Raw genomic sequence first — 57,671 nt, 5'->3', positions numbered from 1 at the left:
GTCCACTGCTGGTTCGCCCCGCCCGAGCAGTCGTAGATCTGCAGGGTGGCGCCGTCGGCCTGGCTGGTGTTCGAGACATCGAGGCACCGGCCCGAGCCGGCACCCTGCAGCGCGCCGGTGACGTCGGCCATGGCCGCGTCGGCTCCCAGCGTCACCCCGGCCACGACGGTCACCGCGACCGTCGCCGCGGCGACGAGAGCGGCGATCCGGGATCGACTCCTGCGACTGGTAGTTCCTCTGTTCATGACGACCTTCTCCCGGTCAGCATCTGTCCACTTCCGGTTGCTCCCGCCGTTGTGCATCCGGATCGGCATTCTCGTGAGTGAGGCGACTGTTATCGCTAACACTCTCCGCGTCAGCCTGAGCTTGCGGGAGAAGTGTTGTCAATTCACGCGACCGGTGTCCGGTGACCCGGCTGCCGGGCCCGGCAGCCGGGCCACCTCAAGGCCGTCGCAGATGGTCCACAAAGGACAAACCTGGTCGTGAAAGTTACATGTGCGCGCGCGTCGCTCCGGCGAACGACATCGGGCGAAGGTGGTTACCGGGTCGGTGCGGACGTTGTCCGCTGTCACGGACCTGTCGTCCGCGGCGGCGCGGTGAACCAGCGATCGAGCTCGTCGAGAACGTTTTCGATGATCGGGTACAGCTCGTCGGCGATCGTGTCCTGGCTCTGGCCCTCGGTGGTGCGTCGGCCCGCCTCGCCGATGATGATCCGGAACACCCCGGCGAGAGCGATCCCCTGCAGTTCGGCGATCCCTGGTGAGACGGCGCTGGTGTCGGTGATGACCTCGGCGAGGGCGGCGGCCTGGCGGTCGGTCAGCTCGAGGGCCAGCCGCTGGACGGCCGGGCTGATGGCGGCCAGATGGCCGAGCTCGCCCCGCCAGAGCTCCGGGGGGATCCGGCGGATCCCGGCGACGGACTCGAGGACGAAGCCGCGCACGGCGGCCGCCGCACTCGTCCCGGGCCGCCGGTCGCGGACGAGGTCGCACAGCCGCTGCCGGATCTGCTCCTCCCGGTCGGTGACCAGCTGTTCCTTGGTCCGGAAGTAGTTGTAGACCGTCTGCTCGGCGACTTCGGCCTCGCGCGCCACGTCACTGACCGTCACGTGCTCGTAACCGTGCTCGGCGAACAGCCGGGCCGCGGTGTCGGCGATGAGCCGGCGGGTGCGCACCTTCTTGCGCTCGCGAAGTCCAGGACTCGACATACCCGCAGCTTATCAGCGGCACCCCAAGATTTGAGCGCGTACTATCTTTAGAGTTGACTCTAAAATCCAATCAAGGAGACACTGTGACGATCTTGATCACGACCGCGGGCAAGGTGGGCTCGGAAGCGGCGCGGCTGCTGGCCGAGCGGGGAGAACGGGTCCGGGTCCTGGTCCGCGACCCCGGGAGGGCCACCGCACTGGCGGAGGCAGGAGTGGAGGTGGTCGCCGGTGACCTCGGCGTTCCGGAGACTGTCGATGCGGCGATGCGCGGGGTCTCGTCGGTGGTACTGGTCAGTCCGGCGGTGCCCGATCAGGAGTTGAACGTCGTCGGCGGCGCGGTCCGGGCGGGCGTCGGGCACGTGGTGAAGGTGACCAGCAAGGCGTCGGCGGATTCGCCGATCGCCCGGCGACGCGGCCAGGCCGAGATCGAGGCCGGGCTCATCGCGTCCGGGCTGGGCTACACCCTGTTGCGCAACAACGCCTACATGCAGAACTTCTTCATGTCGGCTCCGTCGATCGTGAAGGAGAGCAGCTTCGGCTCGGCGGCCGGTGACGGTCGGCTCGGCATGATCGACGCGCGGGACGTCGCCGCGGTCGCCGCGCAGATCGCGGCCGCCCCGGCTGCGCACGCGGGGAAGACCTATTGGCCGACCGGTCCCGAGTCGATCTCCTTCGCCGACGCCGCGGCGGTGTTGTCGAAGGTGCTCGGGCGGCCGATCGCGTTCGAGCCGCTGACGGTCGAAGAGCAGACGCGGGCGCTGGTCGAGGTCGGCTTGCCGGCGGGGCCGGCGGCGATGAACGCGCAGGCGGTGGGGTTGTTCGCCGAGGGCGACTGCGACTACGTCACCGACGACGTCCTCGCGATCGCCGGCCGGCCGGCGCGCGGCTTCGAAGAGTTCGTCACCGACCACGTCGAGGTGTTCTCGTGAAGCCCCCTGTCCGGACCTACGCGGTCACCGGTGCTTCGGGGCAACTGGGCCGGACGCCACCGGCCGAGGTCGTCCGCGCCGCGGCCCGCTGATGTCCCACCGAAACCTCGAGGAGCCACGATGTCATCGCCGTACCCCGCCACCACGTTCCCGCCCCGGGACGCCTTCGTCGCGAGCAAGGACGACGCGCCCGCGTACTGGTTCTACGACACGCTGTGGGTGATCCTGGCCGACGTCCACCGGACCGGCGGCTCGTTCTCGGTCATCGAACAGTGGATGCGGGCCGGGGTCGGGCCGCCGCTGCACGTCCACAACGTCGACGAATGGTTCTTCGTGTTCAGCGGCTCGATGGACATGCAGGTCGGCGCGCGCGAGCTCACCGCCACCGCGGGGGACTCGATCTGGATCCCGCGCGGCACCGATCACGGATTCACCACCACCCGGGAAACGCACGTGCTCAACGGGTACGCGCCCGGCGGCGTCGAGCAGATCATCGCCGGCATCGCGAAGCCGGCCGAGCGCCGCGAGCTGCCGCCGAAAGATCTGGAACTGCCCAACCCGGAGGCATTCGGCCGGCTGCTCGACAACTACTGGTCGTCTCTCAGCTCCAATGCCTGGGCGCAGACCGCACCTCGACGGTGAAGCGGCAGCGGGCAGAGCGATCAAGACGGTCGCAGGCGTTCGTTCAGGGCTTCGCGGCACTGGTCCAATCCGGGTGGCCGGGCATCGGTGGCGTGGTGTCCCCGTGCAGCCAGGACTTGAAGTAGTCGGTGAGGTCCTTTCCGGACACCTTGCTCGCCACGTCGACGTAGTCCTGTGTGGACGCTGAGCGGCCGCGGAAGGTGTCGTAGAAGGTCTGTTCGATGCGCCGGAAGGTTTGCGGCCCGACGAGGTTGTGCAGCCCGTAGAGCGTCAGCGCGCCCGGCGCGTCGGTGCCGAACAGGACGCCGGCGGGGCTCTTCAGGTGTGCTGCCGGCCCCTCGGTCGACCGTGTCTCCGCGTCGGCGGCGCAGAGGTCCTTCATCACGTCGTCCATCTTGCGGAAGCCGCGCGCGTCGTCGTAGCGGTTCGTGTAGTACATGGCGTGGCCCTCGCTCAGCCACATGTCGTCCCAGTTGTGGACCGAGACCGTGTCACCGAAGTACTGGTGCGTGATCTCGTGCACCATCACCGGCGACTGGTGCTCGTCGGTGTCGGCCAGCGAGTAGCGGGAGAACGTCGAGAGGGTGGGGTTCTCCAGCGCGACGCCGTTGTAGTCGCTGTCCACGGCCAGCACCCCGTACCGCTCGAAGGGGAAGGGCCGGCCGATGGCTTGCTCCAGCCAGGTCACTTGGCCGGGGGTGCGCCGGGCCGCGTCATCCATCGGCGAGGGGTCGCCGGTGTTCGTGATGTAGCTGCGGATCGGCAGGCCGTGCGGGCCGGTCTGGTCGATCGTGTGGAACCTGCCGACGGCGACCTGGGTGACGTCGGTCGGGATCGGGTGAGCGGTGCGGTAGACGAAGGTCGTGCGGTCACCATCGGTCCGGCGGGACACCAGGGTTCCGTTGGCGACGGCCGTCGTGTCGACGGGCGTGGTGATGCGGAAGGTGAAGACGGCCTTGTCGCTGGGGTGGTCGTTGGACGGGAAGAACAGGTGCGCGCGGTCGGGCTGACCCATGAAGGCGAAGCCGTCCGGCGTGTTCACCCAGGCCTTGATCGGCCAGTCGGTACCCGGCGGCAGGTGGACGGCCGGAGAGGCCGGGTTCTTGCTCCGGTCGGCTACGTAGTCCACCCGGACGGTGAACGGCAGACCGCGGGTCAGCGGCCGATCCGGCGTGACGATCAGCTTTTTCTCCTGTGTGCGGAAAGCCGCCTGCCTGCCGTTGACCGTCACCCCCGTGATCTGCTGCCCGGCCGAGTCCAGGCCGAACGACGAGAGCGCTTGGGTGGCCCGTGCTCGCATCGTGATCGAGGACGTCATCGTGGTGACGCCCGGCCGGTAGTCGTAGCCGACGTCGTAGGAGGTGGCGTCGTAGCCGCCGTTGCCCAGAGCGGGGTACAGCCGGTCTCCCAGGCTGAGGGCGCCGGCTGCCGGCGCTGCCACCGCCGGGGTGGTCGTGGCCAGCACCGTCAAAGCCGACATGACAGCGAGCGTTGCGACACGTTTCATGGCCGGGATTTAGGTTCCTAGCCGTCCGTCCACATTGGCCACACACGCAGCACGGACTACCACTTTGGTAGTATTTCTCCGCTGGAGCCAGCTTGCTCAGCAGCAAAGACCAGGTTCCTCGTTGCGGAAATCCAAGCCCGCTGACCGCAGCACTGGACGAACGGGCGCGAGACCCGGTCTGGTGCCGGCCGGGGCGGTAGTGGCCGCCCCGGCCGGCACCAGGCCCTTGCGCGGTGGGCGTGATCCGGCTCAGGAGTGGCACTCGTAGAGGGTCTGCGCCATGCTCATCGGCCCGGCTTGGTCGTTCTGCTGGGCGGCCTGTCCGCCGTAGGCCGCCGGGTCGACGGCGGTGCAGTGCCGGTCGATCCACTGTTGCCGCTGCCGACCGGCGCCGCCGTTCATGCCCGGCATGCCGCCGCCGGATCCACCGAGGACGAACTTCAGCTTGCCTTCGGCCGTCCACTGCCGGAGCTGGTCGACCGAGGGCGAGTCGTCGCTGCCCATGAAGCCGCCCATGCCGATGACCGTCTCGTCGGAGCCGACGATGAAGCTCGCCACCATGCTCGCCGAGCTGTCGACGGCCAGGGTGATCTCCGCGCCGCCGCCGTGCTGCTTCGCGTAGTCCAGGATGCGGCGCTGCTCGTCGGTGAGTTCGCCGTTCAGGGCGCCCATCATGCCGCCGAACCCGCCGGACGGGCGTCCGCCGCCCCGGCCGGTACCCGGGAAACCGCCGGTACCCTCCGGAGTTTCCGGGAGGCCGCCACCGCCGGGAAAGCCCGCGTCGGTGCCACCGGGTGGCGTTCCCGTGCCACCCGGGAAACCGCCGGGCAGCTGCGGCATCTCTCCGGCGGCGCCCGGTCGCATGCCGCCGAAGCCGCCGCTCGGGCCCGCGGCCGGCATCACGCCGAGGTCCTCGCCGGTCGTGGCGGTCGCCGTGGACCACACCGCCGGGACCAGCAGCACGGTGACCAGCCCGAGCACGAGTGAGACGCGCGAGAGCGCCGCACGGCGTGCGTCGGCGAGCCGGGCCGCGAGCAGCGCGGCCACCGTCACCACGCCCACTACCAGGACCGTCCAGCGCGTCCAGCCCTGCCACGAAGGATCGCGGCTCGCCAGCACGAAGGCCCACGCCGCGGTGAGCGCCACCGCGGCGGGCAGCAGCAGCCATTCGACGGCTCCTTCGCCGCGGTAGGCACGCCAGAACCGTGCCAGTCCCGCCGCGGTGATCGCCGCGATCGCCGGGGCGAGCATCGTCGTGTAGTACGGGTGCCAGATGCCCTGCGCGTAGCTGAACACCAGCGCGGTCACCAGCAGCCAGCCGCCCCACGCGAACCAGCCGGCCCGCAGCGCCGGGTCGCCCGGCTGCTTCGCCGCCTTCCGCGAGACGCCCTGAACGGCGACGACCACCACGACGACCAGCGCCAGGGGCAGCAGCCACGAGATCTGCCCGCCGACGGACGAGCTGAACATCCGGCCGAGACCGGTGTCGCCGCCGAACATGCCACCGGCACCGCCGCCCATCCCGGACGGCAGAGTGATTCCCTCGGGCAGGTCCGGGCGTGGTCCGCCGCCACCCCCGGGGTTGCCTTCGTTGCCGAAGATCCGGCCGAAGCCGTTGTAGCCGAAGATCAGGTTCCACGCGGTACCGTCGGTGCTGCCGCCCATGTACGGCTTGGTCCCGGGCCACCAGTCGTGCAGCGCCACCCACCAGAACGACGACGCGAACAGCGCGACGCCGGCCCCGAGCAGGTCGAGAACTCGCCGTTTGACCGGCGCGCTCGTGCCGAGGAAGTACGCCAGCGCGAACCCGGGGACGACGATCCACGCCTGCATCATCTTGGTGACGAAGCCGCAGCCGACGAAGAAGGCGCACCACAGCAGCCACTTCGTGCGCGCGCGGCTCGTGTCCGCTTTCACCGAGCGTGTGAACGCGTAGGCCGCCGCGATGAGCAGCAGCACGAGGAGGGTGTCCGGGTTGTTGTCCCGGTTGATCGCGACGGTGATCGGGGTCAGCGTGAGGATCAGGGCGGCCAGCAGCGCCACGTTCTCGCCTGCCCACAGCCGTACCGTGCGGTGCAGGAGGAACACCGCCGCGACGCCCTCGAGGACCTGGGGCAGCAGCAGCGCCCAGCCGTGGAAGCCGAACACCAGCACCGAAAGCGCCTGCGGCCACAGCGACATCGGCGGTTTGTCCACTGTGAACACGCCGTACGGGTCGAACGAGCCGAACAGGAAGTTCGTGAAGCTGTCCGTCATGGACTTCACGGCGGCCGAGTAGTAGGTGTTGCCCAGCTGGCCCGCGCCGATCCGCCACGCGTAGAGCGCACCCGCGGCGACGCAGATCCCGGCGATCGCCCAGGCCTGCCACCTCGTCCGGCGTGGAACCGCGACGCGGCCGGCGGGTGCCGCGTGTTCGGCGGCGACTGTCATTGTTCGTCCTTTCGATTGTCCTTGCGGAAGACCCAGCTGCGCAGGAGCACGAATCGCCCCGCGGTGCCCAGCACCGAGGCCGCGAACAACACCGTCAGCTCCAGCGCGCGTCCGGGGTGCGGGTCGAGCGCGGGCAGTGCGAGCAGCGCGGCCGAGGTGAACGCGTAGTAGAGCCCGAACACCACCAACCCCTGCAGGTGCGCCTTGCTCCGCGCAACGCCCGCCCCGGCGAAGGTGAAGCGGCGGTTGGCTTCGGTGTTGAACAGCGTGGTGAGCACCAGCGCGGCCAGGTTGGCCACCAGCACCGGCCACCACGACCGGAAGAGCCCGTACAGCACGAGGTTCGCGACGGTGGAGATCACCCCGATCACCGCGAACGACAGGACTTCCCAGAGCCGGCCGCCGCTCGGCGCGCCCAGCACGGCGTCGGGGTGGGCCGCGCGGGGTGCCGGCCGGCGGGGCAGGTCCGCCACGCGTGCGGTGCCGGCCGCTTTCGCGCGGGCGACGCGGACCAGGCCGCGGATGTCGTCGAGTGCGGTCTTGGCGACGTCGACGCGGCTGTCGGTGTCCTCGACCCAGTCGACCGGCACTTCGTGCACGCGCAACCCGTTGTGCTCGGCCAGGAGCAGCAGTTCGGTGTCGAAGAACCAGGCGTCGTCCTCGACGTGGTCCAGCAGCGGCCGGATCACGTCGGTGCGCGCGGCCTTGAACCCGCACTGCGCGTCGGAGAACCGGGCGCCGTGGCTGAGCCGGATCAGCCCGTTGTAGCAGCGGGAGACGAACTCGCGTTTCGGCCCGCGCACCGTGCGTGCCCCGGGGGCCAGCCGGGAACCGATGGCCAGGTCGGAGTGCCCGTTGACCAGGGGCGCCACCAGTGGCAGCAGCGCGTCGAGCCCGGTGGAGAGATCCACGTCCATGTACACGACGACGTCGGCGGTGCTGGCCCGCCAGGTTTCGCGCAGGGCCAGGCCGCGGCCCTTGCGGTCGAGGTGGCGCACCCGGACCGAGCCGTGCTCACGGGCGAGTGCCTCGGCCACCTCCAGCGTCCGGTCCGTGCTGGCGTTGTCGGCGATCACGATGGTCCAGCCGAACGGGAACTGGTCGCGGAGGAATTCCCTCAGCACGCGCACGCAGCCGGGCAGGGCGCGTTTCTCGTTGTACACCGGGACGACGATGTCCACCGTGGCCGTCGCAGCACGGTGTTCGGGAGGGGTCCGGAGACCCCCGGTCGCGCCGACCGACATGCTTCCTCCGTTCTCGCTGGTTCGCGGCCGAGCACGACGCTGTGTGACCGGTTACGTTGCTCATACGGTGGGCTACCGATCGTGAGAAGCGCCTGGAATTCACCTGAGAGAATCGTGAGAGGTGAATCTTTCCCCGCAATGGGGGAGATCAACAGCTCACGCACAGGCGGGCCGCGTAGCCTCTGCCGGGTGCGACTGCTGGTGGTGGACGACGATCCGGACGTGCGGGAAAGCCTTCAGCGCAGCCTCGAGTTCGAGGGGTATGACGTCGGGACGGCGATCTGCGGGGCGACGGCGCTCGAGGCCGTCGCCGGTGACCGGAAGCCCGACCTGGTGATCCTCGACGTGATGATGCCCGGCGTCGACGGCTTGGAGACGTGCCGGCGTATTCGCGCGGCGGGCGAGCGGCTGCCGGTGTTGATGCTCACGGCGCGCGACGCGCTCGGTGACCGGGTCACCGGCCTCGACTCCGGGGCCGACGACTACCTCGTCAAGCCGTTCGCCCTGGAGGAGCTGCTCGCCCGCGTCCGGGCGCTGCTGAAGCAGAACCGCGGCCGCCGGTCCGTGCCCGAGGTCCGCCGGTTCGCGGATCTGGAGCTCGACCCGCGCACCCGCGAGGTCGCCCGCGGCGGGCAGCGGATGGAGCTGACGCCGACCGAGTTCGACCTCCTGACGGCCTTCCTGGACGCCCCGGGCAAGGTGCTGACCAAGCACCAGCTGCGCCAGGCGGTGTGGGGGAGGGAACCGAGCCGTACCAACAATCTCGACGTCTACGTCGGGTATCTACGGCGCAAGACCGAGGCGGGCGGGGCGAGCCGGTTGCTGCACACCGTCCGCGGTGTCGGTTTCGTGTTGCGGGTGTCGTGAAGCGCCGCGGAGAGCGCCGGATGCTGCTGCGCAGCCGCGTCGCGCTGATCACCGCGGCGATCGTGGCGCTGGCGATCGCCTCGATCAGCACCGTGACGTACGTGGCCACGCAGCACAACCTGCGTGCGCAGCTGGACGAGACGCTGCTCGGCGGCTGGCCACCGCCCGGCGCGCAGGATCCCGCTCTGCCGAAGCCGGACTCTGCCGACCTGTGCCGCGCGGTGAACCAGGGCCGACCGCTGCAGCGGTTCCTCGAAGGGGTCCAGCTGCTCAAGGCGGACGGGACGACGTGTTCGCCCGCCGGCGTGGACTCGGTGGTCCTCGAGCCGTCGGATCGGACGGCTCGGACGGTGACATTGCGGGACGGCTACACCCAGTCCGGCGCGCCGGTGCGGGTGCTGCTCGGCCCGGCCGGCGACGGGAACGTCGTGGCCATTTCGCGCAGCCTCGCCGAAGTCGAGAGCACCCTGACCGGGCTGCGCACCGTGCTGATCGTGGTGTCGGTGCTGGGTGCGGCGCTCGCGGCCGCGGCGGGCCTGCTGCTCACCCGCCGGACACTCGAGCCGATGGCGCGGCTGACCGCCGCCGCCGAGGAGATCGCCCGGACCCAGGATCTCGACCTCCCGGTCGCCGTGTCCGGCCGTGACGAGGTCGGCCGGATGGGCCGGGCGTTCGCGGCGATGACCGGCGCGCTCGCCGAGTCCCGCCGTCGCCAGCGGGCATTGGTGGCGGACGCGGCCCACGAGCTGCGCACTCCGCTGACCAGCTTGCGCACCAACATCGACCTGCTGGCCCGTAGCGAGCACACCGGTCGTCCGCTGGCGGACGGGCAACGCGCCCGGATGGTGGACCGGTTGCAGGTGCAGGCGGTGGAACTCGGCGACCTCGTCACCGAGCTCGTGGTGCTCGCCCGCGACGAGCACGAACTCGAGCACGCCGACGTCGCCATGGCCGTCGTCGTCCGGCAGGCGGTCCGGCGGGCTTCGAGCCGCGCCCGGGACCACACCTTCGAGGTCGACAACGCCGAGTGGTCCGTCCACGGTGACGCGGGCGCGCTGGAGCGGATGGTCCTCAACCTGCTCGACAACGCGATCAAGTTCTCGCCTGCCGGGTCTGTGGTCACGGTCCGCTCGGCGCCGGGCCGGATCTCCGTCGCCGACGACGGCCCTGGGGTCGCCGCAGAGGACCGCGGGCCTGCGTTCGAACGGTTCTGGCGAGCCCCGGCGGCACGCGCGCTGCCGGGCTCGGGACTCGGCCTGGCGATCGTCGCGGACACCGCGGCCGCTCACGGCGGCCGCGCGCGGTTCGAGGATCCGCCGGATGGCCGGGGTGCGCTGGTGGTCGTCGAACTGCCGGCCTGACACTCACCGACCCTCCTGGCCCAAGGAGGCACTCGGCGGGGACAAGGGCCTCACGCTTCCGCGAACCGAGCTGCGGTGGGTGTTCAGGCCGTGGCCGGTACGACACGAGCGGCGGGTCGCTCAAAACCACCGTCCTCGCTTCGCCCGGAGCGGGGCGTACGCCCGCGACCAAGTCGGCGGTGAACATGCTCAGCGCGGTGGCGCGCAAGGAATTCGTCGCGGACGGCGTCGCGGTCTCGCTGGTCCTGCCGTCGATCACCGCGACCGAGTTCGGTGAGGGCCTGTTCCGTGACAGCGCCAATGTCCGGCCCGGCATGGTCGCCCACGATCCCGGCTACGTCGCCCGCGTGATCGGCTGTCCCGTCGACTACTTGCCTATCCGGAAAGAAGTGAGTACTTTCCAAGTAGGCAAGTAGTCGACGGAGGTAATCATGGACGAGCAGCAAGCAGCGGAAGCCCTGGCCACGGTCCGGGCGCACCAGGATCGGACCCGGCGGGCGGCTCGCCTGCCGTGGTGGGTCTACGCCGTGGTCTTCGTGCTGGCGGCCGGGGGAATGGCGCTCAACGACTTCATCAGTCTCAGCGGCGCGAAACTTGTCGCCATCCTGGTTCTGGTGGTGCTGGCCGTGGTGTTCGCGACCAGCCGCATCACCGGGCCGGCGCCGCTGGGTAGGGTGCGCGGGGTGCAGCGCCGTCAGTCGTTCGTCCCGTGGGTCTTCGGCGTCGTGGCCTTCGTCGCGGGTCTGGGCGCGTGGCTGATCTCCCGCTACGGCAGCGATGTCACCCACGACCTCGCCGGCGCCGTCGGCCTGCCCGGGTATCCCGACACTGTTGCCGGGGTGCTCTACGGCGCCGCGTTCACCGGGCTGTTCGCGCTGTCGCAGCTGCTGCTGACCGTTGCCCAGCGGCGGCAGAACGCATGACAGCTCCACCACCGTCCGGGCTGGACCGCCTGCTGTCGGATCCGACGCGGCTGGCGATCATGTCGGTGCTGTGCGCGGCACAGTGGTGCGATTTCGCCTTCCTGCGGGAAGCGGTGTCCCTGTCGGACTCCGCGCTGTCCAAACAGCTGGCCACGCTGAAGAAGGACGGCTACGTCGAGCAGCAGCGGACGTACGCCGGACGGGTGCCCAAGACGTCGGTTCAGGCCACCGGCGAGGGGCGGCAGCGGTTCCTAGGGCACGTCGAGGCGCTGCGGATGATCGTCGAGCGGACCAGTAGCCCGCAGTCCGGACAGTAGTCGGCCGGTATCGCCGAACGCGCGGACGGCCACGCCCGGTACAACGGGGTGCCGGTCACCGGAGATCGAGTTCGCGGATCGCGGCCGGCGGGACACGGTTCCCGACCTGGATGCCGCATCGGATCCGCGGGCTGATCGGCGGGCGGAATCGATCGCTCATGGCGCCACCTGCGCGAGCGAAGACACTGGGTAGTCACTTGCGCACGAGGAGTAGCCTCGGCCACTGGTGGCACCCGCGGTCGACCTGACGGTGCCGGCCTGCCTGCATTCGACGCGGCCGCCCACGCCCACCAATCCGCATGCGACCGCGGAGAGGGATGAACCGATCAAGCGGGCCGAGCGGGACATGGTCGATCTTGTCGCCGCCGCGGCGGTCGAGCTGAGCCCGATATTCGCTTCACGGTGCTGGGTCCGAGGCTGTGGCAGGGAAACCGAAAGCCGCTTGAACCTGCCGATTTCCTGTCGAAGCCGCGCACGGACATCCGCGGTGGGAAACACGATCCGCGTTGTCCGGTTCGGACAGTTCGGCGGCGACCATACCCACGACGGTTGCGCAACCCGCCACCCGTGTGGTGAGCGTGAAGGTGCTGCCGGGCCGGGGAAGCGATGCCTGCGAACGGCGTCTTGACCGTGCGGCCGACCGGCGGGCGTGCTCGCGCGGGTTGCCCGTCAGTCTCGTCTTCACTGCCCCCTTTTTCGCGATTCCCTGTGGGAAGATGATCCACAAGGGGAGTCGGAGTCTCGGGTTTTGCGCAGGACCGGCGTGCGAGAATGCGGGTACGTTCGTCCGGGTACGAGAACTGCGGCTTGACGGGAGCGGCCTCTTTTCTCACCCGGAGCCGATGTCGCGGCGATGGGGATTCGCGCGTGGGCGCACCACAAGCCCGTCCGCGGCCGCTCGGGGTGACCGGATGGGAGAGGTGGCTGCGTGGCGACAGGTGTCGACTTCTGATGGGCGGCTCGCCTTCGTGCCAGGAGCCGGATCTGCGCATCAACGTCCTGGGCTCGCTGGAGTGCTGGTCCGGCACGCGCCGGATCCACCTCGGCGGGGCCGTCCAGGAGCGTGTGATGGTCGCCCTGCTGCTCGAATCCGGGCAGGTGCTCAGCATTTCCCAGCTGGTCGACTCGGTCTGGGACGACGACCCGCCCGCCACCGCGACGCACCAGGTGCGCAAGGCCGTCGCCCGGCTGCGCCAGGTCATCCCGGCCGGCGGCGAGATCATCGTGACCGAGGGCCCGGGATACCGCGCCGTCCTGCCCGCGGAGCAGGTCGACCTGAACGTCTTCCTGAACCTGCTGGAGAAGGCCCGGCGGGCGTCGTCGGACCGCAATTGGGACGAAGCCGCCACGCACCTGCAGGGCGCGCTCGCGCTGCGGCGCGGGTCCGTGCTCGCCGGCAGCGGCGGGCCCGCGATCAAGGCCGCGGACGTCGCGCTGCAGGAACGGTACCTGGACGCCGTCGAGCAGCTGACCGACCTGCGCCTCTCGCGCGGTGAGTCCCGGGAGCTGGTCAGCGAGCTGCGGGAGCACGTCGCGGCCCACCCGCTGCGGGAGAAGCTGCGGGCCCAGCTGATGCTCGCTCTGTACCGCTCGGGCCGGCAGGCGGACGCACTGGAGGAGTACCGGAAGGTCGGCGCGCTGCTGTCGGAGGAGCTGGGGATCTACCCGGGCAGCGACCTGTCGGACCTGTACGAACGCCTGCTGCGCAACGATCCCGCCCTCGAACCACCCCGGGAAGCGCCCGAGCCCGCGCGAGCCGCGGAGCCGCCGGCCGCCGTTGTCGCCCGGACGCTGCCCTACGACCTCGCGGACTTCACCGGCCGCAAGCCCGAGCTGGACGACCTGCTGAGCCGGCTCGACGCGCCCGCCGACCGCGGGCCGCGGATCGTCGCGATCGACGGCATGGGCGGCGTCGGGAAGACGTCGCTGGCCGTGCGCGCCGCGCACCTGCTCGCCGAGCGCTACCCGGACGGGCAGCTGTACGTCAACCTGCGCGGGTACACCTCCGGTGGCCGGCCGCTGTCGCCCCGCAACGCCGCCGAGGCCCTGCTGGGCATGCTCGGCGTGGAGGCCGACCAGCTGCCCGACGACGCCGAGGCGCGGATCAGGCTCTGGCGCACGATGACCGCGGAGAGCCGGCTGATCGTCCTGCTGGACAACGCTTTCGACGTCGCCCAGGTCTGGCCGCTGCTGCCGCTCGGCCCCGGCTCGCTCGTGCTCGTCACGAGCCGGACGCGGCTGATCGACCTGGACGGCGCGCACTGGCTCTCGCTCGGCACGATGACGACCGAGGACGGCGTCGCGATGGCCGCCCGGGTGCTGGGCACCCGGCGCGTGGAAGCCGAGGCCGACGCGGCGGCCGAGCTCGTCGCGCTGTGCGGGCACCTGCCGCTGGCGATGCGGATCGCGCTGAGCAGGCTCGGCAACCGCCCGCGGTGGCCGATCGGCTACCTCGTGGACCGGATGAGCGACGAGTCGCGCCGCCTGGACGAGCTCAAGTCCGGCGAGCGCGGGGTGGACCTCACGTTGCGGATCTCCTACGAAGGGCTCGGGCCGCGCCACCGCACCGCGTTCCGCATGCTGGGGATGCACCCCGGGCGTGACATCGACGTCTATTCGTCCGCGGCGCTGCTGGGCCTGTCCCCCCACACCGCGGAGGCCGTGCTCGAGGTGCTGCTGGACGCGCACATGCTGCAGCAGCACGAGATCGGCTACTACACCTTCCACGACCTGGTGCGCAGCTTCGTCAACCAGCTCGACCAGGTCGAGTGCGCGGGCACCGACGCCGGCCAGGTCGCGGCCGGCCACGAGCGGCTGCTCGACTACTTCGTCGACGTCACCGACCACGTCTGCGACCTGCTGTTCCCCGGTCGCGCGCGGTTGCCGGCCGGTACCGGGGAAAGCGATCCCGCGCTGCCGCACCTGCCGACCCGCGAAGCGGCGCGCAAGTGGCTCGACCGGGAGCAGGCGACCCTGCGGGAAGCCGTCGCGCTCGCGCACGACCGGGGGTTCGACCGGCACGTCGCCCGGCTCGCCCGCAACGTCGTCTTCCAGCTGGACGCGGACGGGCTGTTCGCGGAGTTCGTCGAGATGGCGCAGGTGTCCGTGGTCTCCTCGCGCCGGCTCGGCGACGCCGAACTGCTGCGGCTGAGCCTGTCGAACTCCGCGGTGGCGAACTGGAAGCTCGGCAAGTTCGCCGAAGGGATCGAAGCGGCGTCGGAGGCGCTGGCCATCGCGTCGGACCTGGGCGACCGGCGTGGCGTCGCGAAGGACACCGGCATGCTCGGCCTGCTGCTGTGCACCTGCGGCCGGTTCGACGAGGCGCTCCCGCTGCTGCAGGAGTCCATCCGGATCAAGCGGGAGCTCGGCGCCGGCCGGGCCGAGGCGGAGTCGCTGGTCAACCTCAGTTCCCTGTACGAACAGTGGGGCCGCTACGCCGAAGCGGTCGACACGGCGAAGCGGGCCTTGACGCTGAACCGTGAGCTCGGGGCCCGGGAGAACGAGCTCGTCGCGCTCATCGACCTGTCGCTCGCCCACCTCGGGACGGGCGCGGTCGAGGAGGCCGACGAGCAGCTGCGGGTCGCTCGCGAGCTGGGCGAGGACTTCGGCGCGCCCGGCGACGTCGCACTGGTGTACGCGCTGTCGGCCCTGGCCGGGTACCGGCTCGGCCGGATCGAGGAGGCCCGGCGGTTCGCCGACCTCGGGCCGGCGCACCAGAAGGCGCACTGGACGCCGATCCGGCGGGTCGTCATCGACAACCTGATCGGCCGCCTGCGCCGGCTCGAAGGCGACTACGCCGAGGCGCTCGTGCTGCACGAGCGCGCCCACGCGCTGGCCGCCGGGATCGGCTACCGGATCGAAGAGGCCCGCGCGCTGGTCGGCCTGTCCGACGTGCACGCCGCGCGAGGCGCCGCGGACCAGGCCACGGACTGCCTCGAGCGGGCCGGCGAGATCTTCCGGACCGCCGGGGTCCCGCCCAGAGCCCGCTCCTGACGTCCGCGCGCCGGCGGGAACGAATCGGTATCCGGCGCGGGCAGTGTGGCAGGAGCTATATCCATGTCACGAGGTGTCGTGGCCGCGGGACGACTTCGGCGGACCGCAGGTCATCGAAGTGCGGGGAGTCGCGATGAGACGGCGGTGGGTGGACGGTCAGGTCGGTGCTCCGGGCCGTGACGAGGACGTGGGGCCATGAGCCCGGCCTCGCGGTTGCTGCTCTGCTTCCCCTCGCTCGCGTTCGCGCGGAAGGCCGTGCGCAGCGGTCTCGACGTCCGGCTCGTCGTCGACGTCGGCCAGCGCGCCCTGTTCGCCCCCTTCGCCGCCGACCGGCTGACGCTGGTGGACGCGCGGGACGAGACCGCCGTGGCCGGCGCCGTCGCCCAGGTCGTCCTGCGGTGCGGCATCAGCCACGTGCTGGACGGCGACGGCTTCCCGGCCACCCGCGTGTGCCCCGAGTTCGCCGAGGCCGCGCACGTCCTGGCCGACGACCGCCGGCTGGAAGCGGTGCTCGCGCCGAGCCGGCACCCGATGCTGCGGACCCGGGTGGTCGCCACCGCGGACGACGTGCCCGGGGCGGTCGCGGAGACCGGCCTGCCCGCGGTGCTCCGCTCGGGCGACGAGGAGACCGTGGTGCGGTCCGGGGCGGCGGCGGCCGAGTGGGCGCGCCGCCACGAGCACCACCCCGGGCCGTTCGCCGCGGAGGAGTTCGTGCCCGGGCCCGAGGTCCTGGTGACGACGTTGACGCACGACGGCATGCACCGCGTCGTGGGCGTCACCGCGCAGCGGGCCGTGGCGAACGGCGTGCGGTACCTGTTCCCGGCGACGGTGAGCCAAGCCGAGGCGAGGGAGGTCCGGGCGACCGTCACGGCCGTGCTGGACCTGGTCGGTTACGAGTTCGGGCCCGCCGAGACGTCGGTCGTGCTGTCCGGGCGCGGCCCGCGGATCGTGCGCGCGCGCCCGGGCTTCGGGACCCGCGGGATCGCCCGGCTGATCGAGGTGACGACCGGGTTCGACGTGCAGACCGAGCTGTGCCGCGCGCTGGCCGGGGTGCCGGTCCGCCCGCCGGCGCCGAGGTGGTTCGCCGGCGCGGAGTTCCTCCGCCCGCCGGGCGCCGGAGTGCGCGTGCTGGCCGAGGGGGCGACGCCCGAGATCGTCGAAGAGCGTCTCGACGCGGCTCGCCGTCGCGAGCTGAACTGCGGCGATACCGCCGTTCCCGCCCGCTATGTCCGGAATACCGGGGCGGGGGAGGCGAGCGGTATCGAGGACGGACGGAATCGGGAACCGGAACTGTGATCGTCATTCTTGTCGATGGCTCGTGAACGGCTTGTGGATGACAAGAAGGAGTGGTGACCATGCGGAACGGATCGGATGACGTGACGTCGGGGGACAAGAAGGCACGGGGGGCCCGGACGGTTCTCCTGGCGCTCGCCTTCGTTGCGGCGGGCTTCGGCGTGAGCCAAGCACACCCGGGAAGTGCGCCCGCTGCGCACTCCGCGGCCGACGCGGCGGTGGCGGCCGGTGGCGGGTCCGGCGAGGGGCCGAACCGCTAGGTCCGGGTGACCTCGCGCGCCGGCGGACAACCGGCCGCGCGCAGAACAATTCCGAATTTCCCATTTTCCGAATTGCCGGTGCAGGTGAGCTGTGTCCGGTGCGGGTGTTTCTTCCGGTCGAGGAGAACGACGGTGGACGACCAAGTGACCGCGATGCGGTGCTCGCGAACGGGTGCAGTCCCGACGGGTCGGGAAAGCGTTTTCCCGGGGGCCCGCCGATGACGACGATCGACGAACCCACGACACCTCCGGCCGCCGTCCGTGACCTGCGTACCCTGGTCGGCGAGCTGAACACCGCCCGGCGGCGCGCCGAGGACGGCCCGTCCCCGGACGCGACCCGCGTCCAGCGCGCCAAGGGCAAGCTGACCGTGCGGGACCGGCTGGCGCTGCTGTTCGACGCCGGCTCGTTCCACGAGATCGAGCGGTTCCGGCACCACCGCTCGTCCGGGTTCGGGCTCGAGCACCGCCGCCCCGCGACCGACGGCGTGGTCACCGGCTGGGGCACGGTGTTCGGCCGCACGGTCTTCGCCTACGCCCACGACTTCCGGATCTTCGGCGGCTCGCTGGGTGAGGCGCACGCGGCGAAGATCCAGAAGCTGATGGACATGGCCGGCGCGGCGGGCGCCCCGCTGGTCTCGCTGTCCGACGGCGCCGGCGCCCGCATCCAGGAAGGCGTCACGGCGCTGGCCGGGTACGGCGGGATCTTCGAGCGCAACGTCCGGTTCTCCGGGGTGATCCCGCAGATCAGCGTGATGCTCGGCCCGTGCGCGGGCGGCGCGACCTACTCGCCGGCGTTGACGGACTTCGTGTTCATGGTGCGCGGCATCGCGCAGATGTACATCACCGGCCCGGACGTCGTGCGCTCGGTGACCGGCGAGGAGATCACCCACGAGCAGCTCGGCGGGGCCACGGTGCACGCGACCGTGTCCGGCGCCAGCGGGTTCGTCCACGACACCGAAGAAGAGTGCCTCGAAGACGTCCGTTACCTGATCTCGTTGCTGCCGGCCAACAACCGCGAGCTGGCACCGTCGGTCGAGCCGTCCGACGCGCCCGACCGGCGCTGCGAGCGGCTGCTGGACCTCGTGCCCGCCGACGTCGCGCAGGCCTACGACATGCGCGCGGTCGTCGAAGAGGTCGTGGACGACGGCGAGCTGTTCGAGGTGCACGCGTCCTGGGCGCGCAACGTGATCTGCGGCCTGGCCCGGCTGGACGGGCACGTGGTCGGCGTCGTCGCCAACCAGCCCGCGGTGCTGGCCGGGGTGCTGGACATCCCGGCGTCGGAGAAGGCCGCGCGGTTCGTGCAGATGTGCGACGCCTTCAGCATCCCGCTCGTCACCTTGGTCGACGTGCCGGGGTTCCTGCCCGGCAGCGACCAGGAGCACGGCGGCATCATCCGGCACGGCGCGAAGCTGCTCTACGCCTACTGCAACGCCTCGGTGCCCCGCGTGCAGGTCGTCCTGCGCAAGGCGTACGGCGGGGCCTACATCGTGATGGACTCGCGCTCGATCGGCTGTGACCTGTCCTTCGCCTGGCCCACCAACGAGATCGCGGTGATGGGCGCCGAAGGTGCGGCGAACGTGGTGTTCCGCAAGGAGATCAACGCGGCCCTGGACCCGGACGCGGTGCGGGCCAAGCTGATCGAGGAGTACCGGACGAACCTGATGCACGGCTACTACGCGGCCGAGCGGGGGCTCGTCGACGACGTGATCGACCCGGCCGACACCCGGCGGATCCTGATCGACGCGCTGGGGACGCTGCGCTCGAAACACGCGCGGCTGCCGCAGCGCAAGCACGGGAACCCGCCGACGTGACCCCGCCCGTGGTGGTCACGCGGGGCGCGCCCGACGACGCGGAACTGGCGGCCCTGGTCGCGGTGCTCACGGCGCTGCGCCGGGAACCGCCGCCGCCCCCGGTGCGGGCCGCCGTGCCCTGGGGACCCGACGACCGCGCCTACCGGCCGCCGGGCATGTGGAGCTCGGGACGAGCACCCCGCCGCCCCGTTTCGCGCCGGTAGCCCGGCCGAGGAGACCGAGGAGATTCCCATGCTGGAACTCAGCTTGCTCGGACCCCTGCGCGTGGAAAGCCCGCGCGGGGAGGTCCGCACGACGTCCACCAAGATCAGGCAGGTCCTCGCCCTGCTGGCGCTGGAGAGCCCGAGCGCCGTCGGCATCGACCGCATCATCCACGAGCTCTGGCCGCTGCGGCCGCCGAAGTCGGCCGTGGGGACCATCCAGACCTACGTCTACCACCTGCGCAAGCAGCTGGCCGAGCACATCGGCTGCGGCACCAAGGTCCTCGCCACGGTCACCAACGGCTACCTGCTGGCCCTCGACCCCGGGTCCATCGACGCCCGCCGCTTCGAGCAGGTCGTCCGGGACGGCCGCGCGGTGCTGGACGCCGGCCGCGCCGCCGAGGCGTCGCGCAAGATGGACGAGGCCCTCGCCATGTGGCACGGGGCCGCGCTCGCCGACGTGCGGCAGGGACCGTCGCTGGACGCCGAGGCCGTCCGGCTGGAGGGCCTGCGCGAAGCCGCGCTGGAGCTGCGGGTCCAGGCCGACCTCGAGCAGGAGCACCTGCCCGAGGTGATCCCGGAGCTGCAGGCCCTGATCCGCCGCTACCCGCTGCGCGAGCGCTTCCACCACCAGCTCGTCTCCGCGCTCAACCGGGCCGGCCGCCGCGCCGACGCGCTCAGCGCGTACCGGCACACCTGCCGCGTGCTGAACGAGGAGCTCGGGCTCGACCCGTCGGACGAGCTGCGCCGGTTGCACCAGATCGTGCTGACCGGCGAGACCCGCACCCCCGCGCTGGAGGGCCGATGACCACGGCGACCGTCGACACCGCGAGCGTCGACCACGTCCTGAGCACCACCCGCGCGGTCCGCCGCAAGCTCGACCTCGACCGGCCGGTCGAGCCGGCCGTGCTGGAGACCTGCCTGCGGCTCAGCACCTACGCGCCGTCGCCCGGCAACCAGCAGTCCTGGCGCTGGCTGGTCGTCCGGGACGCCGGCCGGCGCGCGCGGCTGGGCGGGCTGTTCCGCGACGTCGGCCGCGACTACCTGGCGGGGGTCCGCGCCCAGCTCGGCGCGGCGGCCGCGGTGCCGGCCGTGCGCCGGATGGTCGGCTCGGTGCAGCACCTGATCGACGTGATCGACCGGGTCCCGGTGTTCGTCGTGCCGTGCGTGCAGGGCGAGCGGCCGTCGGGGCACGTCGAGGCGACGTCGTTCTACGGCGGGATCTACCCCGCGGTGTGGAGCTTCCAGCTCGCGCTGCGCTCACGCGGCCTCGGCACCGTGCTGACGACGTTGCACCTGCGGCGCGAAGCCGAAGCCGCGGAGATCCTCGGCCTGCCGGCGGACGTCACCCAGGTCGGCCTGCTGCCCGTCGCGTACACGACCACCACGGACTTCCGGCGGCCGGCCCGTCAGCCCCTGGAGTCGGTCGCGTTCCTCGACACCTGGGGCAACCCCCTCTCCTGAGCCCTGTCCTGATCCGAGCAGGAGGACGCAGTCATGCCGGTCGCCCACCGCACGAGCGTCGCGCTCTTCCCCGGCCAGGGAACCCAGGCCAAGGGGATGGGAGCGGGCTTGTTCGACCGCTATCCCGAGGAAGCCGCCCTGGCCGGCGACGTCCTCGGTTACGACATCGCCCGGCTGTGCCTCGACGACCCCGACGGCCGCCTCGACGACACCCGCTACACCCAGCCCGCGCTCTACGTCGTCAACGCACTGTCCTATTGGGACAGTGTGGACCGCGGCGAGCCGGCGGCCGACGTCCTGCTCGGCCACAGCCTCGGCGAGTACAACGCCCTGCTCGCCGCGGGCGCGTTCGACTTCGAGACGGGCCTGAAGCTCGTCGCCCAGCGGGCGGCGCTGATGGCCACCGAACGCGACGGCGCGATGCTGGCCGTCGTCGGGCCGTCCGAGGCGGACCTCGCCGAGGTGCTCGTGTCGGAAAATCTGTCCACATTGGACGTCGCGAACCGCAACACCCCGGCGCAGAACGTCCTGTCCGGACCGGCGGCGGACATCGACCGGGCGCGGGAAACGCTGTCCGGGCGCGGGTTCCGGGTGGCGGCGCTGCGCGTCTCGGCCGCGTTCCACTCGCGGTACATGCGTGCGGCCCGGGACGAGTTCGCCGCCTTCCTGCGCGGGTTCCGGTTCGCGCCGCTGGCCAAGACGGTGATCGCCAACGTGACCGCGCGCCCGTACCGCGACGGCGACGTCGCCCGGACGCTCAGCGACCAGATCGCCGGGACCGTGCGCTGGGCGGACAGCGTCCACTCGGTGCTGCGCCGGCTTCCGGCCGGGAACTTCCGCGAAATCGGCGGGGAAGGAGTGCTGACCCGGATGGTCCGGCAGATCGACACACCCGTCGCGGCGCCGGAGAAACCGCGCCGCGTGTTCACCGTGGCCTACGCCGGGGGCGACGAAAACGCCTACCGCGCGCTGGCCGAGCACACCCGGGACCTGGACGTCGTGGCGCTCGAACGGCCGGGCCGCGGCCGGCGGGTGGCGCAGCCGCTGCTGGCCGACGCCGACGCCGTCGTCGCCGACCTGATGGACCAGCTGCGGGACCACGTCGGCGAGCCGTACGCGATCTACGGCCACAGCCTCGGCGCGCGGCTGGCGTTCCGGCTGTGCCGGCGGCTGCGGGCCGAGGGCCTGCCCGCGCCGGTGCGGCTCGTCGTGTCGGGGGAGTGCGGGCCGGCGGTGCCGAGCCGCGAACGCGACACCTGGCGCCTCACCGGCGACGCGTTCTGGGCGCACCTCGACGAGCTCGGCGGCGTGCCCGCGCAGCTGCGGCGGTTCGAGGACCTGATGGCGCACTACGAGCGCGTGCTGCGCGCGGACTTCACCGTCCTCGGCCGGTACGTCCACGACGACGAGCCGCCGCTGGACGTCCCGATCACCGTGGTCACCGGCGACCGCGAGCCGTTCAGCGACGCCGAGATCGGTGCGTGGCAGCGCGAAACCACCGAGCCGCTGGAGCGCCGCCGGCTGCCCGGCGACCACTTCTTCATCCGCGAGCACTGGGCCGAACTGGCCGATCTGATCGAGGGAGCACCCCATGCCTGACGCGACGTTGACCGCCGAGCTGCAGAGCTACCTGGAGGACGAGGCGCTGTTCCGGTTCGGCGACGAGATCACCGAGGACACCGATCTCTTCAAGGCCGGGGTGCTCGACTCGTTCGGCTACATCTCGCTGATGAACCACGTCCACGAGCGCTACGGCGTCGAACTGGGCGAGGACATGCTCGACTCCGTGCTCGTGTCGCTGCGCGCGATCGTCGAGTTCGTCGAGGCGAGCGCCGTCCCGAGCGCGGACGGCCGGTAACCGGCATGTGCGGAATCGCTGGTGTCTACGGCGGCGAGCGCCCGCCCGGGGACGACCGTGACCTGATCGCGGGCCTGCTCCGCCAGATCGAGCACCGCGGCCCGGACGAGGCCGGCTGCTACCTCGGCGACCGGCTCGTGATGGGCACGGTCCGGCTGAGCATCATCGACCTCGCGAGCGGCTCCCAGCCCGTCGGCAGCGCCGACGGCCGCTGGTGGCTCTGCTACAACGGCGAGCTCTACAACTACCGCGAACTGCGCCGCGAGCTGCAGCGGCTCGGCGCGCGGTTCCGCACCGACTCCGACACCGAGGTCGTGCTGCAGGCCTGGCTGACCTGGGGCCGCGACTGCCTGTCGCGCTTCAACGGCGCCTTCGCCTTCGCTGTCTACGACTCCGTGGCCGACGAACTCACCCTGGTGCGTGACCGCTACGGCAAGCGGCCGTTGTTCGTGGCGCGCCACGAAGGCGCGTGGCTGTTCGCCTCCGAGATGAAGGCGTTCCTGGCCTACCCCGGGTTCCGGTTCTCCTTCGACCCCGAGCACCTCGCGTCGATCTTCGCCACGTGGACGCCGCTGCCCGCGCAAAGCGGCTACCGCGACATCGAGCAGGTGCCGATGGGGGAGTACCTGTGCCTGCGCGACGAACACGTCGAACGCGGCCGCTGGGCCACCCTCGACCTGGAACCCGGGCCGGCACCGGAGTCCGAAGAGGACGCGATCGAGCTGGTCCGCGCCGAGCTGGCGGCCGCCGTCGACGTCCGGCTGCGCAGCGACGTCGAGGTCGGCGTCTACGTCTCGGGCGGGCTCGACTCCTCGATCATCGCGCACCTCGCCGCGGGCCGGCAGGCCGCGCCGCTGCGGACGTTCTCCCTGGAGTTCGAGGACGCCGTCGTCGACGAGTCGGCCGAGCAGGCCGCGCTCACCGGCGAGCTGGGCACCCGCCACCACGCCGTGCGCGTCCGCGACGAGGACGTCGTCCAGGCGTTCCCGGCCGCGGTGAAGCACGCCGAGGTGCCCGCGTTCCGCACCGCGTTCGTCCCGATGTACCTGCTGGCCGAGCAGGTGCAGGCGGCCGGGATCAAGGTGGTGCTCAGCGGCGAGGGCGCCGACGAGGCGTTCCTCGGCTACGGCATCTTCAAGGACGCGCTGCTGCTGGACGCGTGGCACGACCTCGACGAGCAGACCCGGCTCGAGCGGATCGCGCGGATCTACCCGTACCTGCCGCACTTTTCCGGCGAAGGCGCGCCGAAGCGGATGCTGGGGCTGTACCGGCAGTTCACCGAGGAACGCCTGCCCGGCCTGTTCTCCCACCAGATGCGCTTCCAGAACGGGCGCTTCGCCGCGCGGCTGCTGCGTGACGCGAGCGCGCCGTTCGACGCGGCCCAAAAGCTGGTCGCCGACGAGCCGGGCTACGCCGATCTCGGCGCGGTGCAGAAGGCGCAGTGGCTGGAGTTCCGCACCCTGCTGGCGGGCTACCTGCTCTCCACCCAGGGCGACCGGATGACGCTCGGGCACGGCGTCGAGAACCGCTGCCCGTTCCTCGACCCGGCGGTCGTGCGGCTGGCCGCGTCGGTCAACCACCGCTTCGGCGACCCGTTCGACGAGAAGTACCTCCTCAAGCGCGCCTACGCGGACGTGCTGCCGGAACGGGTCGTCGCCAAGGGCAAGTTCCCCTACCGCGCCACCGACAGCGCCGCGTTCGTGCGCGCCTGGCCGGACTACCGCGACACCCTGACCGACCAGGCCACGCTCGACGCGATCGGCGTCCTCGACACGCGGTTCGCCCGCGCGCTCGTCGACCGGGTCTTCGACGGCCCCGCCGAACGCGTCGGGACCAAGGAGAACCAGGCGTTCACCCTGCTGGCGTCGCTGTTCTGGCTGCACCACTGGTTCGTCCGCGGACAGGCCCTGGAGCGCGGGCCGCTGCGCACCGGACTGCGCGTGGTCGACCGCCGGACCAGCGTTCTGCCGGCCTGACCGGCACGGAAGACGAGGAATCCCATGGCATACAGCACGGACATCGCCGTCGTCGGCCAGGCGCTGCGCCTGCCGGGCGCCCGCACGAGCGACGAGTTCTGGGCGAACCTCGCGGAAGGGCGCTCGCTGATCAGCGAGGTGCCCGAACAGCGCTGGCGCGCCGCCGACCACGCGGGCGACCCGCGCCGCGACGGCGACAAGACCAGCAGCGTCTGGGGCGGGTTCATCACCGACGCCGAGTGCTTCGACGCGGACTTCTTCCAGGTGTCGCCGCGCGAGGCCCGGCTGATGGACCCGCAGCAGCGGATGGCCCTGGAGCTGAGCTGGCACGCCGTCGAGGACGCCGGCTACCGCGCCGACCGGCTCGCCGGCTCGCGCACCGGCGTCTTCATGGGCGTGTGCCACTGGGACTACGCCGAGCTGATCGAGCAGGAGCTCGACACGATCGACGCCTACTACCCGACCGGCGCGGCGTACGCGGTGATCGCCAACCGCGTCTCGCACCACTTCGACTTCCGCGGCCCGAGCGTCGTCAACGACACGGCCTGCGCGAGTTCGCTGGTGTCGGTGCAGCAGGCGGTGCAGGCGCTGACGTCGGGCGACTGCGACCAGGCGCTCGCCGGCGGGGTCAACCTGATCTGGTCACCGCGGCACTTCATCGCGTTCAGCAAGGCGGGCATGCTCTCCCCGGCCGGCCGGTCCAAGGCGTTCGACGCCGGTGCGAACGGCTACGTGCGCGGCGAGGGCGGCGGCGTCCTGCTGCTGAAGCGTGCCGAGGACGCGCTGCGCGACGGCGACGCGGTGCACGCGATCATCAAGGGCGTCGGCACCAACCACGGCGGCCGCACCAGCTCGCTGACGGTGACCAACCCGGACGCGCAGGCCCAGCTGATCGCCGACACCTACCGCCGCGCCGGGATCGAGCCGGCGTCGGTGAGCTACGTCGAGGCGCACGGCACGGGCACCCCCGTCGGTGACCCGATCGAGGTCCGCGGCCTGAAGAAAGCGTTTGCGGAACTGGGGGACACGAGTTCCGACCAGCACTGCGGCATCGGTTCGGTCAAGACGAACATCGGGCACCTCGAAGGCGCCGCGGGCGTCGCCGGGATCCTCAAGGTGATCGCCGCGATGCGGCACCGGGCCCTGCCCGCGACGGTCGGCTTCGAGCGGCTGAACCCCTTGATCACGCTGACGGGCAGCCCGTTCCACGTCGTCGACGAGCTGTCGGAGTGGACGGCGCCCGACGGTTCGCCGCTGCGGGCGGGCGTCAGTTCGTTCGGCTTCGCCGGCACCAATGCGCACGCGCTGCTGGAGTCTCCGCCGCCTGTCGAGCCGGCCCCTCTGTCCGAAGAGGACGAATGGCTCCCGGTGTCGGCGATGGACGACGAACGGCTGCGCGAGACGTGCGCCGGACTCGCGGTGTGGGCCCGGACCCGGCTGGCGTCGGGTGACGTCACCGCGGTCGCCGACATCGCCCACACCCTCCGGCACGGCCGGGTGCCGATGCCCGCCCGGGTGGTGTTCCGCGCTCGCGACCTCGAAACCTGGGCCGGGCAGCTGGAGAGCGTCGTGGCGGGGTCCGTGCCGGACGACTGCGTTCTCGGCGGCTCGGCCGCGGAGCTGACCGGCGGTCTCGACGAGTCCGACGTGACCGAGCTGGCGGCGGCTTGGCTCGCGCAGGGCCGGCTGGAGAAGTTCGCCCGCGCCTGGGCGCACGGCCTGCCGGTCGACTGGTCGGCGTGGCCCGCGACCGGCCGCCGGGTGCACCTGCCGGGGTACGCCTTCGCGCGCACGCCGTTCTGGTTCCGGCCCTTGGAGGCAGGCCACCCGTCGCTGGGCGGGAGCGTCGAGGAGGACGGCGGGTGGACGTACCCGCTGACGTTCCACGCCGGTCAGGACGTCATCCGCGACCACGTGGTCAACGGCGTGCCGGTGGTGCCGGGCGTGGCCGTCCTCGGGCTGGTGCTGGCGGCCTCGCCGGTCGAGGTCCCCAGCGTGCGCAACGTGGGCTGGATCCGCCCGCTGGTGGTGACGGGCGCGCGCCTGGACGTCCGGCTGCGGCTGGTGCCTGCCGGCGACGGCTTCGACTTCGCGGTGCTCGACGAGGCGGGGGAGCGGTACGTCTCCGGCCGCCTCGTCCCGGGGACTCCCGGCGGCGCTCCGGCCGGTGACCTGGCCGCCCGGTTCCCCTCGGACCTGGGCGTCGACGGCGGTTACGCGGCGTTGCGCGCGAGCGGCGTCGAGCACGGACCGGCGTTGCGCGGTCTCGAGTCGGTGTCCGGTGGCGCCGATGGCGTCCTGGCCCGGATCCGGGTGCCCGCCCAGGCGGCGTCGGGCTGGTTGCTGCACCCGGTGGTGCTGGACAGCGCCCTGCAGGCGGCCCTGGCCCTGGGGTCTTCGGACTGGCGCACCCCGGCGGCGGCGAGTGTGCCGTTCGCCTTGACGGAGCTGACCCTGCTCGGGCCGGTCGGTCGCACCACGCAGGCGGTCCTGCGCGGCACCGAGTCCAAAGTGGACGTGGACGTGTACAACGAGGACGGCCTGCAGTGCGCCCGCTTGCGCGGCTACACGCCCCGCCCTCTGGCCGGCTCGACGGCCCCCGCGGTCGCCGATGCCGCCTCGGCCACCGAAGGCGACCTCATCGAAGTGCGACAGGTGTGGCAGCCCGCGCCGGCGAACGAGACCGGCCGGACAGGTCCGCTCGTCGTGCTCGACGCGGTGCTCGCCGTCAGCGGAGCCGCCGCGCGGCGACTGGATGCGGAGATCCTCCCGCTGGCCGGCAGCACCACGCGGAACCAGGCCGAGGCCGCGCAAGCGGCGTTCGGCTCCTGCTACCAGCACCTCCGCGACCTCCTGGACCGGCCCGGCAGCGCCACCCGGACCGTGCTCGTCATCGCCCCCGGTGCGCCTGAGGACCCGGTGTACGCCCCGCTCGGCGCGGTCCTGAAGTCTTTGCACAAGGAGAACCCCGCCATCCGCGGCAAGCTCGTCCTCGTCGACGGGCCCGCCGACGCCGCGCGGTTCGAGACGATCGTCCGCACCGAAGCCGCCACCCCCGACATCGAGGTCGCTTACGACCGGACCGGCCGGCGGCTCGTGCGGCAAACCGTCGAGCTGGCCGCCACCACCGGCGAGTCGCTGCTGCGCGACCAAGGTGTCTACTGGATCACCGGCGGCGCGGGCGGCGTCGGAACACTGCTCGCCGATCACCTGCGCGAGCGCTACCACGCGACCGTCGTGCTCAGCGGCCGCCGCGCGCGGCCCGAACTGCCGGACTACCAGCAGGTCGACGTCACCGACGCCGCCGACGTGCGCCGGGCCGCCACGGCCGTGAAGACCGAGCACGGCCGGATCGACGGCGTCTTCCACGCCGCCGGCGTCCTCGCCGACGGCTACCTCGTCGCGACGTCGCTCGAAGCCACCACGCCCGTGCTGGCGCCCAAGCTCGCCGGGACCGCGCACCTCGACGCCGTGTGCCGCGAGCACGGCGCCGGCTTCCTGGCCCTCTTCGGCTCGGTCGCCGGCGCCTTCGGCAGCGCGGCCCAGACGGCCTACGGGGCCGCGAACGCCTTCCTCGACGCCTTCGCCGCCCGAGCCGACGCCAGCCAGGCCGACGGCTACGCGGTCCGCGTCGTCGACTGGCCGCTGTGGGCCGAGGGCGGCATGAGCGTCGACAAAGCGACCGAGGCGTACCTGCGGAAGACGACCGGCACCGTCCCGCTGCCGACGGCCGCCGGGCTGGCCGCGCTGGACCGCGCGCTGCGGGTCGACGCCCCGCCGCAGCGCGCCGTCCTCTACGGCGAAGCCGGCAAGCTCCGCCGCTACGCGGGCCTGACCCGCGACGAGCGTCCGGCCTTCCGGAAGAAGACCGCCGAAATCGACGACCGCACCCTGACCGCGAAGACCGAAGACCACCTCCGCCGGCTCTTCGCCGAGCTGACCGGCCAAGAACCGGACCACATCCGGGCCGACCAGAAGCTGGAGCGCTACGGCATCGACTCGCTCATCGTCGTCGACGTCACCAGCCGCCTGGAAGACGACTTCGGCTCGCTGCCCAAGACGCTCTTCTTCGAGTACGTCGACCTCCGCGGCGTCGCCGGCTACCTGATCGGCGAGCACCGCGACCGCCTCCAGGAAATGTTCGGCACCCCGGAGACCGCGGAGCCGGAAACCCCGGTGGTCGTCGAAACGTCCGAGGCGCCGGCTCCCGTGCGCGTCGTCGAACGGCCGAGGGAGGACACCCACGACATCGCCGTGATCGGCATGGCCGGCCGCTACCCGGGCGCCGACACCCTGGCCGAGTTCTGGGACCTGCTCAGCGAAGGACGCCACAGCTTCGAGCCCGTCCCCGCCGGCCGCTGGCGCCACAGTGACCTCTACTTCGACGAGCGCGACGTCCCCGGCAAGACCGTCGTCAAGGCCGGGACGTTCCTGCGCGACATCGACGCCTTCGACCCCCGTTACTTCTCGATCTCCCAGCGCCAGGCCGAACTGCTGTCCCCGGAAGTCCGGCTGCTGCTGCAGTCCGGCGTCACCGCGCTGGAGGACGCCGGTTACTCCCGCGAGACGATCCAGCGCCGCTACCAGGGTGACGTCGGGGTGCTCGTCGGCTCGATGAACAACAGCTACTCGCTCTACGGCTTCGAAAACATGCTCACCCGCGGTACCGCCACCAGCGGCAGCGAGCTCGGCGTCTTCGCCAACATGCTGTCCTACTTCTACGGCTTCACCGGCCCGTCGATGTTCCTGGACACCATGTGCGCGTCGTCGTCGACCTGCGTGCACCAGGCCGTGCGGATGCTGCGCGCGGGCGACTGCCGGATGGCCGTCGTCGGCGGCGTCAACCTGATGCTGCACCCCTACGACCTGATCGCGACGTCGCAGGCGCACTTCACCAGCAAGTCCGCCGACCTCCTGCGCAGCTACGGCATCGGCACCGACGGCACCGTCCTCGGCGAGGGCGTCGGCATGGTCGTGCTCAAGCCGCTGCCGGACGCGGTCACCGACGGCGACCACGTCTACGGCGTCATCCGCGGCAGCGGCATGACCAACGCGGGCGTCCGCAACGGCTTCACCGTGCCCAGCCCCACCCAGCAGGGCCGCGCCATCGAGAAGGCCCTGGACGACGCGGGTGTCGACGCCCGCACGATCAGCTACCTCGAAGGCCACGGCTCGGCGACGTCGCTGGGCGACCCGATCGAGATCCGCGGCGCGACGAGCGCGTTCCGCCGCGACACCGCCGACCGCGGGTTCTGCGCGCTGGGCTCGGTCAAGTCGAACGTCGCGCACCTGCTGTCCGGCTCGGGCATCGCCGGCCTGACGAAGGTGCTGCTGCAGCTGAAGCACCGCACGATCGTCGAGTCGCTGCACTCGGAGACGCTCAGCCCGGCGATCGACTTCGACGACACGCCGTTCGTCGTCCAGCGCGAGCGCGCCGAGTGGTCGCGCCCGGTCCTGAACGGCCGGCCGGTGCCGCGCCGCGCGGGGGTCACGTCGATCGGCGCCGGCGGTGCGAACGTGCACCTCGTCGTCGAGGAACACGACGGTGTGGCCACGGTGCAGGACACGGGGCAGCCTCGGCTGCTCGTGTTCTCCGCGACCACCCCGCAGGCCCTGGGCCGGGTGCTCCGCGACGCGCACGCCTACGTCCGCGCCGAGCGCCCCGGCCTGGACGCGCTCGCGTTCACGCTGCAGACGGGCAAGAACGAGCTGCCGTGCCGCCTCGCGTTCGTCGCCGAGGACGCGGAGACCCGGCTCGCCGAACTGTCCGAAGTGGACTGGACCGGCACCGTGCCCGCCGGCCTCTGGTTCACCCCCAGCACGATGGCCGTGTCCGAGACCCCGGACCCGGACGTCGTGACGCGCGCCCTCGCCGACGCCGACCTGCCGGTGCTCGCCGCGGCCTGGGTCGCCGGGGCGGACGTCGACTGGGACGTCCTTTGGCCCGCGCGCCCGGCCAAGCTGTCGCTGCCCGGCTACCCGTTCGACAAGGTGCGCTGCTGGTACCCGGCCTTCGACGACGCGCCGAGCGTGCTGAACCCCCTCGCCTTCGCGCGGCGGGAGCACCCGTGGGTCGGGGTGAACCGGTCCGATCTGACCGGCATCCGCTACCGGCTGGCGCTGCGCGGCGACGAACTCCTCGACTACACGTACTCGGTCCGGCGCGACCGCCGCTACGCCACCGTCGCGCTGCTGGACGGCGTGCTCGCCTTCGCCGAGGTGGCCGGTCTCGACGGCGAGTGGGCGATCCGGGACGCCCGCTGGGGCGAAGTGCCCGCGCCGTCGGCCGAGGAGCAGCTCGACTGGCGGCTGGGCGCCGGACACCGCGCGGAACTCCGTAGTCCGGCGGGCGCGCTGGTGTTCAGCGCCGACCTCGTCCCCGCTGCCGAGGTCGGCGAATCCGCGGTGACCGCGCCACTTTCGCTTGACCAGGAAGGCTTCTACGCGCGGCTCGCCGAACTCGGCGTCGACCCTCGGCCGTACGCGAAGGCGGTCGAGGGCGTCGCCGAGATCGACGGCAAGCTCCTTGTCCGGGTCACGGCACCCGAGACCTGCCAGGACCCGGGGAAGCGGCGGGTCCGGATCCCGGCCTGGGTGTTCGCCGGGCTCGTCCAGGGTGTGCAGCACCTGTCCGCCGACGCCGACGTCACCATCCGGCGCCTCGGCTCGCTGACCGGCCGGGACCTCGACCGCACCCGCGCGGTGCTGCTGGAGCGCACCGGGGACGCCGTCTTCGACGTCCGCCTGCTCGACGAGACCGGCCGCGGGCTGGGCCGCCTCACCGGCGCCGACTTCGGCACCGGCCCGGACGACGCCCCGGCCGCCGGGCAGCCGGGCCTGACCGGCACGGTCCGGGACACCGTCGCCGAGCTGCTCAAGGCGGACCCGGCCGAGATCGACCTCGACACGCACTTCCCGGCCTTCGGCTTCGAATCGATCACGCTCGCCGCGCTGGCCACGGAGCTGGGCGGCCGGCTCGGGATCGACCTGCGCCCGTCGGTGTTCTTCGAGTTCCCCAACATCCGCGGCCTCGTCGAGGCGCTGGCCGAGCAGGTCGGGGAACCGGCGGAGTTCACGGCCGCCGCCCCCGCCACGACAGCCACCCCCGCTGCCTCGCCTGCCTCGCCTTCAGCGGCCGAGCCTGGTGATGCCGTCGCGATCATCGGCATCGCCGGCCGCTTCCCCGGCGCCGACGACCCCGACGCCTTCTGGGACCGGCTGCGAGCCGGCACCGACCTGGTCTCGCGCTACCCGGGTGACCGCTTCGACAACGGCTACGCCGAGGTCGTCGCGGCCGCGGACTTCCCGAAGTTCGCCGGCCTCCTCGACGGCGTCGACCGGTTCGACGCGGACTTCTTCGCCGTCTCGCGGCTGGAAGCCGAGCTGATGGACCCGCAGCAGCGGCTGGCCTTGGAAACCGTCTGGACCGCGCTCGAAGACGGCGGCTACCCGCCGGTCCGGCTCCCGGGCAGCACCGGCGTCTTCCTCGGTGTCTCCGGCCACGACTACCACCACCTGCTCAACGCCGGCGGTGTCGCACCCGAGGGCTACACCGCCACCGGCAACTCGCACGCCGTGCTCGCCAACCGCGTCTCGTTCCTGCTCGACGTCCACGGCCCGAGCGAGCCGATCGACACCGCCTGCTCCAGCTCGCTCGTCGCCGTGCACCGCGCGGTGGAGAACCTGCGGTCCGGGCGCTGCGAGATGGCCATCGCGGGTGGCGTGAACCTCCTACTGAGCGTGGACACGTTCGCCGCTACGCAGACCGCCGGGATGCTCAGCCCCGACGGCCGCTGCAAGTCCTTCTCGGCCGATGCCGACGGCTACGTCCGGTCCGAAGGCGCCGCGGCGGTGGTGCTGAAGCCGCTGTCCGCCGCGCTCCGCGACGGCGACGTCGTCCACGGCGTGATCCTCGGCAGCGCGGAGAACCACGGCGGTCGCGCCGCGTCGCTCACCGCGCCGAACGCCGCCGCGCAGGCCGACGTCGTCCAGGCGGCCATGCGGGGCATCGACCCGGACAGCGTCGGCTACGTCGAAGCGCACGGCACCGGCACCGCGCTGGGCGACCCCGTCGAGGTCGACGCGCTCGCCAGGGCCTACCGGAACCTCGGTGCGTCGCCCGGCCGGACCCGCGCGCTGGGCTCGGTGAAGGCGAACATGGGCCACGCGGAGGCGGCGGCCGGCCTGGCGGGCCTGCTGAAGGTGCTGCAGCAGCTGCGGCATCGTGAGCTGCTGCCGGTGCTGCACTGCGCCGAGCTGAACCCGCACCTCGCGCTCGACGGTTTCGAGGTGGTGCGCGAGCTGCGCCGCTGGGAGCCCGTCACCGACGCCGCCGGGCGGGAACTGCCGTTGCGCGCCGGGGTCAGCAGCTTCGGCTTCGGCGGCGTCAACGCGCACGTCGTCGTGGAAGCCCCGCCGGCGCGTCCCGAGCCGGCTCCGGCTGCCGGTCCGCAGGCGATCGTGGTGTCCGCCCGGGACGCCGACCGGTTGCGGGAGCGCGTGATCGCGTTGCGCGACTTCGTTGCCGGCCACGAGCCTTCCCTGGCGGACCTGGCCTTCACACTGCAGGTGGGCCGGGAGGAGATGGAACACCGGCTGGGCTTCGCCGCCTCGAGCGTCGCAGACGTCGTCGCCGGGCTCGACGCCTTCCTCGCCGGACGGCCCGGGCCGCACACCGGCAGCCTGCGCCGGGCCCGCGGGGCCGCGGTGCGCCGCGACCGCACGCCGGACCCGGAAGTCACGGGAGCCGGCCTCGACCGCGTCACGGCGTTGTGGTGCGAAGGCCGGACGGTCGTCTGGGCGGACCTGCACCCGGCCGGACGGCGGATCCTGCGGCTGCCCACCTACCCGTTCGCGCGTGAGCGCTACTGGGTGCCCGGTGCGCCGGAACGGCCCGGACCGCGCGCCACTTTCGACGTCGACGCGCGCGCCGCGTTGCTGGAAGCCGTGCTGGCCGACCAGGAGAGCCCCGATGTGCTCGATGCCCCGCGTCTCGTGAAGGGAGCGAACTCATGACCCTGCGCGTGCCCACCTGGCGCCGCGAACCGGCCGGCCCGACCGCGCTGCCCGCCGGCGCACGACGGCTCGTCATGACGTGCGACCTGCCCGTTCGGCTTCCGGGTGTGTCGATCGCCGCCGTGGAGAGCGACGGCGACAGCCCGGCCGTCGCCTACGAGCGGGCCGCGATCCGGCTGTACGGCGAGCTGAAACGGCTGCTGTCCACAGGGGACGGACGACCGTGCGTCGTCCAGGTCGCCTGCCGTGCGGGTTCGGTGTTCCCGGGCCTGATCGGCTTGCTGCGCACCGCCGTCCAGGAGGATCCGGCGCTGCGCGTGCAGCTGGTCGAGTTCACGGACGAGCCGGCGGACCTGAGCGCCTTGGCCGGTCCGGGGGAGCACGTGCGGGTCACCTCCGAAGGGCGCTTCGTCGCGGACTGGGAGCCCGTCGCGCCGGGTGCCGGACGCGCCTGGAAGCCCGGCGGGGTCTACCTGATGACCGGCGGCGCGGGCGGAATCGGCCGGCTGCTCGCCGCGGACCTCCCGCCGGACGCCGTCCTGGTCCGATGTGGACGGTCGCCGGCCGGGCCGGGGGAGTACCGCAGCGCGGACGTCACGGACGCGGCCGCGGTGCGCGCGGTCGTCGAGGACGTCGTGCGGACGTACGGGCGGCTCGACGGCGTCGTCCACGCGGCGGGCGTCCTGCGTGACGGCTACCTGATCCAGGGCTCCTACCAGGACTTCCAGGCGGTGCTGGCGCCGAAGGTCGCGGGCCTGGTCGCCCTGGACGAGGCGACCCGCGACCTGCCGCTGGACTTCTTCGCGGCGTTCTCCGCGGCGGCCGGCACGCTCGGCAACGCCGGCCAGGCCGGCTACGCCGCGGCCAACGGCTTCCTCGACGCCTACCTGGCGCGGCGCACCGGGCCCGGCGTCGGCGTGTCGCTGGGCTGGCCGCTGTGGCGCGACGGCGGAATGCGCGTGCCGGAAGAGGAACTGCCCGAGCTGGCCGAGCGTTTCGGCCCGCCGCTGGAGACCGGGGCCGCGCTCACCGCGCTGCACGGAGCGCTCGCGCTCGGTGCCGCCCACGTCGTGATCACCGGGGAAGGGAACCACATGACCGGCCAGGACGACCTCCGAGCCCGCGTCCTCACGCGGCTGAAGGACCTGATCGCCGAGACGATGCGCCTCGACGCGGCCCGCCTGGACGCCGAAGCGCCGCTGGACGGCTACGGCATCGACTCCCTCACGGTGACCCGGTTGAACCGCCGCTTCACCGAGTGGTTCGGCGCGCTGCCGAAGACGCTGCTGTACCAGTACCCGACCCTCGCGGCCCTGGCCGGCCACCTGGCGGAGCGCGACCCGGAGGGCTGCACCCGCTGGCTCGACACCGCCCCCGCACCCGCCGCCCCCGCGCCCGCCGCCCCGGCGGGCGAGACCGGCGGCCGGGTTGCGGCGGGTGCTCTGCCGCGGCTTGTCGTGAGTGGTAATGCGGGTTCTAACCCTCATTACCACTCACGACCGGGGGCGACGGGCGAACCCATCGCCATCATCGGGATCAGCGGCCGCTACCCCGACGCGCCCACCCTCGACGCCTTCTGGCAGAACCTCCGCACCGGCCGCGACAGCGTCCGCGAGATCGACCGCTGGCCCCTCGACGGCTTCTTCGAGCCCGACCGGCAACGCGCCGTCGAGGAGGGCGCCAGCTACAGCAAGTGGGGCGGCTTCCTCGACGGTTTCGCCCGCTTCGACGCGGCCTTCTTCGGCATCGCCCCGCGCGACGCCGCCGACATCGATCCGCAGGAACGGCTCTTCCTCGAGACCGTCTGGTCCGCGCTCGAGGACGCCGGCTACACCCGGGAGCGGCTCGCCGCTCAGCACCAGGGCCGTGTCGGGGTCTTCGCCGGCGTCACCAAGACCGGCTTCGACCGCAACGACCCGCCCACCGTGAGCGGGCCCCGCCGCGCGCCGCGGACGTCGTTCGCCTCGCTCGCCAACCGCGTCTCCTACCTGCTGGACCTGCGCGGCCCGAGCCTGCCCGTCGACACCATGTGCTCAGCCTCGCTGACCGCGATCCACCAGGCCTGCGAGCAGCTGCGCCACGGCGCGTGCGAGCTCGCCATCGCCGGCGGCGTGAACCTGTACCTGCACCCGTCGACCTACGTCGAGCTGTCCCGCGCGCGGATGCTCGCCGCCGACGGACGCTGCCGCAGCTTCGGTGCCGGCGGTGAGGGCTTCGTCCCCGGCGAAGGCGTCGGCGCGGTGCTGCTCAAGCCCCTCGCCGCGGCCGAAGCCGATGGTGACCCGATCCACGCCGTCATCGTCGGCTCGGCCGTCAACCACGGTGGCCGCACCAACGGCTACACCGTCCCCAACCCGCGCGCCCAGGCCGCCGTCGTCCGTGAAGCGCTCGACAACGCCGGGCTGACGGCGGCCGACGTCGGCTACATCGAGGCCCACGGCACCGGCACCCGCCTCGGTGACCCCGTCGAGGTCGACGGCCTGACCGAGGCGTTCGCGGACACCCCGGCGGACTGCGCCCTCGGCTCGGTCAAGTCGAACATCGGCCACCCGGAGGCGGCGGCCGGCATCGCCGGGCTGACGAAGGTGGTGCTGCAGCTGGAACACGGCGAGCTGGCGCCCACCCTGCACGCCGAGCGGACCAACCCGGACATCGACTTCGCCGCGACGCCGTTCACGCTGGCCCGCGAGGGCGGCGCCTGGCCCTCGACCGGCCGCCGGGTCGCCGGGATCTCCTCGTTCGGCGCGGGTGGGGCGAACGCGCACGTGCTCGTCGCCGAGTACCCGCGCGCCGTGACGCCGACGCCGCTGCGCCACCCGGTGCTGCTCCCGCTGTCCGCGCGGACCGACGCCGACCTGCGTGCCCGCGCCGCCGGCCTGGCCGCCTGGCTCGACGCGCAGGAGACGCCGGACCTCGCGGCCATCGCGGCGACGCTGCAGCGCGGCCGCGAGGCCATGGACGAGCGCCTCTGCTTCGTGGCCCGAAACGCGGGGGAGTGGCGCGAGCAGCTGGACGCCTACTTGTCCGAGACCGCCGACGGCCCGTGGTGGCGCGGGAAAGTCCAGGCGAGCAAGGAAACTCTCGCCGCGCTGGCCGGTAAACCCGAGGTGCGCGCGCTGGTCGAGCAGTGGGTCGCCGACGGCGCCTGGGGCGAGCTGGCCGCGTTCTGGACCAAGGGCACCCCCCTCGACTGGTCCGAAATGGACAGTGCCGCGGCTCGGGTGCACCTGCCCGGTTACCCGTTCGCCGGGCCGGAGTTCTGGTTCGAGCCCGCCGAGGTGGTGGCGACCCCGCGCGAGGAGCACGTCGACGCGCAGGACGTCCTGCTGGCCGAACTCGCCGACATCCTGCAGATGCCGGAAGGCGACATCGAGCGGCACCGGCCGTTCGCCGACTACGGCCTCGACTCGATCCTCGGCGTCAGCCTCGTGCACCGGCTCAACGAGACCCTCGGCACCGACCTCGACACCACGGACCTCTTCGACCACGGCACGGCCGACCGCCTCGGCGCGTTCCTCGCCGGTGCCCGTCCCGTCGCGAAACCCGCTGCCGCGGCGGCGCGGGACGACGACGCGATCGCCATCGTCGGCCTCGCCGCGCGGTACGGCGACGCGGAAACCCCCGAGGCGCTGTGGGACCACCTCGCCGCGGGCGCCGACCTGGTCGAGCCCGTCACGCGCTGGCCGCTCGCCGCCGGCGTCACCTGCCGCACCGGCAGCTTCCTGCGCGACATCGACCGCTTCGACCCGGCGTTCTTCGGCATCTCCGGCGTCGAGGCGACGGCGATGGACCCGCAGCAGCGGATCTTCCTCGAACAGTGCTGGAACGCCCTGGAGGACGCCGGTTACACGGGGGAGCGCCGGCTCGGCGGCCGCACCGGCGTGTACGTCGGGTGTTACGCCGGGGACTACGGCGAGCACCTCGATCAGACCGCCCCGGCGCAGGCGCTGTGGGGCACGATGGGCTCGGTCGTCGCGTCGCGGATCGCGTACCTGCTCGACTTCACCGGCCCGGCGCTCACCGTCGACACGTCGTGCTCCAGCTCGCTCGTCGCGCTGGACCTGGCCTGCCGCGACCTGAAGGCGGGCACGGCCGACGTCGCCATCGCCGGCGGCGTGTTCGTGCAGACGACGCCGCGGCTGTACGCCTCCGCGACGCGCGCCGGCATGCTCTCGCCGTCGGGCCGCTGCCGCAGCTTCGACGCCGGCGCCGACGGGTTCGTCCCGGGCGAGGGCGCGGGCGCGCTGGTGCTCAAGCGACTGGCCGACGCCGAGCGCGACGGCGACCACATCCACGCGCTGATCCGCGCGTCGGGCGTCAACCAGGACGGCACGACCAACGGCATCACCGCCCCGAGCGCGGCGTCCCAGGAACGGCTGCTGCGCGAGGTCCACGCGGGCCTCGACGGCGTCCAGCTCGTCGAGGCGCACGGCACCGGCACCCAGCTGGGTGACCCGATCGAGTTCCGCGCGCTGTCCCGCGTGTTCGCCGACGCCCGTCCGGGCAGCATCGCGCTCGGCTCGATCAAGACGAACATCGGGCACACCCAGTTCGCCGCGGGCGTCGCGGGGGTGGTGAAGACGGTCCTTTCCCTGCGCCACCGCACGATCCCGGCGTCACTGCACTTCGACGCCGCCAACACGCGGATCCCGTTGGCAGGCAGCGCTTTCTCGGTCCCGACCGCTACGACGTCGTGGCCCGCACCCGAGCGCGGCCCGCGACGCGCGGCCGTCAGCTCCTTCGGCGCGAGCGGCACCAACGCCCACGTCGTGCTGGAGGAGTACCCGCGCACGCCGGTTGCCGACGTGCCGGGGGAGCAGGCCTTCCTGCTGTCCGCACGGTCGCCGGAGGCGCTGCGGGTCGTGGCCGAACGGCTCGTCGCGCACCTGGACCGCGAGCCCGGTCCGGCCGCGGCGGAACTGGCGTACAGCCTCGCCGCCGGCCGCGCCGCCCTGCCGCACCGGCTCGCGGTCGTCGCCGACGGCACGGCTGAGCTTGCGACCCGCCTGCGCGCCTGGCTGGCCGGCGCGGCCACCGAGGTGCTCACGGGCGAGGTGCCCGCCGACGCCCAGCCGGACGTCGTTCGCCCGTCGACGGCCCGCGACCTGGCCACGGCGTTCGTCCGCGGCGCGATCGCCGACGTCGCCGAGGCCTTCCCGGCGGCAGCGCGACGCGTGGTGCCGGCGCCGACGTACCCGTACGAGCGCCAGAGCTACTGGCCGGCGGCCGTGCCGTCCGAGGGTCTGCCGCGGCTTGTCGTGAGTGGTAATTCGGGTTCTAACCCGAATTACCACTCACGACCCCACCCAGCGGACCTGGCGCCCCCCGTCTACCGGGTCCGGCTCACCGGGGAGGAGTTCTTCCTCGCCGACCACCACGTCAACGGCCAGGCGGTCCTGCCCGCCGTCCTCTCCCTGGAGTTCGCGCGGCGCGCCGTGACGCCGGGCGTCGCGTTCACACCGGCCGGTCTGCGCGATCTCGTCTGGAGCGCACCCTTCCCCGTGGACGTCACCGGCGCCGATCTCACCGTCGAGCGTGACGGTGGCGCCTTCCGCATCCGGCGTGACGCCACCGACGTCCACGCCCAGGGCCGTTACACCGAGCCGGAACCCGCCGATAGCGTGCCGCTCGACGCCGTTCGTGCGCGGTGCACCGCCCGGTCGCTCACCGCGGAGCAGTGCCGCGCCGCGCTCGACGCCGTCGGCATCCGCCACGGCGCCCGGCTGCGGGCCCTCGACGGGCTCGCCGTCGGCGACGGCGAAGTGCTGGCCAAGCTCGTCGTGCCCGCCGCCGCCCGTGGCGCCGACCTGGCCGTGCACCCGGCGTTGCTCGACAGCGCGGTCCAGGCCGTCGTCGGCCTGTTCGGCGACCCGACCGGTGCGCTGGCCGAGCGCGACGGCCGGCCCGCGCTGCCGTTCGCGGTCGACGCCGTCGACATCCTCACGCCCACCGCCGAGACGATGTGGGCCCACGTCCGGCGCGCCACCGACGGTGCCGAAGTGACCACAGTGGACATCGACGTCTGCGACGACGCCGGCCGCGTCGCGGTCCGCCTGCGTGGGCTCGCCTTCCGCCGCGTCGCCGAGACGTCGTCCTCGCGCACGGCGCTGCTCGCCCCGGTGTGGGACGCGGTCTCCGGTGCCGAAGAGCCCGCGGTCGGCTCCCGCCTGGTCCTCGCCGGGGGCGACGCGGCCGACCGGGACGCCTTCCTGGCCGCGTTCCCCGGCGCGACCTTGCTCGACGGAGACCTTCCCGCCGACGTCGACCACGTCTTCTGGCTGCCGTCCGGTGACGGCGTCCTGAGCGTCTTCCGGCTGGTCAAGGCCCTCTTGAACGACGGTGCGGACGGCCGCGAGATCGGCTTCACCGCGGTCACCCGGCAGGCGTGCCGGGTGCCGGGCGACCGGACCCTCGACGCCACGCACGCCGGCGTGCACGGCCTGCTCGGCTCCGTCGCGAAGGAGTACCCGCACTGGCAGGTGCGGATCGTCGACGTCGCCGCGGGCGAGCCGGTGCCGTGGGACGCGGTGGCGAACCCGCCCGCCGGCCCGCACGGCGTCGTCGTCGCCCGGCGGCACGGCGAGTGGTTCCGGCCGCGGCTGCTGGAAGTCGCCGACACGCCGTCCGACACACCGTCGGCGCCCGGTGGCGTTGTCGTCGCGATCGGCGGCGCGGGCGGCATCGGCACCGTGTGGACCGAACACCTGCTGCGCCGCCACGGTACCCAGGTCGTCTGGATCGGCCGCCGTCCGCTCGACGCCGGGATCGCCGCCGGCCAAGAGCGGCTCGCCGCGTTCGGCCCGAAGCCGGACTACGTGCGCGCCGACGCGTCCGATGTGGACGATCTGCGCCGGGCGTGCGCGCAGATCGTCGAGCGGCACGGGCCGGTGCACGGCGTGCTGCACACCGCGATCGTGCTGGGCGACCAGAGCGTCGCGCGGATGGACGAGGAGCGCTTCCGCACGACCTACGCGGCCAAGGCGGACATCGCCGTCAACCTGGCCGAGGTCTTCGCGGACCAGCCCCTGGAGTTCGTCGCGTTCTTCTCGTCGATGCAGGCGTTCTTCACCGCGCCCGGCCAGGCCAACTACGCGGCGGGCTGCGCCTTCGCCGACGCCTACGCCGACCAGCTCACCGAGCGGCTCGGCTGCCCGGTGAAGGTGATGAACTGGGGTTACTGGGGCGGCGTCGGCATCGTCGCCGAAGACGGCTACCGGCAGCGGATGGCGCGCCTCGGCCTCGGCTCGATCGAACCGGCGGAGGGCATGGCCGCGTTCGACCGCCTGCTGACGTCGCCGTTCGACCGGCTGGCGCTGCTGAAGGCGGCCGACGCCCGCAGCATCGCCGCGTTCTACGAGGACAGCGCGCTCACGGCGTTGCCGGGTGGTTCCGCCTCGCCGGTCGCCGATCTGCTCGCGGCGCGGCCCGACCGGAGCGCGGACATCGAGCGCGTGCGCGTCGCCGCCGACGGCCACGGGCGGTCCATGGAGGCCGCGCTCGTCCGGATCACCTGGGCGCTGCTGCGCGACCTGGGCCTGTTCAGCCGTCCGGGCACGGCCGCCGAGCTGCTCGCGGCCGGCGGGATCGAGCCGCGGTACTCGCGCTGGCTGACGCACACCCTGGACGTCTTCGTCCGCACCGGCCTGCTGCGCTCGGCCGACGACCGCTACGAGGCCGTCTCCCCGTCCCCGGTGGACGTCGCCGAGGCGTGGCGCCGCTGGGACGCCGACCGGGCGCCGTGGCTGGCGAGCGAGGGCAAGCGTCCCCAGGCGGTGCTGGTCGACACGACCGTGCGCGCGCTGCCCGACATCCTGACCGGCCGCCGTCCCGCGACCGACGTCATGTTCCCGAAGTCCTCCCTCGAACTGGTCGAGGCCGTCTACCGGAACAACCCGGTGGCGGACTACTTCAACGACGTCCTCGCGGACACCTTGGTCGAGCACGTCCGCACCCGCGTGGCGGCGGATCCCGCGGCCCGGCTGCGGATCCTGGAGATCGGCGCGGGCACGGGCGGCACGAGCGCGGTCCTGTTCCGGCGGCTGGCGCCGTGGCGGGACAACATCGAAACCTATTGCTACACCGACCTTTCCAAGGCGTTCCTGCTGCACGCGCGCCGGGCGTACGGGTCGCTCGCGCCGTACCTCGACCCGCGGATCGTCGACATCGAGAAGCCCCTGGCGGAGGGGTTCGGCGGCTTCGACGTCGCGGTCGCGACGAACGTGCTGCACGCGACGCGCAACATCCGCGCCACGCTGACGAACACGAAAGCGGCCCTGCGCGCGAACGGCGTCCTGCTGCTCAACGAACTGAGCGACAACGTGTTCTTCAGCCACCTCACGTTCGGCCTCCTGGACGGCTGGTGGCGCTACGACGACCCGGCCCTGCGCATCTCCGGCTCGCCCGGCCTGACCCCGCGCGACTGGTTGCGCGCCCTGGAGGAGACGGGCTTCCATCCGGCGTTCATCGCCGCGGAGGGCGCGGACGACCTCGGGCAGCAGGTGTTCGTGGCCGAGAGCGACGGCGTGGTGCGGCAGCCGGTCCGGGCTGGTGGGTCCGCCTTCTCGCCGGTCGCCGACGAACCCGTCCCGGTCGCCGTCACGCCTGCTCCCGCTCCCGCTCCTGTCACGGCGAGCCCGGATCGGGAGACCGAGCTGCTGGAGCGGGCGCGTGACCACTTCCGCGCGCTCGTCGCGGACGTGCTGCAGCTGCCGGTGGCCTCGGTGCGCGCCGACGTGACGTTCGACCGGTACGGCATCGACTCGATCCTGGTGGTCCAGCTGACCGAGGCGGTGCGCAAGGACCTCGACAACGTCGGCAGCACGCTGTTCTTCGAGGTCCGCACGATCGACGGGCTGGCGCGCCACTTCGCCGAGACCCAGCCGGACGCGCTCGCCGCCCTGGTCGGCGTCGCCGCAGCGCAGGAGTCCGAGGTGCCGGAAGCCGCCTCGACGCAGGTCGTGGAATCGGCACCGGCCCCGGTCGCCGACTCCGTGCCCGCGGCCCGGCCGGACGAAGAACCGCCCATCGCCATCATCGGCATGGCCGGGCGCTACCCGGGCGCGCGGGACCTGAGCGAGTTCTGGGCCAACCTCCTCGCCGGCACCGACTCCGTCACCGAGATCCCCGGCGACCGCTGGGACCACGACCGCTACTACGACCCGCGCCGCGGCGCCCCCGGCAAGACCTACGCCAAGTGGGGCGGCTTCCTCGACGGCGTCGACGAGTTCGACCCCCTGTTCTTCGGCATCTCGCCCGGCGCGGCGTCCACAATGGACCCCCAGGAGCGGCTGTTCCTGGAGTCCGCCTACGAAGCGCTGCAGGACGCCGGCCACACGCGGGATTCCCTGCGGGCCGCCGCCCGGGCGCGCGTCGGCGAAGACGCGGGTGACGTCGGGGTGTTCGCCGGCGCGATGTACACCGAGTACCAGCTCTACGGCGCCGAACAAGCGGTGCGCGGGGAACCGATCGTCGTGCCCGGGAGTCTGGCGTCGATCGCGAACCGCGTCTCGTACTTCTTCGACGCGAGCGGCCCGAGCATCGCCGTCGACACCATGTGCGCCTCCGCGCTGTCCGCGATCCACCTCGCCTGTGCCGCGCTGCGGCGCGGCGAATGCGGCGCGGCGCTGGCCGGCGGCGTCAACCTGTCGCTGCACCCGAGCAAGTACCTGATGATCGGGCAGACCCAGTTCGCCGCGAGCGACGGCCGGTGCCGCAGCTTCGGCGAGGGCGGCGACGGCTACGTGCCCGGCGAAGGCGTCGGCACCGTGCTGCTGCGCCCGCTCGCCGACGCGGAGGCCGACGGCGACCGCATCCTCGGTGTCATCCGGGGCAGCGCCGTCAACCACGGCGGCCACACCCACGGCTTCACCGTGCCGAACCCGCGGGCGCAGGGCGCGGTGATCCGGCAGGTCTACCGCAAGTCCGGGGTGGACCCGCGGCGCATCGGCTACGTCGAGGCGCACGGCACCGGCACCCCGCTCGGCGACCCGATCGAGATCGCCGGCCTGACCGCGGCGTTCGGCGAGTTCGCCGGCGATCGCGAGTTCTGCGCGCTCGGCTCGGTCAAGTCGAACATCGGCCACCTGGAAGCGGCGGCCGGCGTCGCCGGGCTGAGCAAGGTGCTGCTGCAGATGCGGCACGGCACGTTCGCGCCGTCGCTGCACGCCGGGCGCGTCAACCCGGAGATCGACTTCAGCGCCACGCCGTTCGTGCTGCAGCGCGACGCCGCGCCGTGGCCGCGCGACGGCGGTGTGCCGCGCGCCGGGGTGGTCTCGGCGTTCGGCGCCGGCGGAGCCAACGCCCACCTTCTCGTCGAGGAGTACATCGTGTCCGAACGTGCGCAAGGACCAGCCGCGGCGCAGGCCGTGGTGCTGTCGGCGCTGGACGAAGACCGGCTGCGCGAGGCCGCGGCCCGCCTGCGCGACGACCTGAGCACGCGGACCGACGCCGACCTGGCCGACATCGCCTACACCCTCCAGGTCGGCCGCGAGCCGATGCCGGCCCGCTTCGCGACGGTGACGGATTCGATCGAGGCCCTGGTGTCCGCTTTGGACGCCTACGTCAGCGGCGCGGAACTGCCCCCGGACACGTTCGCGGGCACCGGGCTTTCGGGCACGCTGGCGGCGCTGGCCGCGGACGACGACTTCCAGGAAACCCTGGTCCGCTGGGGTGCGCGCGGCAAGCTGGCCCCGCTCGCCGAGGCCTGGGTGGGCGGTGTGGAGGTGGACTGGTCCCGCCTGCACACCGGCGGCCCGCGCCCGCGCCGGGTGGGGTTGCCGACGTACCCGTTCGCCCGGGAGCGGTACTGGTACACGGATGTGCTGCCGGGGAGCCGGAAGCACACCGGGGCCGCGCCTGCGGTGCGGGCCGGGCGCACTGGGTCGGCGACGGTTGCTGCGCAGGCTGGGCCGGCAGGTCCTGCGACCCAGGCGGAGGTTGCTTCGCCCTTCGCGGCGGCGGGGCCGGTCGCGACGCAAGCGAGGCGGGCAGCGCCTGCCGGGGCATCGGTTCCTGTGGTGCGCAAGGCTGCCGCCGCGTCTGCCGTTCCGGCATCACCCGCCGCTGTGTCCGCCGCGGGTGGTGACCTTCCCGCCGGCGACCTCACCGTCTGCCCGGTCTGGGAGCCGCACCGGCCCGCCGATGTCGTGTCCGGTAGCGCCGTGCTCGCGATCGGGCTGTCCGCCGACGACGCCGAGGCGATCCGGGCGTCCGGGACCGAAGTGTCCACCGAGGACGATGGCGACGTCGACCGGGTCGTCGTGAAGGTGCCGACCCGTGCCGGAGGTACCGCGGCCGAGCGCATCGAGGAACACCGCCGCGCGACCCGGCAGCTGTTCCGCATTCTCAACCGGCTGCAGGCGACCCACGGCGACCGCGACTTCGAGCTGACCCTCGTCACCCACGACGCGTTCACCCGGGACCCGGCCCAGGCCGGCCTGCACGGGCTCGTCGGCGGGCTCGCCAAGGAACAGCCGCGGTGGCGGGTCCGAGCCGTCGACCTCACCGCCGGCGAGCCCTTCCCCGCCGCGGAGGTGTTCGGGCTGCCCGCCGACCGCCGCGCCCATCCCTTCCGGCGCACCGGTGGCCAGTGGCTGCGTCGCCGGCTGGTGCCGGTCGAGCAGGCCGCCACGGCCGCCGCGTTCCGGCGCGGCGGGGTGTACGTCCTCACCGGTGGCGCCGGGGACCTCGGCGTCGTGCTCAGCGAGTACCTGGCCCGCACCTACGACGCCCGGCTCGTCTGGGTCGGCCGCCGCCCCGAGGACGACGGGATCCGGGCCCGGCGCGCCGGGATCGCCGCGGAGTACCTGCAGGCCGACGTCGCCGACCCGACCGAGCTGCGGCACGTCCGTGACGACGTCCTCCGCCGCCACGGCCGGATCGACGGCGTCGTCCACCTGGCCATGACCTTCAGCCACACCCCGCTCGCCCAGCTGGGCGAGCCGGACCTCGAAGCGACACTCAAGTCCAAAGTGGACCCGTGCGTGCACTTCGCCGACGTCTTCGCCGATGCCGGCCTCGACTTCGTGCTGCTGGTGTCGTCGCTGGTCAGTTTCATCCGCAACGCCGACCAGGCGCACTACGCCGCGGCCTGCGCCTACGTGGACGCGGCGGCCGACGGCCTGCGCGACGCCCTCGGCTGCCGCGTGAAGACCGTCAACTGGGGTTACTGGGGCAACGTCACCGACGACCTCCTCGACGGCATGGCCGCCCTCGGTCTCGCGCCGATCGAGCCCGCGACCGCGATGGCCGCCGTCGAGGGACTGCTCGCCGGGCCGCTCGACCAGATCGGGTTCCTGCGGCTCGGCCGGCCCCTGCCGGTCGAAGGCGTGCTCACCGGGGAGACCGCGGTGATCGAGCCGCACGCGGTGGCCACCCCGGCCGAACCCGCCGCGCCGAAGCTGCCCGACGCGCTCGCCACCTACCAGGCCGGTCCGGTGCCCGCCGAGATCGACGCAGCCCTGGCCCGCTGGGTCGCCGCCGAGCTGCGGGAAGCCGCCCTCACCGGTGCCGACGAGCGGTTCGCCGGCTGGCTGCCGCCGATGCTGCGGGTGCTCACCGACCACGGCCTGGTCGACGATTCCGGACAGTGGATCCCGGGACCGGACGCCGAGACCTGCCGCGCCGGGTGGCGGCGCGACGCCGAACGCTGGGCCGCGGCCAACCCCGACCTGCGCACGCCCCTCGACCTGCTCGGCCGGACCGTGCCCGCCCTGCCCGCCGTGCTGCGCGGCGACGTCCTCGCCACCGACGTCCTGTTCCCGAACGGCTCCTTCGCGCTGGTCGAGGGCGTCTACCGGGACAACCGGGTCGCCGACCACTTCAACGCCGTCCTGGCCGACCACGTCGCCGGCTTCCTGCGGGCGCGCCTCGCCGCCGAGCCCGGTGCGCGGCTGCGCGTCCTCGAGGTCGGCGCGGGCACCGGCGGGACCACCCGCGTGGTCCTCGACCGGCTGACCCGCGCCGGGCTGCCGCTCGCCGAGTACTGCTTCACCGACGTCTCGCGCGCCTTCCTGCACTGCGCCGAGGACGCCTTCGACCACGACTTCCTGACCTACCAGGTCTTCGACGTCGCCGAGCCGCCGCACGGGCAGGGCCTCGACACCGGCGCGTTCGACGTCGTCATCGCGGCCAACGTCCTGCACACCACCGCCGACGTCCGCGCGACGCTGCGCAGCGTCAAGGCCCTGCTGCGCGGCAACGGCCTGCTGGCGCTCAACGAGATCAGCGGGTTCTACCTCGTCAACCACCTGACGTTCGGCCTGCTCGACGGCTGGTGGACGCACACCGACGCCGAGCTGCGCGTCCCCGGCAGCCCGGCGCTGTCCCCGGCCGGCTGGGCCGCGGTGCTGGCGCAGGAGGGCTTCACCGGCGTCGCGAACCCGGCGTCCGACGCCGAGCCGCTCGGGCAGCAGATCGTCGTCGCCCACAGCGACGGCGTCGCCCGCGGGCCGCGCGTGGTCGAGGCACCCGCGCCGGCGGAAGAACCGGCGCCCGCAGGGGAAACGACGTCGATCGCCGCCGTGGTCCTCGAGAAGCTCGCCGACGCACTGCGGATGGCCGAGACCGCGATCGACCCGGCCCGGGCGTTCGCCGACTACGGCCTCGACTCGATCGTCGGCGCGGGGTTCGTCCAGCAGCTCAACGAGTCCCTCGGCCTCGACCTGCTCACCACGGTGATCTTCGACCACCGCAGCGTCGAGCTGCTCGCCGCGCACATCGCCGAAAGCCACCAGCCCACCGTCCCCACCGCGGCACCGGAACCGGAACCGGGACAGACAGACCCGATCGCCATCGTCGGTATCAGCGGCCGGTTCGCGCGGTCACCCGACCTCGACGCGCTCTGGCGGCACCTCGCCGACGGCGACGACCTGGTCGGCCCGATCGAACGCTGGGACGTCTCCGGTCCCGAGTGGACGGACGTCGCCTGCCGGGAAGGCAGCTTCCTCGACGGCATCGACGAGTTCGACGCCCGCTTCTTCAAGATGTCCGGCCGCGAGGCCGCCTACACCGACCCCCAGCAACGCCTGTTCCTGGAAGAGGCGTGGACGGCGCTGGAGAACGCCGGCTACGTCGGCGACGCGCTCGACGGCAAGCGCGCGGGCGTCTACGTCGGCTGCACCGGCGGCGACTACACCGCCTGGTTCGACGAGCGCCCGCCCGCACAGGCGGCCTGGGGCAACGCGCCGTCGATCGTGCCCGCCCGGGTCGCCTACCACCTGAACCTGCGCGGGCCCGCGATCGCCGTCGACACGGCCTGCTCCAGCTCGATGGTCGCCATCCACCTCGCCTGCCAGGGGCTGTGGAGCGGCGAGACGGACCTCGCGGTCGCCGGCGGTGTCGCCGTGCAGACCACGCCGAAGACCTACCTGACGGCGGGCCGCGCGGGGATGCTGTCCCCGACCGGCCGCTGCCACACCTTCGACGCGGCCGCCGACGGCTTCGTCCCCGGTGAGGGCGTCGGTGTCGTCGTGCTCCGGCGGCTTTCCGACGCGCTCGCCGACGGCGACCACGTCCACGCCGTCATCCGCGGTTCCGGCATCAACCAGGACGGTGCGACCAACGGGATCACCGCGCCGAGCGCGGCGTCGCAGGAACGGCTCATCCGCGAGGTGCACGAGCGGTTCGGCATCGACCCGGCCGAGATCGGCCTGGTCGAGGCGCACGGCACCGGCACCAAGCTGGGCGACCCGATCGAGACCGCGGCGCTGGTCGGCGCGTTCGGCGCGGCCGAAGGGTCCCGCGGCTGCGCCCTAGGCACGGTGAAGACGAACATCGGCCACACGATGTCGGCCGCGGGCGTCGCGGGCCTGCTCAAGATCGTCCTCGCCATGCGGCACCGGACGCTCCCGCCGTCGCTGCACCACGACGAGACCAACCCCGCGATCCGCCTCGACGGCAGCCCCTTCCACGTCACCACGGAGCTGACGCCGTGGGAGCCGAACGGCCGCGGCAAGCTGGTCGCCGCGACGAGCTCGTTCGGGTTCAGCGGCACCAACGCGCACCTCGTCGTCGAGGAGCCGCCCGCGACCACACCGCGCGGTGACGACGGCCGTGAGCGGCTGTTCCTGCTGTCCGCGCCCCGGCCGGAAGCCCTTCGGCTACTGGTCGAAGGCCTGGCCGAGCACCTGACCGCGCACCCGGACGCGGTGCTCGCCGACGTCGCCTACACCCTTGCGCACGGCCGGGCCCACTTCGCCCAGCGCGTCGCCTTCGCGGCCACCGACCGCGAGACTCTGGTACGGCAGCTGGAAAACTGGCTGGCGGACGGGACCGTCCCCGCCGCTGCCGAACTCGAGGACATCCGGGCGCGGTGGAGCGAAGGCGGCAAGCTCGACGCCGAGTTCACGGGCCGCCGGACGCCGTTGCCGACGTACCCGTTCCAGCGCCGCGCGGCCTGGGCCGGCGGCGTGACGCCGGCGAGCGCCCTGCCCACCGGACCGAGGCCCCACGAGCCGATCGCCGTCGTCGGGCTGGCCGCCCGGTTCGCCGACAGCCCGGACGCCGAGAGCCTGTGGAACCACCTCGCCGCCGGCGACGACCTGGTCGGCGACGTCACCCGCTGGGACCTCGCCGGGAAGCTGGGCCCGAAGGCGGGCCGCCAGTACGGCAGCTTCCTCGACGACCCGGCCCGGTTCGACGCGCTGTTCTTCAGCGTCTCCGGCACCGAGGCGGTGCACACCGACCCGCAGCAGCGCGTCTTCCTCGAAGAGTGCTGGCACGCGCTGGAGGACGCCGGGTACGCGGGGGAGCGGCTCACCGACCGCGCGTGCGGCGTCTACGTCGGCGCCTACCCGGGCGACTACCACCAGCTGATCGGCGGCGAGAAGCCCCCGCAGACCATGTGGGGCAACATGGCCTCGGTCATCGCGTCGCGGATCTCGTACCTGCTCGACCTGTCCGGGCCCGCGATCGCCGTCGACTCGGCGTGCTCCAGCTCGCTCGTCGCCATCCACCTGGCGTGCGACAGCCTGCGGCTCGGCACGGTGTCGATGGCCCTGGCCGGCGGCGTGTTCGTCCAGGCGACACCGCGGCTCTACGAGTACTCGTCGACCGCGAAGATGCTCTCGCCGACCGGGCGCTGCCGCACCTTCGACGCGTCCGCCGACGGCATGGTGCCCGGCGAGGGCGCCGGCGTCCTGGTCCTGAAGCGGCTGTCCGACGCGGTCCGCGACGGCGACCACGTCTACGGCGTGATCAGCGCCTCCGGCGTCAACCAGGACGGCGCCACCAACGGCATCACCGCACCGAGCGCCCAGGCCCAGGAGGACCTGGTCCGCCAGGTCCACCGCGACGCCGGCGTGCGCCCGGGCGGCGTCCAGCTGATCGAGGCCCACGGCACCGGCACCCCGCTCGGCGACCCGATCGAGTTCGGGGCGCTCTCGGAGGCGTTCACCGGCGCGCCCGCGGGTGGGTGCGCGCTGGGGTCGATCAAGACGAACGTCGGGCACACACAGTTCACGGCGGGGGTCGCCGGCACGATCAAGGCGCTGCTCGCGCTGCACCACCGGCAGGTGCCGCCGTCGCTGCACTTCGGCCGGGCCAACCCGGCGATCCCCTTGGCGGACAGCGCGTTCTACGTGCCCACGTCGCTGCGCGAGTGGCCGTCGCCGGAGTCCGGGCCGCGGCGTGCGGGCGTGAGTTCGTTCGGCGCCAGCGGGACCAACGCGCACCTCGTCGTCGAGGAGGCGCCGGGCTCCGAGGCGACGCACGCCGCGCGGGACGAGTGGCTGGTCGTGCTGTCCGCGCAGGACGAGACGGCGTTGCGCAGCCACGTCGAACGGGTGCTGGCCCACGTCGAATCCCACGACGTCGACCTCGGCGATGCCGCTTACACCCTCGCCGTCGGACGCCGGCCGGAGAACGTGCGCTGGGCGTGCGTCGCGCCGGACCGGGCCGCGTGGATCGACGCCATGCGGGCCTGGCTGCGCGACGGCCGGGCGGACACGGTCGTCACCGGCTCCGTGCCCGGCGACCGGCCCGAAGTGTCCGCTGTGGACGGTCTGACGCCGGCCGAGGTGGCCGCGCGGTACGTGCGGGGCGAGGTCTCGTCGCTGGGCGCGTGGTTCGGCGCCGGGTTCCGGGTGGTGCCGCTGCCGGGCTACCCGTTCGGCGGGGAGCGGTACTGGATCGACGAGGCTCCCCCGACTGTCCACAAGGGATTCGACGGGCCCGTCGTCGAGCTGACCGGGCGCGAGTTCTTCCTGGACCACCACCGGGTGTCCGGGACGCCGGTGCTGCCGGGCGTCGCGTACCTGGAGCTGGCGCGAGCCGCCGCGGAGGCCGAAGGGTTCGGCCGGACCGGGGTGGCGTTGCGCAACGTCGTCTGGACGCGGCCGGCGCGGATCACCGGTCCGACGACCGCCGAGGTCGTCCTCGACCCGCAGGACGGCGGGTTGGCCTACCGGATCACGACGACCACCGGCGGTGAGACGCAGACGCACGGCCAGGGGCGCGTCGAGCCGACTGTCGCGGCGGCACCGCCGAAGGTGGACATCGCCGCGCTGCGGGCGAAGTGCACGCGGCGCACGCTCGACCGGGCCGCCTGCTACGCGCTGTACGAGGACACGGAGATGGGCCTCGGCCCGGCGATGCGCGGCATCGAGCGGCTGGAGATCGGCGACGGCCTGATCGTCGCGCGGTTGCGGCGCCCCGCCGCGGCCGGCGACGGCTTCACCGTCAATCCGGCGATGCTCGACTCCGCGCTGCAGTCGACGCTCGGCCTCGCGCTGGCGGAGGGCGCGGACGAGGTGACGGCGGCGCTGCCGTTCGCGCTGACGGAGGTCCGCGTGCACGCCGCGACCCCGGTGGCGGGCTGGGCGGTGATCCGCCCGTCGGCCAACGACCGCCCGGGCACCGTCCGGCGGCTGGACATCGACCTGTGCGACGAGGCGGGCGAGGTGTGCGTGCGGCTGCTGGGCTTCACGTTCCGCGAGCTGCCCGCGCCGGAGAAGAAGGAGCCCGCACCCGTCGACGACCAGGTCGTGAGTGACGAGCCGGCCATCGAGGCCGGGGAGCTGGTGCTGGCCCGTTCCGCTTGGCTCCCGGCCGCGCCGATCGCCGCCGCGCCGGAGTTCGTGCGGCATGACGTGCTGCTCGCCGGGCTCGACCCCGTCGACCTGGGTGATCTCGGGGCGACCTGCACCGTCCTGCCGGGTGGCGGCGATCTCGCCGCCGCGTTCAGCCAGCGCGCCGAGCAGCTGCTCGCGCACCTCCAGGACGCCGTCGTCGCGAGCCGGGAGGGGCGGGTGCTGGTCCAGGTCGTCGTGCCGGACGGGTCCACGGACCTGGCGCTCGCCGGGCTGCTGACCACCGCGCGCTACGAGCACCCGAAGCTCGTGACCCAGCTCGTCGTGGCCGGACCCGACGGCCTCGCGGACCGGCTGCGTCGGGAAAGGGCCGACACCGACGACGTCGTCATCCGTGAGGCGGCCGGACGGCGTGAGGTCCGGCAGCGGACGCCGCTCGCCGACGCCCCCTCGGTGCGGCCCTGGCGTGACGGCGGCGTCTACCTGATCACCGGCGGCGCCGGCGGTCTCGGGCGGGTGTTCGCCCAGGAGATCGCCGACAGCGTGGCCGATCCCACGATCATCCTTTGTGGACGTTCGGCGCACGGGCCCGGGAACTACCGGCAGCTGGACGTCACGGACCGGGCCGCCGTCGAGCGGTGCGTCCGGGACGTCGTGGCCGAGCACGGGCGCCTCGACGGTGTCCTGCACAGCGCCGGCGTGCTGCGGGACGGCTACCTCGTCAAGAAGGACGCCGCCGACCTGCGGGCCGTTCTGGCCGCGAAGGTCGCGGGGTTCGTCAACCTCGACGAGGCGACCGCCGGGCTGGACCTCGACTTCTTCATCGGCTTCTCGTCGCTGTCGGCGTCCGGGAACCCGGGCCAGGCCGACTACGCCGCGGCCAACGCCTTCCTCGACGAGTACGCGGCGCACCGTGAAGCGCTGGTCGCCGCGGGGGAGCGGCGCGGGCGGACGCTCAGCGTCGGCTGGCCGCTGTGGGCCGACGGCGGGATGCGCGTCGACGCCGCTACCGAGCGGTCGATGCGGGAGACCGTCGGCATCCTGCCGATGCCCGCGGCGGCCGGCGTCGAAGCCCTGCACCGGGCCTACGGCAGCGGCGAACCCCACGTCCTCGTGATGTACGGCGACCGGGCGCGGATCGGACAGACCCTGCTGCGCAACGAAACGGAGGTGACCACCATGCCCGACAGCCTGGTGACGCTGCTGGCCGACCGCGTGTCGCGCCTGCTCGACGTCCCCGCCGACGAGATCGAGGGCGGGGTCGACCTGAGCGAGTACGGCTTCGACTCGATCTCCCTCGTCGACTACGTCGGCCTGCTCAACGAGGAGTTCGGCCTCACCCTCGTCCCGACGCTGCTCATCGAGTACCCCACCCTCGACGGCCTGGCCGGGTACCTGACGGAGAACCACGGCGACGTCTTCGGCGCGACACCGGCACCAGAGCCGGAACCGGCGCCGGAGCCGGAGCAGACGCCGGAGCCGGAGCAGACGCCGGAAGAGCGGCCGGACCTGCTGGCCGAGCTGACGGAGCTGACGGCGAACGTCCTCCGCCTGCCGGCCGGGCGGATCGAGGGCGGCCGCGAGCTGAGCAAGTACGGCGTCGACTCCCTGTCGCTCACCGAGCTGATCTCGGAGATCAACGCGCGGTACGGCCTGGCGCTCGACCCGACGCTGCTGTTCGAGTACCCGACGCTCAACGGCCTGGCCGGCTACCTCCGGGAGCACCACGCCGACCGGGTCGCGCCCAAACCCGGGCCGGAGCCCGAGCCGGTCGTCAAGGCACCCGCTGTCCCGAAGACCAAGCCGCAGGAAGGCCCCGAGCCGATCGCCGTGATCGGGATGAGCGGCCGGTTCCCGATGGCCCACGACATCGCCGAGTTCTGGCGCAACCTCGCCGAAGGCCGGGACTGCATCGGCGAGATCCCGGCCGACCGCTGGGACTGGCGCGAGTGCTTCGGCGACCCGATCACCGAACCCAACACCAGCAACGTCAAGTTCGGCGGGTTCATGGACGGCGTCGGCGACTTCGACCCGCTGTTCTTCGACATCTCGCCGCGCGAGGCCGAGCTGATGGACCCGCAGCAACGGCTGATGCTGCTCTACGCCTGGAAGGCCCTCGAAGACGCCGGTTATGCGGCGGAGTCCGTCGAAGGCAGTGACATGGCCATCGTCGTCGGCACCGCCAGCACCGGTTACCCGACGATGGTCGCGAAGTACTCGCCGGTCGTCGAACCGTACGACGCCACCGGGGCCGCGCCCTGCCTCGGGCCCAACCGGATGAGCTACTTCCTCGGCGTCCACGGCCCGAGCGAGCCGGTCGACACCGCCTGCTCCAGCGCGCTCATCGCCACCCACCGCGCGGTCGGCGCGCTGCAGGACGGCACGTCCGACATGGCGATCGTCGGTGGCGTCAACACCGTGCTCAGCAAGGACCTGCACATCAGCATGAGCAAGGCCGGCATGCTCGCCGAAGACGGCCGGAGCAAGACGTTCTCCGCCGACGCCGACGGGTACGCCCGCGGCGAGGGTGTCGGGATGCTGGTCCTGAAGCGGCTTTCGGTGGCCGAGCGGGACGGCGACCACGTCTACGGCCTGATCCGCGGCACCGCCGAAAACCACGGCGGCCGCGCGAACTCGCTGACCGCGCCGAACCCGAAGGCGCAGGCCGCGGTCATCCGCACGGCCTACCGCAAGGCCGGCGTCGACCCGCGCACCGTCGGCTACATCGAGGCGCACGGCACCGGCACGAAGCTCGGCGACCCCGTCGAGATCAACGGCCTCAAGGAAGCCTTCCGCGACCTCTACGACAGCACAGACGGGGCGGACGTCGCGGGCGCGCACTGCGGGATCGGCTCGGTGAAGACCAACATCGGGCACCTCGAGGTCGCGGCCGGCGTCGCGGGCATGATCAAGGTGCTGCTGCAGATGAAGCACCGGACCCTGGTGCGGAGCCTGCACTGCGACACGGTCAACCCGTACGTCAAGCTCGACGGGACGCCGTTCTACCTGGTCCGCGAGCAGCAGCCGTGGCAGGCGCCGGTCGACGACGCCGGGGCCGAGCTGCCGCGCCGCGCCGGCGTGAGTTCGTTCGCCTTCGGCGGCGCCAACGCGCACATCGTGCTCGAGGAGTACGTCCCGGCGCCCGTGGACCGGACGCCCGCGGCGCCGCTGCCGGTCGTGCTGTCCGCGACCCACCCGGAGGTGCTGCGCACCCTGGTGGCGGACTGGGTCAAGGCCCTGCGCGAGGGCACTTACACCGACGCCGACCTCACCTCGATCGCTTACACGTCGCAGATCGGGCGCACGCCGCACGCCGAGCGGCTCGGCTGCGTCGCGGCCACCGTCGAGGACCTCGCGACCGGGCTGGAGTCCTGGCTGCGCGGCGAACCGGACCGCTCGATCGTGACAGGCCGCGTCGTCCGCGACGACGTCCCGGCGGCACCCGAGAGCACCGATGCGACGGCCACGGTCCGGGCCTGGGTGCGCGGCGCCGACGTCGGCTGGAACCGGTGGCACCCGGACGCGCCGCGGCGGATCCCGCTGCCGACCTACCCGTTCCGGCTGAAGCGCTACTGGCTCGACACGAGCACCCCGGTGGCGGGAGGTACCCCGAAGCTGCACCCGCTCGTGCACACCAACACCTCGGACCTGACCGGCCCGCGCTACACCACGCGCTTCACCGGCCGCGAGTTCTTCCTCGCCGGCCACCGGGTCCGCGGCGTCCCGGTGCTGCCGGGCGCGGCCTACCTGGAGATGGCCCGGGCCGCGGCGGACCTGGCGGGCGGCGCCCGGCCGGTCGTCAGCGCCACCTGGGACCGGCCGCTGCCGGTCGAGCGCGCCACCGACGTCCACATCGGACTGTCGGCCGATGGCGGCGCCTTGTCCTACCGCGTCTTCACCACCGGCCCGGACGGCGAACCCGTCGTCCACGGCCACGGCGAGCTGACCGACGGAGACGGGGAATCGCCGCCGCGGCACGACATCCAGGCGCTGCTCGAAGAAACCGGTGGGAGCGTGCTCGACGCGGCGGAGTGTTACGCCCGGTTCGAGCGGCTCGACCTCAGGTACGGCCCCGCGCTGCGGACGATCGAGCGGCTGCACAGCGGCTCGCGGCTCGCGGTGGCGCGGCTGCGGCTGCCCGCCGAGGCCGGCGCGGAGACGTTCGTGCTGCACCCGAGCCTGCTCGACGCGGCGTTCCAGGCCACCCTGGGCCTGTTCGCCGCCGACGGCGCCGAAGCCGTGCCCGCCACGCTGCCGCGGTCGGTCGACGAGGTCCGCGTGCTGCGGCCGTTGCCCGCCTCGGCGTGGGCCGTGGTCCGGTTCAGCGACGGCGGCGCGGTGCCCGGCGAGTACGTCCTCGACGTCGACCTGTGCGACGACGACGGCGAGATCTGCGCGCGGCTGCGCGGGTTCCGCGTCCGGTCCCTCGACCCCGAGCCGGTCGATCCCGGTGACGAGTTCCTGGCCCAGCTGATCGAGGCGGCCGGTGACGGCGCGATCAGCCTGGCCGACTTCGAACGGAGCCTGACGTGAAAGCGGTGATCTTCCCCGGCCAGGGCGCCCAGGTGAAGGGCATGGGCCGCGAGCTGTTCGACGCCTACCCGGAGCAGGCCGACCAGGCTTCCGACCTGCTCGGCTACTCGATCCGCGAGCTGTGCCTCGAGGACCCCCGGCGCGAGCTGAACCGCACGGAGTTCACCCAGCCGGCGCTGTTCGTCGTCGGGGCGCTGGCTCACCGGCGGTGGCGCGAGCAGAACGCCGGGCAACCCGCGTTCTACGCCGGGCACAGCCTCGGCGAGTACTGCGCGCTGCACGCGGCCGGCGCGTTCGACTTCGCGACGGGCCTGCGGCTCGTCCGGCGCCGGGGCGAGCTGATGGCCCGCGCCGAGGGCGGCGGCATGATCGCCGTCACCGGCCTCGACCGCGACCAGGTCACGGCGCTGGTGCGCGAAGGCGAGTTCTGCACCCTGTCCGTGGCGAACGACAACTCGCCGCAGCAGTGCGTCGTCTCGGGCGACGCCGAGTCGATCGACGAGCTCGGCACGTTCCTGCGGGACCGCGGCGTCCGCTGGGTCCGGCTGCGCGTGTCCGGCGGCTTCCACTCCGCGCTGATGCGCCCGGCCCAGCAGGAGTTCCGCCGCTTCCTCGACGCCTTCGACCTCGGCACGCCGGACGTGCCGGTGATCGCCAACGCCACGGCGCGGCCGTACGCGCCCGGGACCACGGCCGGGGTGCTGGCCGACCAGATCGTGCAGCCGGTGCGCTGGACCGAAACCGTGCGGCACCTGCTCGACGCGGGCGTCACGGACTTCGTCGAGCTGGGCGGCACCGTGCTGAGCAAGCTCGTCGAGCAGACGCGGGCCGCGTCCCGGGCGCCGGTGCTCCGGCCCCAGGACCTCGGCAGCGCCGCCTTCCGCGCGCGGCACGGCCTCCGTTTCGCCTACGTCGCCGGCGGGATGTATCGCGGGATCGCGTCGCCGGACCTGGTCACCCGGCTGGGGCGCGCCGGGATGCTCGGCTTCCTCGGCACCGGCGGCAGCGAACCGGCCGAGATCGAGCGCGGGATCAAGGAGATCCAGGCCGCCCTGGCCGGGGATCAGCCCTACGGCGTCAACTTCATCGCGAACCACGACGACCCCGCCGGCGAGGAGGCCGTCGTCGACGTCCTGCTGCGGCACGGCGTCCGGCTGGTCGAGGCGTCGGCGTTCATCCAGATGACGCCCGCGCTCGTGCGCTACCGCGTCACCGGCCTGCGACGCGGACCCGGTGGCGAGCCGGTGTGCGAACACCGGGTGCTGGCGAAGGTGTCCCGGCCCGAGGTCGCGGCGGCGTTCCTGGCCCCGCCGCCGGAGGCGGTCCTGGCCCGGCTCCGCACGGACGGCGCGATCACCGCCGAGCAGGCCGAGCTGGCCCGGCGGGTGCCGATGAGCCACGACGTCACCGTCGAGGCCGACTCCGGCGGGCACACCGACGGTGGCATCCCGACCGTGCTGCTGCCCTCGCTGCTCGAACTTCGCCGCCGGGCGCAGGCCGAACACGGCTACGCCGAGCCGATCTGCATGGGCCTGGCCGGTGGGATCGGCACGCCCGCCGCCGTCGCGGCCGCGTTCGTGCTCGGCGCCGACTACGTCCTCACCGGCTCGGTCAACCAGTGCACCGTCGAGGCCGCGACCAGCGACGCGGTCAAGGACATGCTGCAGGACATCGATGTGCAGGACACCGACTACGCGCCGGCCGGTGACATGTTCGAGCTCGGCAGCCGGGTCCAGGTGCTGCGCAAGGGCGTGTTCTTCCCGTCGCGCGGCAACAAGCTCCACGCGCTCTACAGCCACCACGACGGCATCGACGACC

24 protein-coding genes (2 of these 24 only partly in view) are annotated in these 57,671 nt (G+C 72.9%); 19 read left to right on the top strand and 5 right to left on the bottom strand.

The window, feature by feature from the left end:
* Positions 1-245 carry the 5' portion of a non-reducing end alpha-L-arabinofuranosidase family hydrolase gene (locus tag ACLJQZ_RS04650; RefSeq protein ID WP_410618786.1) on the bottom strand. The gene continues 1,210 nt to the left of window position 1, outside the view, so the window shows 245 of its 1,455 coding nt (coding positions 1-245); its start codon is at positions 243-245; its stop codon lies off the left edge, out of view.
* 323 nt (positions 246-568) lie between these two features.
* The gene (locus ACLJQZ_RS04645; protein ID WP_410618785.1) at positions 569-1,204 is read right to left on the bottom strand and encodes a TetR/AcrR family transcriptional regulator; all 636 of its coding nucleotides are present in this window, start codon (positions 1,202-1,204) and stop codon (positions 569-571) included.
* Positions 1,205-1,287: 83 nt separating this feature from the next.
* On the opposite strand from ACLJQZ_RS04645, the gene ACLJQZ_RS04640 reads away from it, so the two are divergent.
* Positions 1,288-2,133, top strand: coding sequence for an NmrA family NAD(P)-binding protein (locus tag ACLJQZ_RS04640; RefSeq protein ID WP_410618784.1), 846 nt, complete (start codon positions 1,288-1,290; stop codon positions 2,131-2,133).
* Positions 2,134-2,253: 120 nt separating this feature from the next.
* Positions 2,254-2,775, top strand: a complete 522-nt coding sequence (locus ACLJQZ_RS04635; protein ID WP_410618783.1) for a cupin domain-containing protein — start codon at positions 2,254-2,256, stop codon at positions 2,773-2,775.
* Positions 2,776-2,818: 43 nt separating this feature from the next.
* Here ACLJQZ_RS04635 and ACLJQZ_RS04630 read toward each other — a convergent pair whose 3' ends face one another.
* The 3 genes from ACLJQZ_RS04630 to ACLJQZ_RS04620 all read right to left on the bottom strand — a co-directional run bounded on the left by ACLJQZ_RS04630 (position 2,819) and on the right by ACLJQZ_RS04620 (position 7,956).
* Entirely contained in the window at positions 2,819-4,282 is a 1,464-nt protein-coding gene (locus ACLJQZ_RS04630; RefSeq protein WP_410618782.1) for a M1 family metallopeptidase, read from the bottom strand.
* Between the two features lie 249 nt (positions 4,283-4,531).
* Positions 4,532-6,712, bottom strand: coding sequence for an ArnT family glycosyltransferase (locus ACLJQZ_RS04625; protein WP_410618781.1), 2,181 nt, complete (start codon positions 6,710-6,712; stop codon positions 4,532-4,534).
* Positions 6,709-7,956 (bottom strand): glycosyltransferase, encoded by a 1,248-nt coding sequence (locus ACLJQZ_RS04620; RefSeq protein ID WP_410618779.1) that lies wholly within the window; start codon positions 7,954-7,956, stop codon positions 6,709-6,711. The genes ACLJQZ_RS04625 and ACLJQZ_RS04620 overlap by 4 nt, the downstream gene beginning before the upstream one ends.
* A gap of 189 nt (positions 7,957-8,145) precedes the next feature.
* On the opposite strand from ACLJQZ_RS04620, the gene ACLJQZ_RS04615 reads away from it, so the two are divergent.
* The 17 genes from ACLJQZ_RS04615 to fabD form a co-directional block, all read left to right on the top strand.
* Positions 8,146-8,823, top strand: coding sequence for a response regulator transcription factor (locus ACLJQZ_RS04615; RefSeq protein WP_410618777.1), 678 nt, complete (start codon positions 8,146-8,148; stop codon positions 8,821-8,823).
* The gene (locus ACLJQZ_RS04610; RefSeq protein ID WP_410618775.1) at positions 8,820-10,184 is read left to right on the top strand and encodes an ATP-binding protein; all 1,365 of its coding nucleotides are present in this window, start codon (positions 8,820-8,822) and stop codon (positions 10,182-10,184) included. Before ACLJQZ_RS04615 ends, ACLJQZ_RS04610 begins: the two co-directional genes overlap by 4 nt.
* Before the next feature lie 179 nt (positions 10,185-10,363).
* Positions 10,364-10,600: a hypothetical protein gene (locus tag ACLJQZ_RS04605; RefSeq protein WP_410618774.1), complete on the top strand. Its 237-nt coding sequence runs from the start codon at positions 10,364-10,366 to the stop codon at positions 10,598-10,600.
* A 15-nt stretch (positions 10,601-10,615) separates the two neighbouring features.
* On the top strand, positions 10,616-11,107 hold the full coding sequence (locus tag ACLJQZ_RS04600; protein WP_410618773.1) for a hypothetical protein: 492 nt from the start codon (positions 10,616-10,618) through the stop codon (positions 11,105-11,107).
* A complete protein-coding gene (locus ACLJQZ_RS04595; protein ID WP_410618771.1) occupies positions 11,104-11,424 on the top strand; it encodes a winged helix-turn-helix domain-containing protein in 321 nt (106 codons plus the stop codon). The genes ACLJQZ_RS04600 and ACLJQZ_RS04595 overlap by 4 nt, the downstream gene beginning before the upstream one ends.
* 951 nt (positions 11,425-12,375) lie before the next feature.
* On the top strand, positions 12,376-15,417 hold the full coding sequence (locus ACLJQZ_RS04590) for a BTAD domain-containing putative transcriptional regulator (protein WP_410618770.1): 3,042 nt from the start codon (positions 12,376-12,378) through the stop codon (positions 15,415-15,417).
* A 195-nt stretch (positions 15,418-15,612) separates the two neighbouring features.
* Positions 15,613-16,713: a hypothetical protein gene (locus tag ACLJQZ_RS04585; protein ID WP_410618768.1), complete on the top strand. Its 1,101-nt coding sequence runs from the start codon at positions 15,613-15,615 to the stop codon at positions 16,711-16,713.
* Positions 16,714-17,188: 475 nt separating this feature from the next.
* Positions 17,189-18,781: an acyl-CoA carboxylase subunit beta gene (locus ACLJQZ_RS04580; RefSeq protein ID WP_410618767.1), complete on the top strand. Its 1,593-nt coding sequence runs from the start codon at positions 17,189-17,191 to the stop codon at positions 18,779-18,781.
* Positions 18,778-18,984 (top strand): acyl-CoA carboxylase epsilon subunit, encoded by a 207-nt coding sequence (locus ACLJQZ_RS04575; RefSeq protein ID WP_410618765.1) that lies wholly within the window; start codon positions 18,778-18,780, stop codon positions 18,982-18,984. Before ACLJQZ_RS04580 ends, ACLJQZ_RS04575 begins: the two co-directional genes overlap by 4 nt.
* Before the next feature lie 28 nt (positions 18,985-19,012).
* A complete protein-coding gene (locus tag ACLJQZ_RS04570) occupies positions 19,013-19,789 on the top strand; it encodes an AfsR/SARP family transcriptional regulator (protein ID WP_410618763.1) in 777 nt (258 codons plus the stop codon).
* Positions 19,786-20,445 (top strand): nitroreductase family protein, encoded by a 660-nt coding sequence (locus ACLJQZ_RS04565; protein WP_410618762.1) that lies wholly within the window; start codon positions 19,786-19,788, stop codon positions 20,443-20,445. Before ACLJQZ_RS04570 ends, ACLJQZ_RS04565 begins: the two co-directional genes overlap by 4 nt.
* 33 nt (positions 20,446-20,478) lie before the next feature.
* Positions 20,479-22,044: an alpha/beta fold hydrolase gene (locus tag ACLJQZ_RS04560; RefSeq protein ID WP_410618761.1), complete on the top strand. Its 1,566-nt coding sequence runs from the start codon at positions 20,479-20,481 to the stop codon at positions 22,042-22,044.
* Complete coding sequence (locus ACLJQZ_RS04555; protein WP_410618760.1) at positions 22,037-22,303, top strand: acyl carrier protein; 267 nt, start codon at positions 22,037-22,039, stop codon at positions 22,301-22,303. Before ACLJQZ_RS04560 ends, ACLJQZ_RS04555 begins: the two co-directional genes overlap by 8 nt.
* A 5-nt stretch (positions 22,304-22,308) precedes the next feature.
* Complete coding sequence (gene asnB / locus ACLJQZ_RS04550; protein WP_410618759.1) at positions 22,309-24,279, top strand: asparagine synthase (glutamine-hydrolyzing); 1,971 nt, start codon at positions 22,309-22,311, stop codon at positions 24,277-24,279.
* A 24-nt stretch (positions 24,280-24,303) separates the two neighbouring features.
* Positions 24,304-33,294 carry an SDR family NAD(P)-dependent oxidoreductase gene (locus ACLJQZ_RS04545; protein ID WP_410618758.1) on the top strand — a complete coding sequence of 2,997 codons (8,991 nt, stop codon included), beginning with the start codon at positions 24,304-24,306 and terminating at the stop codon, positions 33,292-33,294.
* Positions 33,291-55,853, top strand: a complete 22,563-nt coding sequence (locus tag ACLJQZ_RS04540; protein WP_410618757.1) for an SDR family NAD(P)-dependent oxidoreductase — start codon at positions 33,291-33,293, stop codon at positions 55,851-55,853. The genes ACLJQZ_RS04545 and ACLJQZ_RS04540 overlap by 4 nt, the downstream gene beginning before the upstream one ends.
* Positions 55,850-57,671, top strand: the 5' portion of a protein-coding gene (fabD, locus tag ACLJQZ_RS04535) for an ACP S-malonyltransferase (protein ID WP_410618755.1). It continues 392 nt past the right edge of the window; 1,822 of the gene's 2,214 nt are visible here — the first part of the coding sequence; the start codon lies at positions 55,850-55,852; its stop codon lies beyond the right edge, outside the window. Before ACLJQZ_RS04540 ends, fabD begins: the two co-directional genes overlap by 4 nt.

Origin of the sequence: Amycolatopsis sp. cmx-8-4, from assembly GCF_046548675.1 — a bacterium.
Lineage (GTDB): Bacteria > Actinomycetota > Actinomycetes > Mycobacteriales > Pseudonocardiaceae > Amycolatopsis.
The sequence above is the reverse complement of the archived record's forward strand: the minus strand, read 5'-3'. Positions and strand labels throughout refer to the sequence as shown.

Excerpts from the sequence above, each read along its gene's own strand:
- ACLJQZ_RS04620 (WP_410618779.1), bottom strand. The coding sequence starts at position 7,956 with ATGTCGGTCGGCGCGACCGGGGGTCTCCGGACCCCTCCCGAACACCGT.
- ACLJQZ_RS04645 (WP_410618785.1), bottom strand. The coding sequence starts at position 1,204 with ATGTCGAGTCCTGGACTTCGCGAGCGCAAGAAGGTGCGCACCCGCCGG.
- ACLJQZ_RS04625 (WP_410618781.1), bottom strand. The coding sequence starts at position 6,712 with ATGACAGTCGCCGCCGAACACGCGGCACCCGCCGGCCGCGTCGCGGTT.
- ACLJQZ_RS04600 (WP_410618773.1), top strand. The coding sequence starts at position 10,616 with ATGGACGAGCAGCAAGCAGCGGAAGCCCTGGCCACGGTCCGGGCGCAC.
- ACLJQZ_RS04590 (WP_410618770.1), top strand. The coding sequence starts at position 12,376 with ATGGGCGGCTCGCCTTCGTGCCAGGAGCCGGATCTGCGCATCAACGTC.
- ACLJQZ_RS04635 (WP_410618783.1), top strand. The coding sequence starts at position 2,254 with ATGTCATCGCCGTACCCCGCCACCACGTTCCCGCCCCGGGACGCCTTC.
- ACLJQZ_RS04585 (WP_410618768.1), top strand. The coding sequence starts at position 15,613 with ATGAGCCCGGCCTCGCGGTTGCTGCTCTGCTTCCCCTCGCTCGCGTTC.
- ACLJQZ_RS04545 (WP_410618758.1), top strand. The coding sequence starts at position 24,304 with ATGGCATACAGCACGGACATCGCCGTCGTCGGCCAGGCGCTGCGCCTG.
- ACLJQZ_RS04560 (WP_410618761.1), top strand. The coding sequence starts at position 20,479 with ATGCCGGTCGCCCACCGCACGAGCGTCGCGCTCTTCCCCGGCCAGGGA.
- ACLJQZ_RS04570 (WP_410618763.1), top strand. The coding sequence starts at position 19,013 with ATGCTGGAACTCAGCTTGCTCGGACCCCTGCGCGTGGAAAGCCCGCGC.
- ACLJQZ_RS04595 (WP_410618771.1), top strand. The coding sequence starts at position 11,104 with ATGACAGCTCCACCACCGTCCGGGCTGGACCGCCTGCTGTCGGATCCG.
- ACLJQZ_RS04565 (WP_410618762.1), top strand. The coding sequence starts at position 19,786 with ATGACCACGGCGACCGTCGACACCGCGAGCGTCGACCACGTCCTGAGC.
- ACLJQZ_RS04540 (WP_410618757.1), top strand. The coding sequence starts at position 33,291 with ATGACCCTGCGCGTGCCCACCTGGCGCCGCGAACCGGCCGGCCCGACC.
- asnB (WP_410618759.1), top strand. The coding sequence starts at position 22,309 with ATGTGCGGAATCGCTGGTGTCTACGGCGGCGAGCGCCCGCCCGGGGAC.
- ACLJQZ_RS04630 (WP_410618782.1), bottom strand. The coding sequence starts at position 4,282 with ATGAAACGTGTCGCAACGCTCGCTGTCATGTCGGCTTTGACGGTGCTG.
- ACLJQZ_RS04555 (WP_410618760.1), top strand. The coding sequence starts at position 22,037 with ATGCCTGACGCGACGTTGACCGCCGAGCTGCAGAGCTACCTGGAGGAC.
- ACLJQZ_RS04580 (WP_410618767.1), top strand. The coding sequence starts at position 17,189 with ATGACGACGATCGACGAACCCACGACACCTCCGGCCGCCGTCCGTGAC.